The sequence below is a fragment of the Methylorubrum salsuginis genome, from assembly GCF_900114375.1.
GTDB classification, from domain to species: Bacteria; Pseudomonadota; Alphaproteobacteria; order Rhizobiales; family Beijerinckiaceae; genus Methylobacterium; species Methylobacterium salsuginis.
The window spans coordinates 527,280-583,280 of sequence record NZ_FOSV01000001.1; the positions used below are offsets into that span (position 1 = coordinate 527,280).

The 56,001-nt window shown below is 70.6% G+C and carries 50 protein-coding genes (2 of these 50 running past the window's edge); 21 read left to right on the forward strand and 29 right to left on the reverse strand.

Translation table 11 applies throughout. From position 1 onward, the window contains the following. The 3 genes from thrC to BM140_RS25705 all read left to right on the forward strand — a co-directional run. Positions 1-184, forward strand: the 3' portion of a protein-coding gene (thrC, locus tag BM140_RS02400) for a threonine synthase (RefSeq protein ID WP_091941546.1). Its footprint begins 1,226 nt before the window's first position; the window shows 184 of its 1,410 coding nt (coding positions 1,227-1,410); the start codon falls outside the window, past its left edge; it ends in the stop codon at positions 182-184. A gap of 6 nt (positions 185-190) precedes the next feature. Beyond that, positions 191-1,486 carry a M16 family metallopeptidase gene (locus BM140_RS02405; RefSeq protein ID WP_091941548.1) on the forward strand — a complete coding sequence of 432 codons (1,296 nt, stop codon included), beginning with the start codon at positions 191-193 and terminating at the stop codon, positions 1,484-1,486. A gap of 252 nt (positions 1,487-1,738) precedes the next feature. Continuing rightward, on the forward strand, positions 1,739-1,885 hold the full coding sequence (locus tag BM140_RS25705) for a hypothetical protein (RefSeq protein WP_165616376.1): 147 nt from the start codon (positions 1,739-1,741) through the stop codon (positions 1,883-1,885). 1 nt (position 1,886) lies between these two features. Here BM140_RS25705 and BM140_RS02410 read toward each other — a convergent pair whose 3' ends face one another. Genes BM140_RS02410 through BM140_RS02420 form a run of 3 tightly spaced genes read right to left on the reverse strand, consistent with a single transcriptional unit; the run spans position 1,887 to position 4,548 of the window. Beyond that, positions 1,887-3,215, reverse strand: a complete 1,329-nt coding sequence (locus BM140_RS02410) for a Gfo/Idh/MocA family protein (RefSeq protein WP_091941550.1) — start codon at positions 3,213-3,215, stop codon at positions 1,887-1,889. Positions 3,216-3,250: 35 nt separating this feature from the next. Further along, positions 3,251-4,069, reverse strand: a complete 819-nt coding sequence (locus BM140_RS02415; RefSeq protein ID WP_091941552.1) for a phosphatase PAP2 family protein — start codon at positions 4,067-4,069, stop codon at positions 3,251-3,253. Next, positions 4,066-4,548: a 2'-5' RNA ligase family protein gene (locus BM140_RS02420; RefSeq protein ID WP_091941755.1), complete on the reverse strand. Its 483-nt coding sequence runs from the start codon at positions 4,546-4,548 to the stop codon at positions 4,066-4,068. Before BM140_RS02420 ends, BM140_RS02415 begins: the two co-directional genes overlap by 4 nt. A gap of 149 nt (positions 4,549-4,697) precedes the next feature. Between BM140_RS02420 and BM140_RS02425 the strand changes: the two genes are divergently transcribed. After that, positions 4,698-5,642, forward strand: a complete 945-nt coding sequence (locus BM140_RS02425; protein WP_091941554.1) for an alginate O-acetyltransferase AlgX-related protein — start codon at positions 4,698-4,700, stop codon at positions 5,640-5,642. A gap of 196 nt (positions 5,643-5,838) precedes the next feature. On the opposite strand, the gene BM140_RS02430 is transcribed toward BM140_RS02425, so the two are convergent. Beyond that, a complete protein-coding gene (locus tag BM140_RS02430; protein ID WP_091941556.1) occupies positions 5,839-9,159 on the reverse strand; it encodes an SEL1-like repeat protein in 3,321 nt (1,106 codons plus the stop codon). A gap of 320 nt (positions 9,160-9,479) precedes the next feature. Here BM140_RS02430 and BM140_RS02435 point away from each other — a divergent pair, with 320 nt between their 5' ends. From BM140_RS02435 to BM140_RS02445, 3 genes are all read left to right on the forward strand, one after another. Then, on the forward strand, positions 9,480-11,270 hold the full coding sequence (locus BM140_RS02435) for an acyl-CoA dehydrogenase C-terminal domain-containing protein (protein WP_091941558.1): 1,791 nt from the start codon (positions 9,480-9,482) through the stop codon (positions 11,268-11,270). A gap of 268 nt (positions 11,271-11,538) precedes the next feature. Further along, entirely contained in the window at positions 11,539-12,747 is a 1,209-nt protein-coding gene (locus BM140_RS02440) for an acetyl-CoA C-acetyltransferase (RefSeq protein WP_091941560.1), read from the forward strand. Between the two features lie 116 nt (positions 12,748-12,863). Further along, positions 12,864-13,349 carry a DUF2059 domain-containing protein gene (locus BM140_RS02445; protein ID WP_091941562.1) on the forward strand — a complete coding sequence of 162 codons (486 nt, stop codon included), beginning with the start codon at positions 12,864-12,866 and terminating at the stop codon, positions 13,347-13,349. Positions 13,350-13,401: 52 nt separating this feature from the next. Here BM140_RS02445 and BM140_RS02450 read toward each other — a convergent pair whose 3' ends face one another. Further along, positions 13,402-14,196: an EAL domain-containing protein gene (locus BM140_RS02450; protein ID WP_091941565.1), complete on the reverse strand. Its 795-nt coding sequence runs from the start codon at positions 14,194-14,196 to the stop codon at positions 13,402-13,404. Positions 14,197-14,297: 101 nt separating this feature from the next. Between BM140_RS02450 and BM140_RS02455 the strand changes: the two genes are divergently transcribed. Then, entirely contained in the window at positions 14,298-16,502 is a 2,205-nt protein-coding gene (locus BM140_RS02455; protein WP_091941566.1) for an FAD-dependent oxidoreductase, read from the forward strand. Positions 16,503-16,747: 245 nt separating this feature from the next. Further along, a complete protein-coding gene (locus BM140_RS02460) occupies positions 16,748-16,912 on the forward strand; it encodes a YqaE/Pmp3 family membrane protein (RefSeq protein ID WP_091941568.1) in 165 nt (54 codons plus the stop codon). On the opposite strand, the gene BM140_RS02465 is transcribed toward BM140_RS02460, so the two are convergent. From BM140_RS02465 to BM140_RS02475, 3 genes are read right to left on the reverse strand one after another with little or no spacing between them, the layout of a single operon-like run. Then, complete coding sequence (locus BM140_RS02465; RefSeq protein WP_091941570.1) at positions 16,913-17,383, reverse strand: secondary thiamine-phosphate synthase enzyme YjbQ; 471 nt, start codon at positions 17,381-17,383, stop codon at positions 16,913-16,915. Next, a complete protein-coding gene (locus tag BM140_RS02470; protein WP_091941572.1) occupies positions 17,380-19,245 on the reverse strand; it encodes a cisplatin damage response ATP-dependent DNA ligase in 1,866 nt (621 codons plus the stop codon). The genes BM140_RS02465 and BM140_RS02470 overlap by 4 nt, the downstream gene beginning before the upstream one ends. Further along, complete coding sequence (locus BM140_RS02475; RefSeq protein WP_091941574.1) at positions 19,242-20,300, reverse strand: ligase-associated DNA damage response exonuclease; 1,059 nt, start codon at positions 20,298-20,300, stop codon at positions 19,242-19,244. The genes BM140_RS02470 and BM140_RS02475 overlap by 4 nt, the downstream gene beginning before the upstream one ends. Before the next feature lie 75 nt (positions 20,301-20,375). On the opposite strand from BM140_RS02475, the gene BM140_RS02480 reads away from it, so the two are divergent. Both BM140_RS02480 and BM140_RS02485 read left to right on the forward strand, forming a co-directional pair. After that, a complete protein-coding gene (locus tag BM140_RS02480) occupies positions 20,376-21,338 on the forward strand; it encodes a class I SAM-dependent DNA methyltransferase (protein ID WP_091941576.1) in 963 nt (320 codons plus the stop codon). A 65-nt stretch (positions 21,339-21,403) separates the two neighbouring features. Further along, complete coding sequence (locus BM140_RS02485; protein ID WP_091941578.1) at positions 21,404-22,165, forward strand: YoaK family protein; 762 nt, start codon at positions 21,404-21,406, stop codon at positions 22,163-22,165. A gap of 15 nt (positions 22,166-22,180) precedes the next feature. Here BM140_RS02485 and arfB read toward each other — a convergent pair whose 3' ends face one another. Both arfB and BM140_RS02495 read right to left on the reverse strand, forming a co-directional pair. Then, positions 22,181-22,606 carry an alternative ribosome rescue aminoacyl-tRNA hydrolase ArfB gene (gene arfB, locus BM140_RS02490; RefSeq protein WP_091941580.1) on the reverse strand — a complete coding sequence of 142 codons (426 nt, stop codon included), beginning with the start codon at positions 22,604-22,606 and terminating at the stop codon, positions 22,181-22,183. Positions 22,607-22,950: 344 nt separating this feature from the next. Further along, positions 22,951-23,229 carry a BolA family protein gene (locus BM140_RS02495; RefSeq protein ID WP_091941582.1) on the reverse strand — a complete coding sequence of 93 codons (279 nt, stop codon included), beginning with the start codon at positions 23,227-23,229 and terminating at the stop codon, positions 22,951-22,953. Positions 23,230-23,380: 151 nt separating this feature from the next. Here BM140_RS02495 and BM140_RS02500 point away from each other — a divergent pair, with 151 nt between their 5' ends. The 3 genes from BM140_RS02500 to cobT all read left to right on the forward strand — a co-directional run bounded on the left by BM140_RS02500 (position 23,381) and on the right by cobT (position 27,383). After that, the gene (locus BM140_RS02500) at positions 23,381-24,070 is read left to right on the forward strand and encodes a J domain-containing protein (protein WP_091941584.1); all 690 of its coding nucleotides are present in this window, start codon (positions 23,381-23,383) and stop codon (positions 24,068-24,070) included. A 341-nt stretch (positions 24,071-24,411) separates the two neighbouring features. Continuing rightward, positions 24,412-25,395 (forward strand): cobaltochelatase subunit CobS, encoded by a 984-nt coding sequence (gene cobS, locus BM140_RS02505; RefSeq protein ID WP_091941586.1) that lies wholly within the window; start codon positions 24,412-24,414, stop codon positions 25,393-25,395. Between the two features lie 83 nt (positions 25,396-25,478). Then, complete coding sequence (cobT, locus tag BM140_RS02510) at positions 25,479-27,383, forward strand: cobaltochelatase subunit CobT (protein ID WP_091941588.1); 1,905 nt, start codon at positions 25,479-25,481, stop codon at positions 27,381-27,383. 117 nt (positions 27,384-27,500) lie between these two features. On the opposite strand, the gene BM140_RS02515 is transcribed toward cobT, so the two are convergent. Beyond that, a complete protein-coding gene (locus tag BM140_RS02515) occupies positions 27,501-28,424 on the reverse strand; it encodes a transporter substrate-binding domain-containing protein (RefSeq protein ID WP_091941590.1) in 924 nt (307 codons plus the stop codon). 168 nt (positions 28,425-28,592) lie between these two features. Between BM140_RS02515 and BM140_RS02520 the strand changes: the two genes are divergently transcribed. Further along, positions 28,593-30,356 carry a glycosyltransferase gene (locus tag BM140_RS02520; RefSeq protein ID WP_244535255.1) on the forward strand — a complete coding sequence of 588 codons (1,764 nt, stop codon included), beginning with the start codon at positions 28,593-28,595 and terminating at the stop codon, positions 30,354-30,356. On the opposite strand, the gene BM140_RS02525 is transcribed toward BM140_RS02520, so the two are convergent. The 3 genes from BM140_RS02525 to BM140_RS02535 form a co-directional block, all read right to left on the reverse strand. Continuing rightward, positions 30,307-30,900 carry an SCO family protein gene (locus tag BM140_RS02525; protein ID WP_091941594.1) on the reverse strand — a complete coding sequence of 198 codons (594 nt, stop codon included), beginning with the start codon at positions 30,898-30,900 and terminating at the stop codon, positions 30,307-30,309. The two genes, BM140_RS02520 and BM140_RS02525, sit on opposite strands and share 50 nt — an antisense overlap. Positions 30,901-31,012: 112 nt before the next feature. Then, the gene (gene cysG, locus BM140_RS02530) at positions 31,013-32,467 is read right to left on the reverse strand and encodes a siroheme synthase CysG (protein WP_091941595.1); all 1,455 of its coding nucleotides are present in this window, start codon (positions 32,465-32,467) and stop codon (positions 31,013-31,015) included. A 108-nt stretch (positions 32,468-32,575) separates the two neighbouring features. After that, on the reverse strand, positions 32,576-35,254 hold the full coding sequence (locus BM140_RS02535; RefSeq protein ID WP_091941597.1) for a nitrate reductase: 2,679 nt from the start codon (positions 35,252-35,254) through the stop codon (positions 32,576-32,578). A gap of 237 nt (positions 35,255-35,491) precedes the next feature. Between BM140_RS02535 and BM140_RS02540 the strand changes: the two genes are divergently transcribed. Next, a complete protein-coding gene (locus tag BM140_RS02540) occupies positions 35,492-35,932 on the forward strand; it encodes a DUF779 domain-containing protein (RefSeq protein ID WP_091941599.1) in 441 nt (146 codons plus the stop codon). Between the two features lie 82 nt (positions 35,933-36,014). Here the strand turns inward: BM140_RS02540 and egtD are convergent, their stop codons facing one another. Together egtD and egtB are read right to left on the reverse strand one after the other, a co-directional pair. After that, on the reverse strand, positions 36,015-36,992 hold the full coding sequence (gene egtD, locus BM140_RS02545; RefSeq protein ID WP_091941601.1) for an L-histidine N(alpha)-methyltransferase: 978 nt from the start codon (positions 36,990-36,992) through the stop codon (positions 36,015-36,017). A 43-nt stretch (positions 36,993-37,035) separates the two neighbouring features. Further along, positions 37,036-38,298 carry an ergothioneine biosynthesis protein EgtB gene (gene egtB, locus BM140_RS02550; protein ID WP_091941603.1) on the reverse strand — a complete coding sequence of 421 codons (1,263 nt, stop codon included), beginning with the start codon at positions 38,296-38,298 and terminating at the stop codon, positions 37,036-37,038. Positions 38,299-38,501: 203 nt separating this feature from the next. On the opposite strand from egtB, the gene murI reads away from it, so the two are divergent. Then, positions 38,502-39,371: a glutamate racemase gene (murI, locus tag BM140_RS02555; protein ID WP_091941756.1), complete on the forward strand. Its 870-nt coding sequence runs from the start codon at positions 38,502-38,504 to the stop codon at positions 39,369-39,371. A gap of 3 nt (positions 39,372-39,374) precedes the next feature. On the opposite strand, the gene BM140_RS02560 is transcribed toward murI, so the two are convergent. The 3 genes from BM140_RS02560 to BM140_RS02570 all read right to left on the reverse strand — a co-directional run bounded on the left by BM140_RS02560 (position 39,375) and on the right by BM140_RS02570 (position 41,292). Beyond that, entirely contained in the window at positions 39,375-39,719 is a 345-nt protein-coding gene (locus BM140_RS02560; protein ID WP_091941605.1) for a diacylglycerol kinase, read from the reverse strand. Continuing rightward, positions 39,716-40,765, reverse strand: coding sequence for an AbrB family transcriptional regulator (locus BM140_RS02565; RefSeq protein ID WP_091941758.1), 1,050 nt, complete (start codon positions 40,763-40,765; stop codon positions 39,716-39,718). Before BM140_RS02565 ends, BM140_RS02560 begins: the two co-directional genes overlap by 4 nt. 83 nt (positions 40,766-40,848) lie before the next feature. After that, positions 40,849-41,292 (reverse strand): PACE efflux transporter, encoded by a 444-nt coding sequence (locus tag BM140_RS02570; protein WP_091941607.1) that lies wholly within the window; start codon positions 41,290-41,292, stop codon positions 40,849-40,851. Between the two features lie 90 nt (positions 41,293-41,382). On the opposite strand from BM140_RS02570, the gene BM140_RS02575 reads away from it, so the two are divergent. Further along, the gene (locus BM140_RS02575; RefSeq protein ID WP_091941609.1) at positions 41,383-42,267 is read left to right on the forward strand and encodes a LysR family transcriptional regulator; all 885 of its coding nucleotides are present in this window, start codon (positions 41,383-41,385) and stop codon (positions 42,265-42,267) included. A 9-nt stretch (positions 42,268-42,276) separates the two neighbouring features. On the opposite strand, the gene BM140_RS02580 is transcribed toward BM140_RS02575, so the two are convergent. Next, positions 42,277-43,227 (reverse strand): LysR substrate-binding domain-containing protein, encoded by a 951-nt coding sequence (locus BM140_RS02580; protein ID WP_091941611.1) that lies wholly within the window; start codon positions 43,225-43,227, stop codon positions 42,277-42,279. A 146-nt stretch (positions 43,228-43,373) separates the two neighbouring features. Here BM140_RS02580 and BM140_RS02585 point away from each other — a divergent pair, with 146 nt between their 5' ends. Continuing rightward, complete coding sequence (locus tag BM140_RS02585) at positions 43,374-44,960, forward strand: catalase (protein ID WP_091941613.1); 1,587 nt, start codon at positions 43,374-43,376, stop codon at positions 44,958-44,960. A gap of 142 nt (positions 44,961-45,102) precedes the next feature. Here the strand turns inward: BM140_RS02585 and BM140_RS02590 are convergent, their stop codons facing one another. The 4 genes from BM140_RS02590 to ybeY all read right to left on the reverse strand — a co-directional run bounded on the left by BM140_RS02590 (position 45,103) and on the right by ybeY (position 49,349). Next, a complete protein-coding gene (locus BM140_RS02590; RefSeq protein WP_091941615.1) occupies positions 45,103-45,795 on the reverse strand; it encodes a BA14K family protein in 693 nt (230 codons plus the stop codon). Between the two features lie 172 nt (positions 45,796-45,967). Next, positions 45,968-47,653 carry an apolipoprotein N-acyltransferase gene (lnt, locus tag BM140_RS02595; protein WP_091941617.1) on the reverse strand — a complete coding sequence of 562 codons (1,686 nt, stop codon included), beginning with the start codon at positions 47,651-47,653 and terminating at the stop codon, positions 45,968-45,970. 25 nt (positions 47,654-47,678) lie between these two features. Next, complete coding sequence (locus tag BM140_RS02600) at positions 47,679-48,821, reverse strand: hemolysin family protein (protein WP_091941619.1); 1,143 nt, start codon at positions 48,819-48,821, stop codon at positions 47,679-47,681. 45 nt (positions 48,822-48,866) lie between these two features. After that, entirely contained in the window at positions 48,867-49,349 is a 483-nt protein-coding gene (gene ybeY / locus BM140_RS02605; protein ID WP_091941760.1) for an rRNA maturation RNase YbeY, read from the reverse strand. Positions 49,350-49,725: 376 nt separating this feature from the next. Between ybeY and BM140_RS02610 the strand changes: the two genes are divergently transcribed. Next, the gene (locus tag BM140_RS02610) at positions 49,726-51,858 is read left to right on the forward strand and encodes a sodium-translocating pyrophosphatase (RefSeq protein WP_091941621.1); all 2,133 of its coding nucleotides are present in this window, start codon (positions 49,726-49,728) and stop codon (positions 51,856-51,858) included. Positions 51,859-52,327: 469 nt separating this feature from the next. Here BM140_RS02610 and arsB read toward each other — a convergent pair whose 3' ends face one another. From arsB to BM140_RS02625, 3 genes are read right to left on the reverse strand one after another with little or no spacing between them, the layout of a single operon-like run. After that, complete coding sequence (gene arsB, locus BM140_RS02615) at positions 52,328-53,395, reverse strand: ACR3 family arsenite efflux transporter (protein WP_091941623.1); 1,068 nt, start codon at positions 53,393-53,395, stop codon at positions 52,328-52,330. Next, the gene (gene arsC, locus BM140_RS02620) at positions 53,392-53,838 is read right to left on the reverse strand and encodes an arsenate reductase (glutaredoxin) (protein ID WP_091941627.1); all 447 of its coding nucleotides are present in this window, start codon (positions 53,836-53,838) and stop codon (positions 53,392-53,394) included. The genes arsB and arsC overlap by 4 nt, the downstream gene beginning before the upstream one ends. Next, complete coding sequence (locus BM140_RS02625) at positions 53,831-54,190, reverse strand: ArsR/SmtB family transcription factor (RefSeq protein WP_091941629.1); 360 nt, start codon at positions 54,188-54,190, stop codon at positions 53,831-53,833. Before BM140_RS02625 ends, arsC begins: the two co-directional genes overlap by 8 nt. Before the next feature lie 50 nt (positions 54,191-54,240). Between BM140_RS02625 and arsH the strand changes: the two genes are divergently transcribed. Beyond that, on the forward strand, positions 54,241-54,987 hold the full coding sequence (gene arsH / locus BM140_RS02630; protein WP_091941631.1) for an arsenical resistance protein ArsH: 747 nt from the start codon (positions 54,241-54,243) through the stop codon (positions 54,985-54,987). Between the two features lie 14 nt (positions 54,988-55,001). Here arsH and BM140_RS02635 read toward each other — a convergent pair whose 3' ends face one another. Together BM140_RS02635 and nhaA are read right to left on the reverse strand one after the other, a co-directional pair. Beyond that, complete coding sequence (locus BM140_RS02635; RefSeq protein ID WP_091941633.1) at positions 55,002-55,772, reverse strand: potassium channel family protein; 771 nt, start codon at positions 55,770-55,772, stop codon at positions 55,002-55,004. Positions 55,773-55,782: 10 nt separating this feature from the next. Continuing rightward, a protein-coding gene (gene nhaA / locus BM140_RS02640) for a Na+/H+ antiporter NhaA (protein WP_091941635.1) crosses the window boundary here: on the reverse strand, positions 55,783-56,001 show its 3' end. The gene runs 1,023 nt beyond the window's last position; only the last 219 of its 1,242 coding nucleotides appear in the window; the start codon falls outside the window, past its right edge; the stop codon is at positions 55,783-55,785.

Consider the following 56,001-nt stretch of genomic DNA (forward strand, 5'->3'; position numbering starts at 1 on the left):
CGCCACCGCGCATCCGGCCAAATTCCCCGATGCCGTCTCGCAGGCGACCGGGGCCGGGCGCCCGGCCCTGCCGCCGCATCTGGCCGACCTGATGACCCGGCCCGAGACGGTGGCGCGCCTCGCCAACGACCAATCGGCCATCGAGCGCTACATCACCGAGCACGCCCGCATCACGCGGGGTTGAGGTTCCATGAACCAGCATTTCTCGACCTTCGGCGCCTCCCCCGGCCTCACCGTCACCCGGCTCGACAACGGGTTCACGGTGGCGAGCGAGACGATTCCCGGCGTCGCCACCGCGACGCTCGGGGTCTGGGTCGGGGCCGGCTCGCGCCACGAGCGGGCGGACGAGCACGGACTCAGCCACCTCATCGAGCACATGGCGTTCAAGGGAACAGTGACGCGCTCGGCCCGCGCCATCGCCGAGGAGATCGAGAATGTCGGCGGCGAGATCAACGCCGCCACCAGCACCGAATCCACCAGCTACACCGCCCGCGTGCTCGGCGAGGATACCCGCGTGGCGCTGGACGTGCTCGGCGACATCCTCACCAACTCGGTGTTCGATGCCGGCGAACTCGCCCGCGAGAAGGGCGTGATCCTACAAGAGTATGCCGCCGTCGAGGACACCCCCGACGACGTGGTCTACGACGCCTTCATCGAGACGGCCTTTCCCGGCCAGCCCATCGGCCGCCCGATCCTGGGGCGCCCCGAGACCATCAATAGCTTCGACCGCGCGGCCATCGAGGCCTACATCGCCCGCGAATACGTGCCCGGCCGCATGGTGCTGGCCGCGGCCGGCGCCGTGGAGCATGCCGAAATCGTGGAAGCCGCCCAGCGGCATTTCGGCGGCCTGAAGCCCGTCGAGGCCCCGCCCGTGGTCGAGGGCGTCTACGGCGGCGGCGAGCGGCGCATGCAGAAGCGTCTGGAGCAGGCCAACCTCGTGCTCGGCCTGCCCGGCCTGTCGTTCCGCGACGACGGCTACTATGCGCTCCACCTGTTCTCGCAGATCCTCGGCGGCGGCCTGACCTCGCGGCTCTGGCACGAGGTGCGCGAGACCCGGGGGCTGGCCTACGAGATCCAGGCCTTCCACTGGCCCTTCGCCGATTGCGGCCTGTTCGGCATCGGCGCCGGAACCTCGGGCGCCGACCTGCCCGAACTCCTGGACGTCACCCTCGCGACCACCCGCGAGGCCGCCGAACAGCTCGACGAGGCCGAACTCGCCCGCGCCAAGGCGCAGCTCAAGGTCTCGCTGCTCTCCGCGCTGGAGACGCCCGGCGGGCGCATCGAGCGCAACGCTCGCCAGCTGCTGGCCTGGGGCCGGGTGATCCCGCCGCAGGAGCTGATCGCCAAGGTCGATGCCGTCACCGTCGAGGACACACGTGCCGCCGCCCGCACCCTGCTCGCGGGTGCCCCGACGCTGGCCGCCATCGGCCCGCTCAAGGGCCTGCCGCCGCTCGCGCGTGTCGCCGGGGTCCTGCGCGGCGCCTGAACGGGGTCTTCATGCCGCGCGCGGCAACGTGTGCGGGACGACGCCGCGATGGCGGACGCCCTCGCCCTGGAGCACGATGCGGAAAAGTGGAATCCGGGTTTCCGAAAACATCGTGCGAACACAAGGAGATAGGGCGTGCTGCTGTTTCTGTGAAAAAGCAGCACGCCCTAGGTTATGGCGCAACCCCCGCCGGACCGGCCATGGTCGGCGGAAGAAGACCAGCAGCGAAGCGAGCCTCATGAGTCGCGTTGCATGAATCCCGTCGCCGTCGCGACCATGGTCGGCATCACCCTCGGTTTCTTCGGCCTCGTCGCCTATGCGCTGACGGTCGGCGAGGCTTGGCTGCTGGCCATCCTCGCGATCGTCGCCATCGCGCTGTTCGTGCGCTGGGGGGAGTAGCCTACTTCTTCTCCTCAAGAGCCGGCCCGCGGGTGGCGTCCAAGCCCTCCTTCGTCCCGGCCAGTGGGCCGACCTTCACGGTCGCGCCGGTGCGGGCCGCCTCGTAGATCGCCTCCATCAGGATCATGTCCTGCAATCCCTCCGCGCCGGGCGTGCGGGGCGCGCGATCCTTCAGGATGCACTCGGCCATGTGGTCGAGTTCGAGGGCGAACTGGTTCTTGGGCGTGAGCACCGGCTCGTCGCGCTGCACATGGGCACCCTCGCGATGCGCGATGACGAGGCGCTGGCCGCGATAGGCGAAGGCGTTGTGCAGTTGGAGGCTGCCGTTGGCGGTATGCACCCGCAACTCGCGGCTCTCGTGGACGCCGTAACTGGTGCCGCATTGGGCGATCACGCCCGAGGGAAAGCGCAGGGTGAAGGCGACGCTCTCCTCCACCTCCTTGAAGCGCGGATCGTTCTCCGGGCTCGCGATCTGCGCCTGGACCGAGACCGGCTCCTCGCCGATGAGCGCCCGCACCCCGTTGAGGCAGTAGAGCCCGATATCCGGCAAGGCGCCGCCGCCCGCGAGCGCCCGGCGCAGGCGCCATTGCTCGGGCAGGCCGGTGGTCTGGCCGTTGAACGCCTTGATCATCTTCACCCGGCCGAACTCGCCCGAGCGGACGAGCCGCACCACCTCGCGGTTGAACGGCTCGTACTGGCAGCGATAGGCGATCATCAGCTTGACGTTCGCCTGCCGGCAGGCGTCGATCATGGCCCGCGCCTCGCCCGAGGTGTTGGCCATCGGCTTCTCGCACAGCACGTGCTTGCCCGCGCCCGCCGCCGCCAGCACGTGGTCGCGGTGCAGCCCGTTCGGCGTCACGATGTAGACCGCCTTGACCGCCGGATTGGCCTTCAACCGGTCCCACTGGTCGTAGGCATAGACCGCGTCCTCGGGGATGCCGTACTGGCGCGCGGTCAGCTTCGCTTTTTCCGGCGAGCCCGACATCAGCGCCACGGGGCGCGCTTTCTTCGCCTCACCGAAGGCCGGCAGGATTTCCTCCAGGCTGAGGCGCCCCAGGCCGACGATGGCGAAGCCGACGCGCTCCCCCGGCGGCATCGGCGCGGGCGGCGGCGGGGGCGGGGCGTCGCCGGCATCGCGCCAGTTCGGAAACACGATGCGCTCGCCCTGCACCGCCCCGGTATCGGCCGGCACCGAGGGGCCGGGCGGCCCTGAGCCTTGTGCGGCGGCCCGCGTCGCGAGGCTCAGGGCCGCGCCGGTCAGGCCGGCGCTCCCCGCCGCCAGCAGGATGCGCCGGGACAGTCGCGGGGTCTTGCGCAGGTCGTCGCTCATGGGCCTCGCCTTCGAAGGGACGAGGCCGGAACGCCTCACGCGGGCGGGACGGTTCCCTTCTTCGCCCCGTCCCCCGTCGTCGCGGGGGTGGGATCGGGGTCCTCGACCTCGCCGCGCCGCTGGAGCTGGAGCGCCACGAACCAGCACAGAGCCGCCCAGGCCGCGCCGACGCACCAGCCCGCGACCACGTCGCTCGGCCAATGCACCCCGAGATAGACCCGGCTGATGCCCACGCAGATCGTCATGACGATGCCGAGCGCCAGCAGCAGCCCCTTGACGTAGACCCGCCGCTCGACGCGGGCCAGCAGCGTGGCCAGCGTCAGGTAGGCGATGGCCGACATCATCGCGTGGCCGGACGGGAAGCTCGCCGTGAACACCTCCATGCCGTGCGGCACCAGATCGGGCCGGGGCCGGTGGTAGAACAGCTTGAGGACGGTCGAGACCGCCTCGCCGCCCCCGATGGCGGCCAGCACGAACACCGCGATCCGCTTGCGGCCGGAGAGGGCCAGATAGATCACCGCGGCGGCCGTGAGGAACACGATCGTCACCACGCTGCCCCAGCCGGTGATGTCGCGCATCGCCTCTTCGAGCCAGGCCGGACCGATCGGGTCGGACAGGTCGGCGGGGTTGCGGAGCGAGAGAAGGATCTTGCGGTCGAGCGCGGCGGTCGAACCCTCGCCGACCTCGTAGGCCAGGGCGAAGAAGGCGTAGCCCAGCGTGCTCACCGCGAGCAGCGAGACCAGCGGCCCGACCTCGTTGAGGTGGAGCCGCAGCCAGAAGGCGGTGGAGCCGCGCCACAGGGCGCTGCCACCGCTGCGGGCGAAATCGGGCAGGCGCGAGGGAGATCGATTCATGCCGCGCCTCCGAAGGGGATCGCGGCGAGCCGCTCCCAGGGTCCACCGAGATAACGCCAGAGCAGGATGCCCGGCGCGCGGAACCGCGAAGGCGAAAAGCCCTGCGCGAGGCTGGCGTGAAGGGCGCGGGCCGTCTCCGGCTTGACCTTGTTCTGCACCGTCACGTGCGGGCGCCAGCCTTGCCGGTCCTGGGCCGTCAGCCGGTCCCGGAACGCCGCCGCGATGCGGGCGCGGAAGGCCGTCAGCGGCTCGGATTCGAGGGCGTAGGCGACGCCGCGGCCGGTGAAGCGCACGCCTGTGACCGCGATCTCGGGCGCCTGTTCCGCGCGGGCCAGGGCGGTCACCGTCTCGACCACCGCGTCGGGGTCTTCGCCGGGCAGGTGGTGGAACAGCGTCGCGTGGGCCGGGATGTGGTTCAGCGTTTCCGGAAAGTGGCGCCGCCGCAGGCCGTCGAACGCGGCGAAGGTCGCGTCCTCCATCTGCAGAGTCAGGATCAGCGGATCGGACAATGGGCATCCTCGCGGCGGGTTCGCCGGGGAGATGTGGCGCGGGAGCGTTGCGGTTCCAGACGGGGCGCTGTGGCGCGCCTGCGCTGTTCAGGGCCGGGCGCGGCCATTAGACAGCCGCCATGGCCCGCAGGAACCGAGAGCTCGTCCACCGGGGACGCGAGGGATGGCTGTTCCTGATCGGGGGCACCAACGGCGTGCTCGACCAGTACCGCCGCACGCTGACGAGCTGGTGGCACCTCCGGCGCTGGGCGCGGCTGATCGAGGCCCGCACCGCCCGCGCGGGCCGGCTCGGCATCCGCACGCTCCACGCCATCGTGCCGGAAAAGCTCTCGGTCTACGACGACCGCACCCTCGATCTCGCCTACGATCCGCGCCTGTCGCCGGCCCGCCGCCTCGCCCGCCGACTCGACCGGATGGGCGGCTTCGTCGATCTCGTCGCCCCTCTGCGGGCGGCCCGCGACGGCGCCGCGCCGCTCTACCGGCGCACCGATTCCCACTGGACCTACGACGGCTGCCTGATCGGCTACCGCGCCCTGATGCGGGCCTGCGGCGCGGTGCCCCCGCCCGACATCGCCGAGCGCCCCCGCTTCGAGACCGAAGGGCTCTGGGACCTCGGCGACAAGCTGCCCGACCGGCCGCGGGAGACGGTGACGAACTGGGCGGTGCTGCGCGAGGCCTCCCGCGCCTATGCGAGCCCGCTCGTCGAGGCCTACGAGGCGGCGGGCCGGGCCGGCGAGCTGCATGTCGGCGCCCACGTGATCTATCGGAACCCCTCGCCCCAGGCCGACCCGCGCACGGTGGTGCTGTTCGGCGATTCCTACGCGCATTACGCGCCGATCCTGCTGACCAGCCTGCTCGCCGAGTCGTTCCGCGAGCTGCACGTCGTCTGGTCGTCGAGCCTGGACTGGGCCTATATCGAGCGGGTGCGGCCCGACATCCTGATGGTCGAGATGGCCGAACGCTTCCTCGCCCGCCTGCCCGACGACCGCTTCGACGTCACCGCCTACGAGCGGCCGGACATGGACAAGCCGGCGCGCCGGGCGGAGGCTGCGCCGGTGGTTTGATACGGTCCCCGCCTGCTTCAAGCGGGGACCGTATCGGCAAGCCCGCGCGGCCCTTGAGCGAAGCCCAAATCCGCCATCCCGAAGGAATCAGCCGGATTTGGTATGAGCCCTGTCCGGTTTACCCGCTCGGGTGCCGCTGCATTCCCTCTCTCCCCGCACCACGGGGCGAGGGGATGCGCGGTGAGCGCCGCGATCCCTACACCCCCGCCCGCTTCTGGAGGGCGTTCTGGCTCGGCAGGCTCGGCGAGGGCGCGCCGATCAGGGAGGTCGGCGGGGCGGCGGCCTGCATCTTCGGGGCGGGAACCTCGTTGGCGGCCGGATCGACCGGCCTGGGCTTGAAGCCGGCGACCAGCTCCCGGGCGCGGGCGAGGTCGGCGGGGGCGAGCTTGCCGGCGACCTCGTTGCGCTTGCGGCCGGCCTCCTCGTCGCCCTGGGCGGCGGCGGCCGAGAACCAGAGATAGGACTGGACGAGGTCCTGGCTCACGCCGAGGCCGCGGGCGTAGAGCACCGCGAGGTTGTATTGGCTGTCGCGCACGCCGTGCTCGGCGGCGCGGCGGAAGGCGGCCGCCGCGGTGGCGAAGTCGGGCCGCCCGTTGGCCGCAGGGTTCTCCGCGTGCAGCACGGCGAGGTTGTGCATGGCGCGGGTGTTGCCCATGTCGGCCGCCCGGCCGTACCACGATTTCGCCTGGGCGATGTCGCGCACCACGCCCGCGCCCTTCTCGTAGGCGTTGCCGAGCTTGAACTGCGCCGGGGCGTAGCCGGCGCTGGCGAGCCGCTCGTAGAGCTTGGCGGCGACCCCGAGGTCGCGCGGCACGCCCCGTCCCTCGGCCTCGCGGCCGGCGAGTTCCCAGATCGCGGCGCCGTCGCCGTCGAGGACCGACTGCTTCAGCGGGGCGAGCGCGGCCGGCACGCCCGCGAGGTCCGGGGCGAGCCCGGCCATGGAGGCGACCTGGGGTGGGCCGACCGGCCGGGCCGGAGGCTCGGCGTGCGGGGCGGGCTCGGCCAGGGATTGCGTCGTCGTCGGATCGGCGGGCGTGGCGCCCTGCGACGGAAGCTTGGCCGCCGCAGCGCCCCCCTCCGCAGCCTTGCCGTCCCCGGCCTCGACAGTCTTCGCCTCGGCAGCCTTTGCGGCCTCCGGTGCCGCAGCGACGGCGTTGCGTTCGCTGGCGGCCTTGTCCTCGGGCGCCGGGCCGCTGCCGTTGGCCTGGAACGCTTGATAGGCGCCGAGCGCCAGAACCACGGCGGCGAGGCCGAGCAGCAGCGTGCGGCGGCGCTTCTCCAGGGCGCCCCGCGCTCGTGTCGGGGCCCCTTCCGCGGACGCGTCGGCTTGCCCGAGGGCCGCGGCGGCGCGGGCGCCCCCGCCCATCCGCTCGCGCAGGCGGGTCGCGAGCGGCGGCTCGCTCTCGGCCTCCGCCTGCGCGGCCTGGGCGGCGCGGCGGGCGGCGGCGATGAAGCTCGTCTTGATGTCGGCGCCCGCCGGAGCGGTCGGGTCCGCCGTGGCCGGGCGCCCCGGAGACGGCCGGCCGGCACCGGGTTCCAACAGCTCGTCGGCACCGAGGATCACCTCGTCCAGGGCGTCCTCGATCCGGGCGGCCGGACGCGGCCGGGCGGGGGCCTTCGGGGCGGCGGGGCGTTCCTGGGCGGACCGCTCACGCGGCGCCTTGTCGGCGACGGTTTCGGCGAGGGGCAGTTCCATCGCGGCGACGGATGCCGCATGGCCGGCGCGGGCCGGCGCGGCGGCGGCCATCGCGCTCGCCGAGGTCATGGTCGCGGCGGGTGCCCGATCGAGCTGCTCGCTCAGGCGCGACAACAGCGCCTGCACGCCCTCCAGGGTGGCGTGAAGGCGCTGGTCGGAGGCGCTCTGCTGGGCCCGCATCTCGGCGAGGTCGGCCCGCAGCAGGCCGAGGGTCGCATTCTGCATCTCGTCCGGCGGGCTGCCGGCCAGCGCATCCTTCACCGCCGCGCGGGTCGCGCGCTCCAGGGCGGCCTCGAGGTCCGGGCCGGCCTTGGCGGGTGCCTCCGCCTTCAGGGCCGAGACCTGGGCGACGAGGTCGCCCATGGTCCGCTCCAGCCGGCCGAGCGCCGGGTCGGCGGTCTTCGGGGCGTCGAGGCGATGCGCCAGCGCGACGACGTGCTGCTCCAGCGCGTCGAGGCCGCGGCCGTCGGTGTTCACCCGGTCGACCTTCTCGGCCAGGGTCTCCAGCATGCCCTGGATCGAGGAAAAGTCCTTCGGCGCGGCGGGCTGCTGGCGCAGGCTCTCGCCCAGCGTCTCCAGGCGCCCGATCAGCTCGCCGACGGGGTTGGCCGCCGGGTTCTCGGCGGCGCGGTCCATCCGGTCGGCCAGGGCCTCGAACCGGCCGAGCAGCGCGCGGGATTCCTCCGGACCCTTCAACTCGCTGCGGATCTCTTCGAGCAGCGGCTTGAGGGCCGCGACCTCGGCGTCGCTGCCCCGCTGGAGCTGCGCGATCTGCGCGCTGATCGCTTGGACGCCCTGCGCGAGGCTCTGGATCCGCTCGGGGCCGGCGAGGGCGCCGATGAGGCGGCGGATCTCGTCGAGTTCCTGAAACACGGTGTCGAGGGCGTTCTGGTCGGCGAAGCTCGGCGCGGCGCCGGAGATCGCACCGTCGACCTTGCCGGCCAGCCGCTCGACCTCGCCGGCGACGCGAGCGTGGACGTTGTCGGCGACGTCCTCGGCCAACCGCTCGACCTGCACCCGCATCAGCTCGATCGGTGCGGCGATGGCGGCGAAATCGCCGGGCTCGCGCGCCCGCTGCATGTCGGTGACGAGCGCCCGCATGGCCTGCTCCAACGCGCCGACGTCGCGGCCGGTGGCCAGCCCCCCGAGCGAATCGCGCAGGCGGGTCGTCTCCTGCTGCAACTCGACGATGGCCGGGGACGGCAGTCCGGCGGGCTCGGCCGCGCGGGGCGCTTCGGGAAGAGCGGCGGGGCGGTTCTCGCCGCCCTCCTCCAGCTCGCGCTGGCGGCGGCGCACCTCGGCCACCGCCTCGCGCATCTCGCTGGCGAGCGGTTTTCCGCGGCGCCCGAGCGGGCGCGGGGCGGAGAGCTGGCCGGCGATCTCGCCCATGCGGCGCTCGATCTCGGCCAGACGCCCGGTCACGGCCTCGCCCGCCGCCTCGGCGGGGGCGGCCGAGGGCTGCAGCTTCGCGGCGAGCCGCGATTCGATCTCGCCGATCATCCGCGCGGCGGCGGTCTTCGAGGCTTCGCGCTCCTCGTTGAGCGAACGGTCGAGGGCGTCGAGCCGCCGCATCATCGCCGCGAGCGAGGCATCGACCGGGGCCGTCGCGGGCAGATCCTGGGGCTTGGCTTCGGCCTGTGCCGGAGGCGCGGCCTGTCTTGCCGCTTCCGACGGCGTGGCGCCCTCCCGCGGCTGAGCCGGGCCGGTCACGGACTCGATCCAGGATTCCAGCGGCACGCCCGCCCGCTTGGCGACCTCGCGGGCGGCCGCGAGAACCTCGGGGTCGAAGCTGTCGATGCTGATCGGGGCGGTCTTGCTCATCGCACGGAGATCCGGTTCGGCGGCGTCCGGGGCCCGGCCGGGCGTTGCCCCCTCCGGTCAGGGTGAGGGCGAGGATCGGAACGGTTAAGGCGACCTTTAACAATCTTGGTAAATGGCTGGTTAAGAAGCGGTGTCTTGAGCTTTCGCCGATCCGGGAAATCGCGCCGGACCCGTCACCCGCCCGGCTTCATCGACCGGTGTTTGAAGCCGGGTCTCCCGGCCAGGGCCCTTGCGCGGCTCGGGCGAGATAGTTTACATGTGAACTATCGGCGGAGCCCGGCCTGCGGCCCGCCGGAAACCTGCTGCGGGAGGCGGACGCGATGCCGAGCTATCGGGCCCCGGTCGAGGACACCCTGTTCCTCCTCGAAGACGTTCTGGCGATCCATCGCTACGACAACCTGCCGGGCTTTTCCGACGCGTCGTCGGACGTGCTGCGGGCGGTGCTCTCCGAGGGTGGCAAGCTCGCGGGCGAGGTGCTGGCGCCGCTCAACCTGTCGGGCGACCGCGAGGGCTGCACCCGCAACGCGGATGGCAGCGTCGTGACCCCCAAGGGCTTCAAGCAGGCCTACGACGCCTACGCCGCGGGCGGCTGGATGGGGCTGTCGGTGCCCGAGGAGTTCGGCGGCCAGGGTCTGCCGCACGTGCTGAGCACGGCGATGCAGGACTTCGTCTCCGGTGCCAACCTCGCGCTCGGCATGTATCCCGGCCTGACCCAGGGCGCGATTGCCGCCCTCCTGGTCCACGGATCGCAGGCGCAGAAGGAGACCTATCTGCCGAAGATGGTCGAGGGCGCCTGGACCGGCACGATGAACCTCACCGAGCCGCATTGCGGCACCGATCTGGGGCTTCTCAAGACCAAGGCTGTGCCGAACCCCGACGGCTCCTACAGCCTGACCGGCACCAAGATCTTCATCTCGGCGGGCGAGCACGACCTGTCGGAGAACATCGTCCACCTCGTCATCGCCCGGATCGAGGGCGCGCCGGCCGGCACCAAGGGCATCTCCCTCTTCGTCGTGCCGAAGTTCCTCGTGAACGAGGACGGGAGCTTGGGCGAGCGCAACGGCGTCACCTGCGGCTCGATCGAGCACAAGATGGGCATCCACGCCAACTCGACCTGCGTGATGAACTACGACGGCGCCAAGGGCTGGCTCGTCGGCCAGGAGAACCGCGGGCTCAACGCCATGTTCGTGATGATGAACGAGGCGCGCCTCGCGGTCGGCGTCCAGGGCCTCGGCCAGTCCGAGGCCGCCTACCAGAACGCGGTGGCCTACGCCCGCGAGCGGCTCCAGGGCCGCGCCTTGACCGGTGCCAAGAACCCCGAAAGGGCCGCCGACCCGATCATCGTCCATCCGGACGTGCGCCGTACCCTGATGCAGATCCGCGCCTTCAACGAGGCGGCCCGCGCGCTGGCGCTGTGGACGGCGCTCCAATCCGACATCGCCCACCGCTCGCAGGACGCAACTGAGCGCCAACTCGCCGACGACCTGCTCGGGCTGATGACCCCGGTGGTGAAGGGCGTGCTGACCGACCGGGGTTTCGCCAACGCGGTCGAGGCGCAGCAGATGTTCGGCGGCCACGGCTACATCGAGGAATGGGGCATGTCGCAGTTCGTGCGCGATGCCCGCATCGCCATGATCTACGAGGGCGCCAACGGCATCCAGGCGATGGACCTGATCGGCCGCAAGCTGCCCAAGGACGGCGGACGGGCGATGATGGCCTTCCTCACCGAGGTTCAGACCTTCATCAAGGACCACGGCGAGGACGAGGCGATGAAGCCCTTCGTCGGCCCGCTCCAGCCCGCCCTCAACGACCTCCAGGCCGCGGTGATGTGGCTGATGCAGAACGCCTTCACCAAGCCCGACCATGCGGGCGCGGGCGCCACCGACCTGATGCACCTGCTCGGCACCGTCGTGCTCGGCTACATGTGGGGCAAGATCGCCAAGGCGGCGCTCGCCGCCAAGGCGGAAGGGCGCGATGCGGAGCGGATGGAGGCCAAGCTGGTTCTCGGCCGCTTCTTCATGGAGCGGACCCTGCCGGAGACGTCCTTGAGGCTCGCGCGGATCAAGGCCGGGTCGGAGACGACCATGGCGCTGTCGGCGGAGGCGTTTTAAACGCTACCGCAACCGAGCCCTCTCCCCACCCGATCTCGGGCTTGCCCAAGATCGGCAAACTTGCCCAAGTCGGGCAAGCCCGACTTGGGTGGGAGAGGGTGGCCCCCGAAGGGGGGGCGGGAGAGGGGAGCAACGCTTCCGGAGAGTTCGCGTCGAACGCGGCCAAGCGGAAACGTCGCTCCCCTCTCCCGCCCGCTCCGCGGGCACCCTCCCCCGCGGAAGGGGGAGGATTATAAGCCGCGGCGATGAGGGACACGAGGAAGCGCACATGCCCGAGGCCTACATCTACGATCACGTCCGCACCCCGCGCGGACGCGGCAAGCCGGACGGGTCGCTGCACGAAGTGACGGCGCTGCGGCTGGCCGAGACGGCGCTGCGCGCCCTCAAGGACCGCAACGGCCTCGACACGTCTCGCGTGGACGACGTGGTGCTCGGCTGCGTCGACCCCGTCGGCGAGGCCGGGGGCGACATCGCCCGCGCGGCGGCCCTGGTGGCCGATTACGGCACCCACGTGCCGGGCGTGCAGATCAACCGCTTCTGCGCCTCGGGGCTCGACGCGATCAACTTCGCCGCCGCCCAGGTGATGGCCGGCCAGCACGACATGACCGTCGGCGGTGGCGTCGAATCGATGAGCCGCATCGGCATCGGCGCCTCGGGTGGGGCGTGGCCGGTCGATCCGGCGATCGCCGTGAAGTCGTTCTTCATGCCGCAGGGCATTTCCGCCGACCTCATCGCCACCAAATACGGCTTCTCCCGCGACGCCTGCGACGCCTACGCCGTCGAGTCGCAGAAGCGCTCGGCCAAGTCCTGGGCCGAGGGGCTGTTCAAGGACTCGGTCGTGCCGGTGCGCGACATCAACGGCATCACGCTGCTGGACCGCGACGAGCACATGCGGCCCGGAACCGACATGCAGTCGCTGGCGAGCCTCAAGCCCTCCTTCGTCCAGATGGGGCAGATGGGCGGCTTCGACGCGGTGGCGGTCGATGCCCACCCCGATGTCGAGGCGGTCGATCACGTCCATCACGCGGGCAACTCGTCGGGCATCGTCGATGGCGCGGCGGCCGTGCTGATCGGCTCGCGCGAGGCCGGCGACGCCGCTGGGCTGAAGCCCCGCGCCCGCATCCGGGCGTTTGCCAATATCGGTTCCGATCCGGCGCTGATGCTGACCGGCCCCGTGGACGTGACGAAGAAGGTGCTGGCGCGGGCCGGCATGGACCTCTCCGACATCGACCTGTTCGAGATCAACGAGGCCTTCGCCTCGGTGGTCCTGCGCTTCCTCCAGGCCTTCGACCTCGATCCGGCTCGGGTGAACGTCAACGGCGGCGCCATCGCCATGGGCCATCCGCTGGGCGCCACCGGGGCGATGATCCTCGGCACCGTGCTCGACGAACTGGAGCGCACCGGCAAGGAGCGGGCTCTGGTGACGCTCTGCATCGGCGCCGGCATGGGCACCGCCACGATCATCGAGCGCGTGTGAGGAAGGACGGGCGGCGCCGCGCCGCCCTGCCCTCAGCTGTCAAACGCTGCTAAGGGCCTCCCACGCCGCACCCTCTCGAAGGGCGCGGGCCGAGAAGACGACGGGAGAACGCCACGATGAAGACCAAGATCGCCGCCCTGAGCCTCGCCGTTGCGCTGGCGCTGCCGCTCGGCGCCCGCGCCGACGAGGCCTCGGACAAGCTCGCGGTCGCCAAGACGCTGACCGAGAAGACGGTGCTGAAGAATCTCGACACCGGCTTCGGCGGCGCGCTGGAGAAGACCGTCTCGACCATGCCCGAGGAGCGCGCCGAGACCGTGCGCAAGGAGGCGAAGGCCGAGTTCGCCAAGCAGCGCGGCGAACTGCTCGACGGCCTGTCGAAGCAATACGCGGAAAAGTTCAGCCTGGACGAGCTGAAGCGCCTGGAGGCGATCTACGAGGATCCGACCTACCAGAAGTTCCAGACCGTCAACGCCGACCCGAAGTCGGAGGTGAACCTGCTGTCGCAGGCGGTGGTGACGCGGCTCCTGAACATGCTGACGCTGGCCGCCGCCAGCGACCAGAAGGGCGGCGCGCCGGGCGGCATGCCGATCCCGTCGAAGTAAGAACAGGGTTCGCCGGATGAGGAACGCGGTCGGGAGCAGAGGGAGGCGGGCGTCAGGCGACGCTGCGCAGCGTGCCCCCGGCCGCGAAGCCCGCGACCTCCGGCAGGGCCTCGAGGGCGGGCTTGGCGAAGTGGTAGCCCTGCATCAGGTCGATGCCGAGGCCGTGCAAAGCTTCGGCTTCGCCCGCCGTCTCGATCCCCTCGGCGATCACGCCGACGCCGAGGCCGCGGGCGATCTGCACGATCCCGCCGACGATGGTGCGGCGGCCCGCGTCGGTATCGCATCCGCGCACGAGATCCATGTCGATCTTGATCAGGTCGGGCCGGAAATTCGCCAGCAGGCCGAGGCCGGCATAGCCCGCCCCGAAATCGTCGAGCGCGGTGAGGAAGCCCTGGCGCCGGTACTCGGTGACGATCTTCTGCACATGGGCGATGTCGCGGAAGCGCTCGTTCTCGGTGAACTCGAAATGCAGCCGCTCATGACCGAAGCCGACGCGGCGGGCCGCCTCCAGCGAGGCGCGGATGCAGGCCGCCGGCTCGTAGACGGCGTTGGGCATGAAGTTGATCGACAGCTTGGTGTCGCTGCCCGCGGGGAACAGGCGCCCGGCGAGCTCGATGGCCTTGACCCGCGCGGCCTGATCGAACCGGTACAGGGTCTCTTCGGTGACCTGCGACAGGATCGAGCCCGCGCCCTCGCCGTGAGGGCCGCGCACCAGCGCCTCGTAGCCCCAGACCTGGCCCCGCGCGACATCGACGATGGGCTGGAACGCCATGGTGAAGGCGAAGCCGAGCTCGGTCCCGTCGCGGCAGGCTCGGCAGGCAAGGCGCGGCGCCGCAAGCGTATTCATCGATCGATCTCACGGGGTTGTCGTCACGGCGCCCTCACGGCCCATGACGGGTATCCCGTCTTAAGATTCCGATACGGCCCAGCTCACTTCGAGGCTCAGCGATGACCGAAGCTCCGACGAACTTCCGCTTCGAGACCGATGCCGACGGCATCGCGCTCGCGACCTGGGACATGCCGGGCCGCTCGATGAACGTCATCACCATGCAGGTGATGGACGAGCTGGAGGGGATCGTCGACGCGGTCGTCGCGGACGCCAACATCAAGGGCTGCGTCATCACCTCGGGCAAGCCCAACTTCTCGGGTGGGGCCGACCTGACCATGCTCCAGGGGCTGGGGGCCGAATACGAGCGCCTCAAGGCGTCCGCGGGCGAGGAGGCGGCCATGCGCCACTTCTTCGAGGAGTCGCGCCGCCTCAGCCTCGTGTTCCGCAAGCTCGAGACCTGCGGCAAGCCGTTCGCGGCCGCCGTCCAGGGCCTGTGCCTCGGCGGTGCCTTCGAACTGGCGCTCGCCTGCCATCACCGGGTGCTCGCCGACGACGACAAGACCCGCGTCGGGCTCCCCGAGATCAAGGTCGGGCTCTTCCCCGGCGGCGGCGGCACCCAGCGTGTCGCCCGCCTGATGCAGACCGGCGACGCTCTGCAGATGCTGTTCAAGGGCGAGCAGCTGCGTGCGCTGATGGCCAAGAACATGGGGCTCGCCCACGAGGTCGCCCCGGCCGCCGAGATCGTCGAGCGGGCGAAAGCCTGGATCAGGGACGGCGGCTCGGCGGTGGCCCCCTGGGACGTGCCGAAGTTCAAGGCGCCGTCCGGAAAGGTCTACTCGCCCGCCGGCATGATGATCTGGCCGCCGGCCAACGCGATCTACCGCCGCGAGACCCACGACAACTACCCGGCCGCCAAGGCGATCCTGGCCTCCGTCTACGAGGGCCTGCAGCTGCCGATGGATCTGGGCCTGCGGGTCGAGAGCCGCTACTTCGCCCACATCCTGCGCACCAAGGAAGCGCAGGCGATGATCCGCACCCTGTTCATCTCCATGGGCGAGATCAACAAGGGCGCCCGCCGCCCCAAGGACGTGGAGCCTTCGAAGATCGGCAAGGTCGGCGTCGTCGGCGCGGGCTTCATGGGCGCGGGGATCGCCTACGTCACCGCCCAGGCCGGCATGGAGGTGGTGCTCATCGACCGCGACCAGGCGGCGGCGGATGCCGGCAAGGCGCATTGCCACAAGCTCATCACCGGCCAGATCAACCGCGGCAAGGCCAAGACCGCCGACCGCGACGCGCTGCTCGCCCGCATCACCGCCACGCCCGACTACGCGGCGCTCGGCGATTGCGACCTCGTGGTCGAGGCGGTGTTCGAGGATCCGGCGGTGAAGGCCGAGGTGATCACCAAGGTCGAGGCGGCGTTGCCGGAGCACGCCATCTTCGCCTCCAACACCTCGACGCTGCCGATCTCGGGGCTGGCCAAGGTCTCCAAGCGCCCCGAGCAATTCGTCGGCATCCACTTCTTCTCGCCCGTCGAGAAGATGCTGCTCGTCGAGGTGATCCGCGGCACGCAGACCGGCGACCGCGCGGTGGCGACCGCGCTCGACTACGTGCGGGCGATCAAAAAGACCGGCATCGTCGTCAACGATGCCCGCGGCTTCTTCGCCAACCGCTGCGTGCTGGCCTACGTGCAGGAGGGCCACAAGATGCTGATGGAGGGCGTGCCGCCCGCCATGATCGAGAATGCCGGCCGCATGGCCGGCATGCCGGTGGGCCCGCTCTCGCTCAACGACGAGGTCGCCCTCGATCTCGGCCTCAAGATTCTCAAGGCCACCGAGGCGCAGCTGGGCTCCGCCGCCATCGACCCGGACCAGAAGCGGCTCCTGACCGAGATGGTCGAGAACCGCGGCCGGCTCGGGCGCAAGAACAAGCGCGGCTTCTACGACTACCCCGAGGGCGGCCAGAAGAAGCTCTGGCCGGGCCTGTCCGAAATCCAGCCGAACCGGCTCGACCCGGATTCGGTCGATGTCGCGGAGCTGAAGCACCGCTTCCTCGTGGTGCAGGCGCTGGAGGCCGCCCGCACGGTGCAGGAGGGCGTCGTCACCGACCCCCGCGAGGCCGATGTCGGCTCGATCCTCGGCTTCGGCTTCGCCCCGTTCACCGGCGGCGCGTTGTCCTACATCGACTTCATGGGGGCCGCCGCCTTCGTGGAACTGGCCCGCGCGCTCGAAGCCAAGCACGGCCCCCGCTTCACCCCGCCGGACAATCTTTTGGCCATGGCCGGCAACGGTGGGCGGTTCTACGACGCGTTGAAGCGGGCGGCGTAAAACGCGCCGCTAAAACCCTCCCCCCTCTGCGGGGGAGGGTGGCCCCCGAGGGGGGGCGGGAGAGGGGGGCGACGGTGCCGCTTGGCCGTCCTCGACGCGAATTCTCCTGAAGCGTCGCCCCCTCTCCCGCCTGCTCCGCAGGCACCCTCCCCCGCAGAGGGGGGAGGGTTGAGCGGAGGTGGTGGAACCCAACCCCGTCGCTTTCGTTCTTGGCCCGAGCCGCACACAGCGCTTGGAGCTACCCCTTGTCGACCCTTCTCAAGATCCTGATCGCGTTCTTCCTGCCGCCGATCTCGGTGCTGATGACGAACGGATTCGGATTGCAGTTCATCATCAACGTTGTGCTCTGCCTGCTGTTCTACATCCCCGGCTCGCTGCACGCCCTCTACCTGCTGCTGCGCGACCGCTGATCAGGCGCCTATCGCACTGAGGACGATCTCGCGCCGGTGACTCCGGTCGCGGTGCTCGATCAGATAGATCCCCTGCCACGTGCCGAGCGCGAGGCGCCCGTCGCGCAGGGGGATCGTGAGGCCGGAATCGGTCAGCATCGTGCGGATATGGGCCGGCATGTCGTCCGGCCCCTCCATCCCGTGGACGTAATGGCCGTGGCGCGGCGCGAGCCCGTCGAGGGCCGTCATCAGGTCGGTGCGCACGTCCGGGTCGGCGTTCTCCTGAATCGTCAGCGACGCCGAGGTGTGGCGGCAGAACACGCTGAGCACGCCCTGGCGGATGCCGCTGCGTTCCACGAAGGCGGCCACCGTCTCGGTAATCTCCGAAAAACCTTGGCCCGGCGTGGTGACGGTCACCGTCGCACTTGCCTGCCGGGTGACTTCGCCCGCGGAAAAACCTTCGAGCGGCCCGATCCGGCCCGATTGCCTCATTCCGATCCCTCCATCGTGGCGCCCGGGGCGATTTCCTTCTCGCCGCGGGCCAGGATGCGTTCCAGCACGTCGATCCGGTCGGCCTCCGCGGGCGGCTTGTCCCAGCGGATGCGGCTGACGCGGGGGAAGCGTAGGGCGACGCCCGACTTGTGCCGGGTCGAGCGCTGTACGCCCTCGAAGGCGATCTCCAAGACCAGCCCGGCCTCGCGCCCGTGGGTCACCTCGCGGACCGGGCCGAAGCGCTTGACCGTGTTGTTGCGCACATAACGGTCAAGCTTTTGCAGCTCGGCATCGGTGAAGCCGTGATAGGCCTTGCCGACCGGCACCAGCTCGTCGCCGGCCTCGCCCGCGCGCCAGCAGCCGAAGGTGTAGTCCGAGTAGAACGACGAGCGTTTCCCGTGGCCGCGCTGGGCGTACATCATCACGGCGTCGACGATGTGCGGCTCGCGCTTCCACTTCCACCACGGGCCCTTGGGGCGGCCCGGTAGGTAGGGGCTGTCGCGGCGCTTGAGCATCACGCCCTCGATGGCGTCGGCATCCGCCCCGGCCCCGACCGAGGCCGGGTCGGCGCGGGCCGCCGCGAGGTCCGGCCAGGTGGCGAAGGGCACGACCGGCGAGAGATCGATGCGGGCGTGGTCGAGATGCGTCACGAGCGCCTCGAGCCGCGCGCGGCGCTCCGCGAAGGGCAGCGTGCGCAGGTCTTCGCCGTCCGCCGCCAGCAGGTCATAGGCGCGGACATGGGCGGGGAAGTCCTCCAGCAGCTTGCCCGTCACCGCCTTCCGGTTGAGGCGCTGTTGCAGCACGTTGAAGCTCTGCACCCGGCGCTCGCGCAGGATCAGCAACTCGCCGTCGATGGCGCCGTCGAAGGTGATGGCCTCGGCGAGATCGGGGAAGGCGTGCGTGATGTCCTCTCCGGTGCGCGAATAGACCTTTCGGACTTGGCTTCCGTGGCTGTCGCGCCCGCCCGCGAGCTGGACGCGGATGCCGTCCCACTTCCACTCGGCGGAAAACGCCTCCGCATCGAGCTTGTCGAGGTCGGCTTCCTCCTCGATCGGGTGCGACAGCATCGGCGGGCGGAACGGGGCCGGGTTCAGGCTCTCGGGCCGCTCCCCTCGGCCCTCGACCCAGGCGAACAGCTCGGCGTAGGGCGGCTTCAACCCGTGCCAGACCTGCTCGACCGCATCCGCCTCGTGCCCGCCGAGCGCGCCGATCGCGGTCTTGGCCAGCCGCGCCGAGACGCCGACGCGCAGGTTGCCGGTGACGAGCTTGAGGAGGGCCCAACGCCCGGTCTCGTCGAGGGCGTCGAGCCAGCCGGCGAGGTGCTGGGGTAAGGCGCGCTTAGGGGTCGTGGCCAGCGTCTCGACCACCTCGGCGAGGGTGGGGACGTGCGGGGGCGGGTTGTTGTGACCCGGACCGGGTAACGGCCCTCCCCCCTCTGCGGGGGAGGGTGGCCCCCGAAGGGGGTCGGGAGAGGGGAACCCGGCTTCCGGAGATGTCTGGTCGAGGGCGGCCAAGCGGGGCCGTCGCTCCCCTCTCCCGCCCGCTCCGCGGGCACCCTCCCCCGCGGAGGGGGGAGGGTCTTGGTGCAGCGGCCCCGGCCAGATCAAGGCCGTCGTCTCCGCCAGATCGCCCACGTAATTGTGCGACAGCCCGAACAGCACCGGATCGACCCGCTCCTCCACCAATCCCCGGATCAGCGCGGGCTTGGCCTCGCGAAAGGTCAGCCCGCCGGTCATCGCGGCGAGCGCCCAGCCGCGCTCCGGGTCGGGCGTACCCGCAAAGAAGTCCTGCAGCAGCCGGAGCTTGGCGTTGCGGCGCGGCTCGTAGGCGAGGCGGTCGAGGAGGGCGGCGAAGTCGTTCACGACGAGGCCTCCTCCATGGCGGGGCTGGATGCCGGATCGGGCTCGGCCTCGCCGTCGTCGCCGTAGCCCAACAGATGCAGCGGCTTGGCCCGGATCCCTTGCGTGCCGCACCAATGCACCAGCGCGTCCTCCTGGCCGTGGGTGACCCACACCTCCTCCGCGCCGGTGTCCCGGATGGTGCGGCAGAGATCGGGCCAGTCGGAATGGTCGGAGATGACCAGCGGCAGCTCGACGCCCTTCTGGCGGGCGCGGGCTCGCACCCGCATCCAGCCCGAGGCGAAGGCGGTGACCGGATCGGGGAATTTGCGCGACCACAGGTCCTGGATCGACGAGGGCGGGCACAGCACGATCGCGCCGTGCAGGTTCTTGCGATCCGCGGCCACCACCTTCGGGGTCTCGCCGAGCGGGATGCCCTCGTCCTTGTAGAGCGCGGTCAGCCGCTCCATGGCGCCGTGCAGATGGATCGGCCGGTCCCAGCCCTCCTCCCGCAGCAGCGCCATCACCCGTTGCGCCTTGCCGAGCGCGTAGGCGCCGACGATGTGGGCCCGCTCGGGAAACAGCTTCACCGAGTCCAACAGCTTGCGGACTTCGTCCCGCGTGTCGGGATGGCGGAACACCGGCAGGCCGAAGGTCGCCTCGGTGATGAACACGTCGCAGGGCACGACCTCGAAGGGCAGGCAGGTCGGGTCGCTTGCCCGCTTGTAGTCGCCCGAGACGACGATCCTTCCGCCCTCCCCCTCGATGGCGATCTGCGCCGAGCCGAGCACGTGGCCGGCGGGCGCGAAGAACACGGTGACGTCGCCGATGCGCATCCGCTTGCCCAGCGGCGCCTCCTCGCGGCGGGCACAAAAATCCTCGCCGTAGCGGGTCGCCATGATGCGCAGGGTCTGGCCGGTCGCCAGCACCGCGCCGTGGCCGGCCCGCGCGTGGTCGGCGTGGCCGTGGGTGATCAGCGCCCGCTCCACCGGCCGGGTCGGATCGACATGGAAACGCCCGAGCGGGCAATAGAGCCCTTCCCGCGTCAGGGTGAGGAGATCGGAGGCGCGCTTCGGCATCGTCCGGGATATAGGGCGCCGTTCCGCCGAACCGTCAGTTCAAGCCCCGTCGCCAAGCCCCGCTGCCATACCCCGATGTCGCATCAGCGCTCCTCCGGAAACCTCCTCGCCGACCGGCGCTACGCCTATGCCGAGGCCTGCCTCGCGGAAGGGCATGCGGACGGCGCCGCCGAGATGGCCGAGCAGGCGCTGGAGATGGCGCCCGACTATGCGCCCGCCTGGGTGCTGCTGGGGCGCGCCCGCGCCGCCTCGTTCGCGAAAAGCGGCACCGAGACGGAGCAGGCGGCGGCGCTGGCGGCGTTCGGACGCGCGCTGGCGCTCGATCCCGACGACGCGCTCGGCAGCCGCCTGCATCTGGCGGCCCTGGGCGCCGCCGAGGCCGCCACCGCCATCGGCTTGGGCTATGTCCGGGCGCTGTTCGAGGGCTACGCGCCGCGCTTCGAGCGCCATCTCGTGGACGAACTCGGCTATCGCGGGCCGCAGATGATGGTGGAGGCCCTCGACGCCCTCGCGGAGGCACCGCGCCGCTTCCCCCGCGCGCTCGATCTCGGCTGTGGCACCGGCCTGATGGGCCGGGCGCTGGAGGGCCGTGTCGACACCCTCGCCGGCTGCGACCTGTCCCCGGCGATGCTGGCGCAGGCCCGCCGCACCGGGCTCTATGCCCGCCTCGTCGAGGCCGACCTCGTCGCCTTCCTCGCCGCCGAGCCGCCGGGCTCGGCCGACCTCATCACGGCGGCGGACGTGTTCATCTATCTCGGCGACCTCGCGCCCGCGCTCAGGGGCATCGCCCGCGCCCTCGCGCCGGGGGGACTCGCGGTCCTCACCGTGCAGTCGCCGCAGGCGGATGAGGGCATCGTGCTCGGGGCCGACGGGCGCTACGCCCACGGGGACGCCCACCTGCACGCGTCGGCGAGGCAAGCGGGCCTCGCCGTTGCTGCAATGCGTCAGGCCGGAATCCGGCGGCAAAACAGAGTTGACGTTCCAGGGCGGATTCTCATCCTACAAAAAAGCTTGAATGTGCCGGATCACTCATCTTGATCGCGCGAATGCAACGATACGGCTTTGGTTCCGTTGTGCTGCGCAGCATCAATCCAAGGTGAACGATGGCCGACACGACGAACAAGGCATTTCCGGCGAGCCCGGTGACGCGCGTCCCCTTCGCGCTGGCGCTGGCCGGACTGGCGGGAACGGCCGATTCCATCGGCTTCCTGGAATTCTCGCAGCTGTTCATGTCGTTCATGAGCGGCAACACCACCCGCTTCGGCGTCGCCGTCTCCAGCTACGACTGGGAGGGTACCACGCGCTTTGCCAGCGTCATCGCGATCTTCTGTTTCGGTGCCTTCCTCGGCACGCTGATCGCCGCGTGGTCGGGCCGCTGGCGGCTGTCGGTGCTGCTGATCATCCAGGCGGTGCTGTTCGGCGTCGGCCTCTACGTCCCGTTCGGCACCGACGCCTTCCCGCTCCACGCCTATCCGATCGTGCTCGCCCTCGGCATCCAGAACGCGACCCTGCAGGACGAGGCGGGCCGCAGCCTCGCGCTCACCTACGTCACCGGCACGGTGGTGCGCTTCGGCGCGGGCGTGGCCAACATCCTGCTCCACAAGCCGGCGCCCTCGTTCTGGATCCAGGCGCCGCTCTGGGGTGCGCTCAGCACCGGGGCGGTCGTCGGCGGCTTCCTGCATCACTGGTTCGGCGAGCAGGCGTTCCTGTTCCCGGCGGGTTTCGCCGCGCTGCTGGCCCTCGTCTCGCTGGTGCTGTCGATCGCTCTGAAGGATACGCCCTACGTCTCGGGCTGGGCGGCGCCGCAGCCCGACGCCCATCCGGAGGCCAAGCCGACCGCGACGGTGCCGGCCGGCAACGCCTGACGCGCCGGCTCGTCCTCAGCCCTCGTCCCCCGGGCCACCGCGCAGCCGCTTGATGCTGCCGCGGTGGCTCTTCGATTCGAGCCGGCGCTTCTTCGAGGCGAGCGTCGGCCGGGTCGGGCGCCGGGGCGTCGGCGGCACCGCCGCCTCGGCCACCAGGGCGGCCAGCCGCTCGCGGGCATCCGCCCGGTTGCGCTCCTGGGTGCGGAAGCGCTGGGCGTTGATGACGAGCACGCCCTCCCCCGTCAGCCGCTTTCCGGCGAGCCGCATCAGCCGCACCGCCACCGCGTCCGGCAGGCTGCGCGAGCGGCGCACGTCGAAGCGCAGCTGCACGGCGGTCGAGAGCTTGTTGACGTTCTGCCCGCCGGGACCGGAGGCGCGCACGAAGCTCTCCTCGATCTCCGAGTCGTCGATTTCGATCAGCGGCGTGCAGACGAGCGCCACGGCGCCCTCCCCTCGTTAAACTAAGGTCAAAACTTCATCGGCTCGCTATGTTGGGGACGCTTCCGACCTTGAGCAGCCGTTCTGCTTATCGAGTGGCTTGCCCGGCCTTGGTCGCGGGCCAACCTGTTTTGCTATCAGGATCACGCCCGAAACGGCGCCTATGATAACTCCGAGGGGTACGGTGAGCACACTTAAGAGGGCGCTCTCCACGTCGCCGTGATCCCCGAGATAATAGGAAGCGACCCAGCCCAACCCATATCCGAGTGACACAAGGACAGCTGCGACCACGAGGCTAAGCACGATGCGCTTCGGCCTTTGCCGAAATCCGGTTGCCACCTTTCCGGCTAGCCCGCCTCGGCCGGCGTGCGGGCCCGCACGGCCAGCGCGTGCAGGCCCCGTTTAAAGGCCTCGTCCAGCAAGGTATTCACCATCCGGTGGCGCTCGACCCGGCTCTTGCCGTCGAAGGCCGCCGAGACGACGTCCAGCCGGAAATGCGTCTCTCCCTCCGGCCGCGCTCCCGCATGGCCTGCATGGAGATGGGATTCGTCGATCACCTCCAGCGCCTGCGGCGCGAGTTCGGCGCTCAGGCGCCCGGCGATCCAGTCCCTCAGGGTCTCGGCCATTTTCGAACGTCCCTTCGGTTTCTTTTCGGTCTCGCGCGCCGGCATTCGCGCCGTCCCGCGCCGTCCGGGCGTCAAGCCCGCATCGATGCATGCGTCATCAGGCCCGACGGCCTTGTCCGTCGGCGCGTCCGCCCCTCATAATCGGCCCGTCATGGATCTCAACTCGCCCCTGTTCGACAGCATCCGCATCAAGCCGACCTGCGACGACCCCAAGGACGGCTCGAAGGCGAGTCCGAAGGGGGGCCGGGCGGGCGCGAAGGCGAGCGCGAGCGCCACCACCGAAGCTACCTGCGAGGCGCCGGGCTGCACCGGGGCGGGCCTCTACCGCGCGCCCAAGGGGCGCAAGCAGGAGGGGCAATATTACCGCTTTTGCATCGATCACGTGCGCGCCTACAACGCCGCCTACAATTACTTCGACGGCATGAACGACGCCGCGGTCGAGGCCTATCAGAAGGACGCGATGGTCGGCCATCGTCCCACTTGGTCGATGGGCGTGAACGCCGCCACCGGGACCGACAAGACGAGCAAGAAGCCGGAGGGCGAGCGCGATTGGGCCTATGCCGACCCGCTCGGCGTCCTGCGCGCCAACGGGTTGGGCGGCTCGGGCCGGCGGCAGGCGGCGCCCGAGCCGCAACGCCCGCGCCACACGGCTGCCGTGACCAAGGCGCTCGACGTGATGGGCCTCGACGAGAACGCCGATACCGCGGCGATCAAGGCCCAGTACAAGACCCTGGTGAAGCGCTTCCACCCGGATGCCAACGGCGGCGACCGCTCGTTCGAGGAGCGCCTGCGCGACATCATCCGCGCCCACGACGTGCTGCGCGCCGCCGGGATGTGCTGATGCGCGGCACGAAGGATGCACGCGGCGCCGGTCTCCATCGTCGCGGCGAGGGCGGACATTCCGCGTCGGCTTCCTATATCGCGCCTCAAGCGCCTTGACGCCCTACCCCCCTTGGCGATGCCGAGGGCCGGCGATTAAGGATGACGGCCCTTAGAGCGCATTCCGACGAAGTGGGCACCGGTTCGTCGAAAGAATGCGCGCCAAACAAATACCGAGAGCCGTGCCCGACCCGAAGTGGTCGGGCACGGCTCTCGGCCCGTAGAGTCGACGATCCCGAGACGATGCAAAGCGCGACCGCGCCGGGCCCGATGCCCCCGCCGGCCGCACCGATGAGGTTCCGTATGCTGTCCGACGAAACGCCCGCTTCCCTGCCCGACCGTCAGGTCTCCGTCCGCGAGGTGTTCGGCATCGACCTCGACCTCAAGGTCCCGGCCTTCTCGGAGCCCGAGGAGCATGTGCCGGATCTCGACCCGGATTACATCTTCGACCGCGAGACCACGTTGTCGATCCTGGCGGGCTTCGCCAAGAACCGCCGCGTCATGGTCACGGGCTATCACGGCACCGGCAAATCGACCCATATCGAGCAGGTCGCGGCGCGGCTGAACTGGCCCTGCATCCGGATCAACCTCGACAGCCACGTCTCGCGCATCGACCTCGTCGGCAAGGACGCCATCGTCCTGAAGGACGGCAAGCAGGTCACCGCCTTCCAGGACGGCATCCTGCCCTGGGCGCTGCAGAACAACGTCGCGCTGGTGTTCGACGAGTACGATGCCGGCCGCCCGGACGTGATGTTCGTGATCCAGCGCGTGCTGGAGGTCTCCGGCCGGCTGACCCTGCTCGACCAGAAGCGCGTCATCCGCCCGCATCCGGGCTTCCGCCTGTTCGCCACCGCCAACACGGTGGGCCTGGGCGACACGTCGGGCCTCTATCACGGCACCCAGCAGATCAACCAGGGCCAGATGGACCGCTGGTCGATCGTCACCACGCTCAACTACCTGCCGCACGACCGCGAGGTCGACATCGTGTTGTCGAAAGCGACGCACTACCAGGGCGAGGGCGGGCGCGACACGGTGAGCCGGATGGTCCGCGTGGCCGACCTCACCCGCAACGCCTTCATGAACGGCGACCTCTCCACCGTGATGAGCCCGCGCACGGTCATCACCTGGGCCGAGAACGCCGACATCTTCCGCGACATCGGCTTCGCGTTCCGGGTGACGTTCCTGAACAAGTGCGACGAGCTGGAGCGCCCGCTGGTGGCCGAGTTCTACCAGCGCGCCTTCGGCAAGGAATTGCCCGAGAGCGCGCTCAACGTCGCGCTGAGCTGACACGGGCCGAGCCGCGGCGCCCGTGGCCGCGGCTCATGTTCGAGGGCGAGTCCCGATCCCGCTTCCGGTGAATCCGTAACGCCATGGCCCTGACCAACCGCAACAAGTCCGGCGAGCGCAAGGAGCCCGGGGCCGAGCCGCTGAAGCGCTCGGTCGCCGGGTGCCTGCGCGCCCTCGCCAAGCGGCCCGAGATCGAGGTCACCTATGCCAGCGACCGGCCGGCGCTGATCGGCGACAAGGCGCGCCTGCCCGAGCCGACCCGGCGGCTGACCGCCGAGGATGCCGCGATCCTGCGCGGCCATTCGGACTCGATGGCGCTGCGCCTCGGCTGCCACGACACCGGCGTCCACCGCCGCCTCGCCCCGGAGAACGCGGCGGCCCGCGCCGTCTACGACGCCGTCGAGCAGGCCCGCGTCGAGGCGATCGGCTCGCGGCGCCTCGCGGGCGTGGCCTCCAACATCACGGCGATGCTGGAGGACCGCTACCACCGCGGCGGCAAGTACGAAAACATCACCGACCGGGCCGACGCGCCGATGGAGGACGCGGTCGCCCTGATGGTGCGCGAGCGCCTGACCGGTCAGGCCCCGCCCCCGGCCGCGGCCCGGATCGTCGAATTGTGGCGCGAGCATATCGAGGCGCGGGCGGGGAAAAACCTCGACGGCCTGCTCGGCGCGATCGAGAACCAGCGCGGCTTCGCCCGCTCGGTGCGCGATCTGCTCTCCTCCCTCGACATGGCCGACGAGACGCCGCTCGATCAGGACGACGAGACCGACGAGGACGAGAACCAGGCCCAGGACGACGAGCAGACCCCGAGCGAGGGCGAGGCCGAGGAGAAGAGCCAGGGCGACCGCGCCGAGGTCGAGGTGACCGACGAGGCCGCCGACGAACTCGAGGAAGGCGCCACCGAATCCGCCGACGCGCCCTCGGGCGAGATGCCCGAAGAGGCCGAGGACGCGGAATCGGAGGAAGCCTCCGAATCCTGGCGCCCGCCGACCAACCGCGGCAACGAGCGCACCGGGCCGGATTACCGTGTCTACAATCCGCGCTTCGACGAGGTCATCGAGGCCGAGGAGCTGTGCGACGCCGAGGAGCTGACGCGCCTGCGCAGCTACCTCGACAAGCAGCTCGCCCATCTCCAGGGCGTGGTCGGACGCCTCGCCAACCGCCTCCAGCGCCGCCTGCTGGCGCAGCAGAGCCGCGCCTGGGAGTTCGATCTCGAAGAGGGCCAGCTCGACCCGGCGCGCCTCGTCCGCGTCGTCACCGATCCGTTCCAGCCGCTCTCGTTCAAGCGCGAGAAGGACACGAATTTCCGCGACACCGTCGTCACGTTGCTCCTCGACAATTCCGGCTCGATGCGCGGGCGCCCGATCACGGTGGCGGCGACCTGCGCCGACATCCTGGCCCGCACACTGGAGCGCTGCGGCGTCAAGGTCGAGATTCTGGGCTTCACCACCCGCGCCTGGAAGGGCGGCCAGAGCCGCGAGGCGTGGCTGGCCGGCGGCAAGCCGGGCAATCCCGGCCGCCTCAACGACCTGCGCCACATCGTCTACAAGTCGGCCGACGCCCCCTGGCGCCGCGCGCGAAAGAACCTCGGGCTGATGATGCGCGAGGGACTTCTGAAGGAGAACATCGACGGCGAGGCCCTCGACTGGGCGCACAAGCGCCTGCTCGCCCGCCCCGAGCAGCGCCGCATCCTGATGGTGATCTCCGACGGCGCGCCGGTCGACGACTCGACCCTCTCGGTCAATCCCGGCAACTATCTGGAGCGCCACCTGCGCTACATGATCGAGGAGATCGAGACGCGCTCGCCGGTGGAGTTGCTCGCCATCGGCATCGGCCACGACGTGACGCGCTACTACCGCCGCGCCGTGACGATCATCGACGCCGAGGAGCTCGGCGGGGCGATGACCGAGAAGCTGGCCGAGCTGTTCGAAGAGGATGCCGGCGGCGGCCGCATGGCGCCGCGGCGGGCGGCCGGGGGGCGGTAGGTCTCGGTCTCAGCGGGTTTCCGAAAATTCCTCTCGGGTGCAGCCTCATTCCCCCTCTCCCCGCGTGCGGGGCGAGGGGATGCGCCGACGGCGGGCGGGATCAAATGGAAGCGGCGTTCAGAACGGGCTCACCGGAAAGAACCGCAGATACAATTCCGCGTACTTCCCGTCGTCCCACACCCGCTGGAGCGCATCGTCGAGCGCCCGCGACAGCGCCGCGTCCTCGGTGCGGGTGACGAAGCCGATGCCCTCGCCGAAGTAGCGGTTCTCTAGATAGTCGCCGCCGACGAAGGCGCAGCACGCCTCCGAGTCCTGGCCGTTGAACCAGAGGGCGAGGTTGAGCCCGTCGGCAAAAAGATACTCCACCTCGCCGCGCTTGAGCGCACCCTCCGCCGTGGTGAGATCGGGAAACGTCTTGCGGACGGCCTTCGGGAAGAAGGCCTTCAGGTAAGCCTCGTGCGCGCTGCCCTCGACCGCGCCGACGCTCCGGTCGGCGAGTGCGGCGGCCGAGGGGACGGGTAGGCTGCCGCCGTTGCGGACGGCGAAGCGGGCCGGCCAGCGGAAATACGGGCGGGTCGCCAGGAAGCGGGCGCGGAGCGCCGGCGTCAGCGGCATCGCGGCGGCGACCACGTCGCCTTGCTTGTCGTTGAGCGCGTCGAGCAGGGTGTCGAAGCGGCGGGCCTGGACCGTGCAGGAGATCGCGAGGCGCTCGCACACCGCGCGGGCCAGTTCCACCGAAAAGCCGGTCGGCGCTCCGTCCGGGCCGGCGAAGTGGAGCGGCGGGAACTCGTCGTCGGTCATGAACCGCACCGCCCGGCCGGTCTGCGGCGCGTCCACCCGCTCGCCGCGGGCGCGGGGGTTCCAGAAGTTCGGGATGGTGACGGAGGGCGCCGCCGCGGGTGCCGGCTGTTGCGCCTGCGCAACGCTCGCGAGCAAAAGGTTAACGCATGTTAACACAATCGCGCTCAACCCCAGGCCGCGTCTTGACGCGTGGGTTGAGGCGGTGGAGCGATACACGTGCGTAGAGAGGTCTCGGCCCATGCCTCTCCCTAGCACGGCGCGGGCCCACAGGGAGCCGCCGCCCTGTTCCACTTCGCTCGATCGATCCCGCTGCCGACGGAAATCGGCTTTCTCGTCGGCTTCATTCCGCTCGCGACCCTGCATCGCGCCGCCGCGCTCGCTCAAACGCTCGGGACCGATGCCGCGACGGTGCTCCTCAACGAGGGTCGGATCGCCGAGGACGATTTCTACCGCGCGCTGGCCCGCCGTCTCGGCAGCGATTTCCTCGACGGTCCGATCCGGCTCGGCGAAGGCTTGCGCTACCCGCAGGTTCTCACCGTCGGCGCTGCGCCCCTCGCCGCCGGTCACGCGCAAAAGATCGTCGCCGCGCCGCGCGGCACGGCGATCGCCCGGCTGATCGAGGCGGCGCCGCGCCTGGAGCATCGGCCCGCGATCACCACGCCGACGCGGCTGCGCGAGGCGGTTTTCGCCCAATACGGGACAAGCATCGTCGAAGAGGCCGCCGACGGGCTCACCCGTCGCCGTCCCGAATGGTCGTGCCGGCCCGGTCCCCGGACTCTCGACCTGACGCTCGCCGGCCTCGTGTTCGCCTGCGTGCTGCTGCTGACCCGATTGCCGACGCTGACCGGTCTCATCCTGCTGATGCTGATCCAGGCCGGCATGCTCGCCATGCTCACCGTCCGCCTCGCCGCGGCAGGAATTGCGGGCACGGCGGTCGAACCGGCCTCCGATCTGCTGCCGGACGAGGCCTTGCCGACCTACACGGTGCTGGTGGCGCTCCATCGCGAGGCCGCCGTGCTTCACCGCCTCGTCTATTCGCTCGCGCGACTCGACTACCCGGCGGCCAAGCTCGACATCAAGTTCCTGCTGGAGGTGGACGATGCCGAAACGCGCACCGTCCTCCGCGCGGTGCCGCTGCCGGCCCGGTTCGAGGTCGTGGTCGTGCCGGACGGGCAGCCCCGCACCAAGCCGCGGGCGCTCAACGCCGGCCTGCCGCTGGCCCGGGGGGAGCATCTCGTGGTCTACGACGCCGAGGACGTGATCGCGCCGGATCAACTGCGCCGCGCCGCCACCCTGTTCGCCCGCGCGCCCGCCTCCACCGCCTGCCTGCAGGGCCATCTCGTCATCGACAACCCCGGCGACGGGCTGCTGCAGCGCCTCTTCGCCATCGAATACGCGGCCCTGTTCGAGGTGCTGGGGCCGGCGCTCGCCGCATGGCGCGTGCCGACGCCGCTGGGCGGCACCTCCACCCATTTCCGCACCCGCGTGCTGCGGGAACTCCACGGCTGGGACGCCTGGAACGTCACCGAGGATGCCGACCTCGGCATGCGGCTGGCGCTTGCCGGCTACCATGTCGGCGATCTGCCGAGCGCGACCTACGAGGAGGCGCCGAAACACCTCAAAGCGTGGCTGCGCCAGCGCACCCGCTGGATGAAGGGGTTCCTGCAGACGAGCTTCACCCACGCCCGCGACCCGCTGGCGACGTGGCGCCGGCTCGGGGCCGTCGAGAGCCTGTGCGCCCTGGCGCTCCTGCCCGGGACCGTCGCCTCGGCCCTGTTCTACCCGTTCATGATGGGGCCGGGGCTCGCCGAACTCATCCTCGGCGCGCCAGGGCCCGAGGCCGGCCTGCTGACGCACGCGACCTATGCCGGTGCCTGGACGATCTTTCTGGGCGGCCTCGCCGCGATCCTGATTCCCGGCTTCATCGGCTGCCATCGCCGGGGCTGGCGCGACCTGATGGGGTTCGTGCCGCTGCTGCCGTTCTACTTCCTGCTGGTGAGCGCCGCCGCGTGGCTCGCGGTGATCGAACTCGCCCGCCATCCCCACCGCTGGAACAAGACCGAGCACGGCCTGTCGCGCACCTCGCGCTCGGGCGCCCTGGGCCGGGGCGTGATGTCCGGCGTCACAGCCGCTTGCTCAGCTCCGCGGCCGTCTCCTTCGGCGGCCGGTTGAGGGCCACCGCGCCGACGAAGCCGTTGTTGGCATCCATCAGGTAGACCAGCGCGGTGTGCTCCATGGTGTAGTCGTCGCCCTGCCCCGGCACCTTCTTGGCGTAGGCCCGGAAGGTCTTGACCGCCGCCGCCACCTGTTCCGGGCTGCCGGTGAGGCCGACGATGCGCGGATCGAAACTCGCCAGATAGGTCTTCAGCGTCTCCGGCCGGTCGCGCTCGGGATCGACGGTGACGAAGGCGACCTTCAGCCGATCCGCCTTCGGGCCCATGGCGGCCAGCACGTCGCTGATCTGCTGCAGCGTCGTCGGGCAGACGTCCGGGCAATGGGTGAAGCCGAAGAAGGCGAGATAGGGCCTGCCGGCGAAGTCACGCTCGGTCACGGTCTTCCCGTCCTGGTCGACCAGGGTGAAGGGCCCGCCGATCCCGCTCGCGGCGACCCCCTGGCGGGCCTGCGGCACCAGGGTGATCACGGCGGCGGCCGAAAGCGCGACAAGTCCCGCCACGAAGGCGGCGAGGGGCAGGAGGACGCGGCGGGACGGGCGCATGGGGTGTTCGCTTCGGGCGGGCAACGCGGGAGGCCGCATCATCACGGCCGGACCCGACCCTGCAACCCCCTTGCGCGTCGCGGCGGCATTTCGCTGCCGCAGGACGCCGCCCTCAGGACGCCGCCTGCAATTCCGGCCCCGGAAGCGCCGAGCCGGCCTCGCGGCGGCCCAGCGCCTCGCCGACCATCAGGATCGCCGGGCCTTCGAAGCCGGAGGCCTCGACCTTCCCGGCGAGGTCGGCGGCGGTGCCGGCGACCGTCTGCTGGTTGGGCCGGGTGGCGTTGAACACCACCAGCGCCGGCGTCGTCGGCGCGAGGCCCTCGCTGACCGCCCGCTCCAGGAGCGCGCCGAGGGTCCGCTTGGGCATGTAGACCACGGTGGTGACGCTGCGATCCGCCAGCGCCCCCCAATTGAGGTCGTCGGGCAGCGCCCCGCGGCGGTCGTGGCCGGTGACGAATTGCAGGCGCCGGGCCGCGTCGCGGTGGGTCAGCGAGACGCCGAGCGCGGCCGCCGCCCCCTGCGCCGCCGAGACGCCGGGCACCACGGTGCAGGGGATGCCGGCGAGCCGGCAGGCCTCGATCTCCTCGCCGGCCCGGCCGAACACCAGCGGATCGCCGGATTTCAGCCGCACCACCTGCTTGCCGGTCTTGGCGAGCGAGACCATCAGGGCGTTGATGTCGTCCTGGCGGCAGGAGGGACCGTGCCCGGTCTTGCCGACCAGCATCGTGCGGGCCTCGCGGCGGGCGTAGTCGAGGATCTCGGAGGCGACGAGGTCGTCGTAGAGGATCACGTCGGCGTTGCGCAGGGCCCGCAATGCCTTGAGGGTCAGCAGCTCGGCATCGCCCGGCCCGGCACCGACCAGCGTGACGGCTCCGCCCAGCGGCAGCGCCTCGGCCTGCCCCATCAGCTCGTCGAGGTCGGCTTGCGTCGGGGCGCGATCCGGCTCGGCGAAGGCGCGGTCGGTAAAGCGCTCCCAGAAACCGCGCCTCTCCGAAAAACCGTGGAAGCGGGCCGAGACGGTCTCGCGCCAGTCACGCGCCGCGCCGACCCAGTGCTTGAAGCCGCGCGGCAGCATCGCCTCGATGCGCGCCCGCACGGTCTGACCGAAGACCGGGGCGGCGCCCTCGGTCGAGATGCCGACGACCAGCGGCGAGCGGTTGACGATGGCGCCGAACTTCACGTCGCACAGATGCGGCCGGTCCACCGCGTTGACGATGGCGCCGGCCTTGCGCGCCTCGGCGACGAAGGCGATGCAATCGTCCTCGTCCTCCATCGCGCCGATGGCGAAGGCGGCGCCGTGCAGGTCCTCGGGGGTCCAGCGGCGCTCGTGCAGGGTCACCGAGCCGGCGGCGATCTCGGCCGGCACGCCGCGCAGTTCCTCGCTCGGCTCCTCGGCATAGACATCGACGCGGGCGCCCGCAGCGGCGAGCAGCTTGACCTTCCACGGCGCGCCGCCGTTGGAGCCGGCGAGCACCGCCCGCTTGTCCTGGAGCGGCACGAAGACCGGCAGCACCGCCAGCGGCTCGAGGCCGGCGCGGGTTTCGCGGGGTTGGCGGGGTGTGCTCATGGGCTTCGACGCGGACTTCGTTGCTCGATGGGGCCGTCGCCTGCTCGACGAAGACCGGCGCGCTCCCCTCCCCCTTGCGGGGGAAGAGCGGGTCGCGAAAACTTGCGCTCAGGCGGCGTTGCGCGCAAGCGCTCCGGGCAGCAGCTTGCGAATCTCGGGGATGCACGAGCCGCAATTCGTCCCCGCCTTACAGGCCGCGCCCACCGCTTCGACCGAGCCGGCGCCCCCGGCGATGCAGCCCGTGATGATATCGAGGCCGACGCCGTGGCAGGCGCAGACCACCGGGCCGGCGGACGCCGTCGCGGCGCGTCCGGAGAGCAGCGTGCGCCGGTCCACCGCCTCGATGTCGGGTTGGGCGAAAACCTGCTTGGCGAGTTCCCAATCCGGCCGCCTTTCGCCCGGCGCGACCGAGAGGGCGGCGACGAGCTTGCCGTCGCCGTAGACGGCGCAGCGGTAGAGCCCGCGGGCGTGATCGACGTATTCGGCGAGTTCCTGGCCCGGAAACAGCCCGCGGATCGCCAGCGCCATCTCGCGCGAGCCTTCCTGCGTGGCGAACAGCAGGCCCGAGCCGCCGGAGACGGTGGCCCGCGCCCACCACCAGCCGGGGGGCGGGGTGAGCGGCGTGCGGGTGAGGAGATAGCCGCGGGAGCGGTAGGCGACCGGCTCGATGGAAGCCGGCGTCGCCTTCAGTTCGGGCTGGCCGGAGACCGGATCGGTCACGCCGCGGGCCAGCGCCGCGGCACGGCCGTCGGAGGCGGTCATGTCGCTCCAATGCATCGGCACGAAGACCGAGCCCGGCCGCACGCCGTCCGTCACCGTGACTTCGAGCGTTGCGGTGCCGGCTTCCGTCATCACCTTCGCGAAGCCGCCGTCCTTGAGGCCGAAGCGGGCCGCGTCGTCGGGATGGACCTCGACGAAGGGCACGGCGCGGTGGCCCGACAGCCGTTGGCTTTTGCCGGTGCGGGTCATGGTGTGCCAGTGGTCGCGCACCCGGCCGGTGTTGAGCACCAGCGGGCGCTCCGGGGTGGCGGCCTGCGCCAGAGCCGGGGGCTGCACCGCCACGAAGCGGGCGCGCCGGTCGAAGGTGAAGAAGCGCCCGTCGGCGAAGAGCCGGGCGCGGCCCTTGGCTTCGCGCTTCGGCAGCGGCCATTGCGCCGGCCGATGCGCGTCGTAGGCGCGGTCGGTGAGGTCGGCCAAGCCCCCGATGTCGAAATCGCGGGTGCCGTCGTTTTCGAAGGCCGAGAGCGCGGCGTGCTCGCGGAAGATCTCGGCGGCGGAAGCGTAGGCGAAGCTGTCGCCGTAGCCGAGGCGGCGGGCGACGTCGCCCATGATCGCCCAATCGGCCCGCGCCTCGCCCGGGGCTTTCAGGAAGGCGCGCTGGCGCGAGATGCGGCGTTCCGAATTCGTCACGGTGCCGTCCTTCTCGCCCCAGGCGAGCGCGGGCAGCAGCACGGTCTTCTTCGCTTGGGCCCGCGCGCTGTCGCTGGTCGCGACGGCCTCCGACACGACGTAGAGGTCGAGCCCGGCAATCGCGTCGCGGATGCGGTCGGCCCGCGGCATCGAGACCAGCGGGTTGGTGCCCATCACCCAGAGCGCCTTGATCTTGCCCCGCTCGATCGCCTCGAACAGCGCCACCGCCTTCATCCCCTCGCCGGTGATGATGTTGGGCGCCTTCCAGAACCGGCGGACGCGGTCGACCTCTTCGGGGGCGAAATGCATGTGGGCGGCCAGCATGTTGGCCAAGCCCCCGACCTCGCGCCCGCCCATGGCGTTGGGCTGACCCGTCAGCGAGAGCGGGCCCATGCCGGGCCGGCCGATCCGCCCGGTGGCGAGGTGGCAATTGATGATGGCGTTGCCCTTGTCGGTGCCCTGGGCCGACTGGTTCACGCCCTGGCTGAAGCCGGTGACGACCTTTTGGGTCTTTGCGAAGAAGTCGAAGAAGGCCTGGACCTCGGCCTCCGTGAGGCCGGTCGCCTGGGCGGTGGTCGCGACGTTCGGGGCGATCTGCCGGGCGCGCTCGATGGCGCCGTCGAAGCCGGCGGTGTGCTCCTCGATGAAGCGCAGATCGAGTTTGCCGGCCCCGGCGAGATGGACGAGCAGCCCGGAGAACAGGGCGGTGTCGGTGCCGGGCGCGATCCCGAGATGCAGGTCGGCTTCCTCACCGGTCTGGGTGCGGCGGGGATCGACCGTGACGATCTTCGTGCCGCGTTTGTTGCGCGCGTCGATCATCCGGCGGAACAGGATCGGGTGGCACCATGCGGCGTTGGAGCCGACCAGCACGATCAGGTCGGCCTCGTCGAGATCCTCGTAGCAGCCCGGTACGGTGTCGGAGCCGAAGGCGCGGCGGTGGGCCGCCACCGCCGACGACATGCACAGCCGGGAGTTCGTATCGACGTGAGGCGTGCCGAGAAAGCCCTTCGCGAGCTTGTTGGCGACGTAATAATCCTCGGTCAGCAACTGGCCCGAGAGGTAGAAGGCGATCGAATCCGGCCCGTGCCGTTCGGCGATTCTTTTCAGGCCACCCGCGACGGCACCCAGCGCGCCCTCCCAGGAGGCGGCCTGCCCGTCGACCATGGGCTTCAGCAGCCGGTCCCGGAGGTCGACGGTCTCGCCGAGCGCCGAACCCTTGGAGCAGAGCCTTCCGAAATTCGCCGGATGCTCGGGATCGCCGGCGATTCCCACCCCGCCCTGCCCGTCCGGCGTGGCCAGCACGCCGCAGCCGACCCCGCAATAGGGGCAGGTCGTCTTCACCGCAGGCGCGGCGAGAGCGGGAGACGGTTGGGTCATCACGGATCCTCGGCGGATTCTTCTCGAGGTCCGGTGAGCAAGGATCGGGCCGGCTGCCATGCGCGCGGCTCCGCCATCGGGGTGGGACGGCGCATCGTTGGCGGTCGGGCCGCCTGCACCCAAGGGCGAATGTCGGGGGCTCGGCCGCTCTGCTAGTCTCGTCTCCAACACCGGCTTCGTGGAAATCCGCCGAGCCGGCCTCAGATAACGACAACGACATCACAGGGAGACGCGACCATGAGCGAGCAGGCGCCCCACCCGGCCGAGGCGGTCGATCCGGTCACCGCCGAGCAGGCCGACAACGCGGGCACGCCGCTTCGCGTGACGGCGACGCCGGCCGCCCTGGAACTGATCGCGGAGCTGAAATCCGAGTACGGCCCGGTGATGTTCCACCAATCGGGCGGCTGCTGCGACGGCTCCTCGCCGATGTGCTACCCCGTGGGCGACTTCATCACCAGCGACGGCGACGTGCATCTCGGCCAGGTCGGGGGCGCGGATTTCTTCATCTCGCGCTCGCAGTTCGGGGTCTGGAAGCACACCCACATCATCCTCGACGTGGTGCCCGGCCGCGGCGGCATGTTCTCCCTGGAAAACGGCCGCGAGAAGCGGTTCCACATCCGCTCGCGGCTGTTCTCCCAGGCCGAGAACGAGGCACTGGCCGGCGCTTGCCGGCTCTGAGGATCGGTGCGGGTTTCGATCCGCGCCGGAACCTCAGCGCGCCCTCACGCTGCCCGCGCACCGTCCCCGGCCGGAGCGAGGCTCAGCCGGCGCGCCGCAGGGCATGGACCGAGAACAGGCCCTCGGAATCGGTCCAGGCGTCGAGCGCCGACCAGCCGGCCCGCGCGGCGAGCGCCCGGAAGCTGGCAATCGTGTACTTGCAGCTGTTCTCGGTGTGGATCGACTCGCCCTCGGCAAACGCGAAGGCGCGGCCCGCCACGTGGATCGTCTGCGCCGCGCGGCTGACGAGATGCATCTCGATGCGCGATTGCGCCTCGTTGAAGACGGCGCGGTGCGCGAAACTGCCGGGATCGATGTCGCCGTGAAGCTCCCGGTTGATCCGGTGCAGCAGGTTGAGGTTGAACGCCGCGGTGACGCCGGCCGCGTCGTCGTAGGCGGCCTCCAGCACGTCGCGCTCCTTCACCAGATCGACGCCGACGATCAGCGTCGCCCCCTCCCCCAGGATGCGGCCGAACCCGTCGAGGAGCCGGACGGCCTCCGCCGGCTCGAAATTGCCGATGGTCGAGCCGGGGAAGAAGCCGGCGAGCGGCCGGCCGGACAGGCTCGGCGGCAGGGCGAAGGGCCGGGTGAAGTCGGCCGCCACCGGCTCGATCGGGAGATCGGGGAAATCGGCCTTCAAGACCTCGGCCTGCTCGTGCAGGAACTCGCCGGAGACATCGACCGGCACGTAGGCCGACAGGCCGGGCAGGTGCCTCAGCAGGCGGCGCAGCTTCACCGTGGAGCCGCTGCCGAACTCGACCAGCGCCGCCCCTTCCGGCAGATGCTCCGCGATCTCGGGGCCCCGCTCGTCGAGGATGCGCAGCTCGGTCCGGGTCGGGTAGTATTCCGGCAGGACCGTGATTTTTTCGAAGAGGGCCGACCCGGCTGCGTCGTAGAAGTACTTGGCTGACAGGGTTTTTGGGTTTGCCCCCAGCCCGTCCCACACGTCGGTGAGGAACAGGCCGTTCTCGGGCAGCGGAAGGGTTCGAGCGTCGGCGCTCAGGCGGGGATCGATCGTCACGAGGGCACTCCGTCTGAGCGGCGGACAGGTCGGAAGGGATGCGTCAGGCGAGCGCGTCCGCGAGCCTGAGGCCCGTGAACTGCCAACGCTGATGGGGGTAGAAGAAGTTGCGGTAGCCGATCCGCGCATGGCCCTCGGGGGTCGCCACCGAGGAGCCGCGCAGCACATACTGGCCCGACATGAACTTGCCGTTGTATTCGCCCAGCGCCCCGGAGACCGGGCGGTAGCCCGGATAGGGGCCGTAGGCGCTGCGGGTCCATTGCCAGACGAGGCCGAAGGCGTCGTCGATCAGGTTTTTCCGCGCAGCGACTTCCCATTCGGCTTCCGTGGGGAGGTCGCGGCCGGCCCAGCGGGCATAGGCGTCGGCCTCGAAATAGCTGACATGGCGCACCGCTTCGTCCGGATCGACGGGTTGGCGCCCGGCGAGCGTCATGATCGACCAGCCCTCGCCTTCACGGCGCCAGTAGCCCGGCGCCTCCCAGCCGTCGCGCTGGACGCAGAGCCAGCCGTCGTTGAGCCAGAGTTCGGGCCGGCTGTAACCGCCGTCGTCGATGAAGCCGAGCCAGTCGCGGTTGGTCGCGAGATTGCGGTCGATCGAACCACCGAGGATCAGGGTCTCGTGGCGCGGGCTCTCGTTGTCGAAGGCGAAGCCGGTGCCGTCATGGCCGATCCGGGCGATGCCCTTTTCGAGGGCAGATTTTTCGGCTTTTGCCCGCGGTTTGGGCGTTGCCCAGGCGGCGTCCACGACGGGGTCGAGGGGGTTCTGCGCAAAGGCGTGCAGGATGTCGGTGTGCATCAATTCCTGATGCTGCTGCTCGTGATAGAGCCCAATCTCCAGCACCGGCAGGATTTTTTGGAGGGCCTCATCGGAGGCCTCGCGCAGCATCACCGTGACGGCGCGGTCGACATGGGCGCGGTAGCCCGCCGTCTCTTCCGCGGTCGGCCGGGTGATCATGCCCCGCAGGAAGCGCGGCTGCCGCGGGCCGGCCTGCACGTAATAGGAATTGAACAGGTAGTGCAGGCGCTCGTCGTAGGGGCGATAGCCCGGCAGGTGCTCGGCCAGCAGGAATTGCTCGAAGAACCACGTCGTGTGAGCGCGATGCCACTTGGTCGGGCTCGCATCCTCCATCGACTGGATCTGCTGGTCTTCCGGCGAGAGCGGGGCGGCGCGCCGCTCGGTCTCGTCGCGCACGGTCCGGAAGGCGGCGATCCAGGCGTCGCGGTCGGCAGGCCGTGCATCGAGGGGCGGCGGCGGGAAGGCCGCGCCCTGCGGCCCGGAGTGAGGAAGTGCTGCGCTGGCGGCCATTCGGAAAAACTCCTTCCCCGTTGGACGACGCAGATAGATGCCGTTGGCTGCAGGGCAACGCGCCAGCGTGGCTGTCCGTTCGTCGCACCCTGCTTCAGCCAGGGGGAAGCGCGGCCTTTTTGCAGCCGCAGTGAGGTGTCCTTAACCCTCGCGCCCGGAGACTATGCTTTTCCACGCGCCGCGAGCGGGCCCGGGTGACGGTCATGCGGATCGATCTGATGGCAGGGGCGACACTTCCGATCTCACGCGCGGCGCGACAGCCGCAGCCGGTCGTTCTCGTGTTCGATTCCGGCCTCGGCGGGCTCACCGTGCTGGAGCAGGTGCGCCGTGCCCGGCCCGACGCCGCTTTCGTCTACGCCGCCGACGACGCGGCCTTCCCCTACGGACGCCTCTCCGAGCCGCAACTCGTGGCCCGCGTGCTCGCCGTCATGGAGCGGCTGATCGCGCGCCATAGCCCCGATCTCGTGGTGATCGCCTGCAACACCGCCTCGACATTGGTACTGCCGGCGCTCCGCCAGCGCTTCGTCACGCCCTTCGTCGGCGTGGTGCCGCCGATCAAGCCCGCCGCCGCGCTCACCCGCTCGGGGCTGGTCTCGCTGCTCGCCACGCCCGGCACCGTGGCCCGCGCCTATACCCGCGACCTCGTCAAGAACTACGCCGCGACCTGCGCGGTGAGCCTCGTCGGTTCGGTCAACCTCGCCCGCTACGCCGAGGCCGAGATGGCCGGCGCGCCGGTCTCGGATGCCGCCATCCTCGCTGAGATCGCTCCCTGCTTCGACGAGCGCGAGGACGGGCGGCGCACCGACGTGGTGTGCCTGTCCTGCACCCATTACCCGCTGCTGCTGTCCCGGTTCGAGCGCCTCGCCCCCTGGCCGGTGACGTGGATCGACCCGGCGCCCGCCATCGCCCGCCGGGTGGTGCAACTGCTCGGCGAGGCCGGGCCGGCGGAGGCGCCGGAGGCGTTCGCGGTCTTCACCGGCGGGAATGGCCTCACCCCGGCGCTCGCCCGCGCGCTGATCGGGCGGGGCTTGGCCGAAACGACGGTCGAGGCGATGCCGCTGGCCGCGGATTGACGTTCAGAAACGATCGATCACGGCCGCAGCCCAGACCAGGGCGGCGATCGCCTGCGTCAGGAAGGCGCCCGCGGACGCCAGATCCTTGACGACGCCGATGCGCGCGTGCCGGCCCGGATGGAGATGGTCGCACAGCTTCTCGATGGCCGTATTGAGGAACTCGGCCCCGAGCATCAGCAGCAGGCTCGCCAGCAGCGCGACCCGGACCCAGAGCGAGCCGCCGAGGATCAGCGCCACGGGGACGCCAAGGGCCAGCAGCACCAGTTCCAGCCGGATCGCCCGCTCGGTACGGGCGCCGTGGACGATCCCGCGCCAGGAATTCAGGAAGGCGAGCCAGAGCGCCGTCATGGTCGAGCCTCCGGAGCCGAACGGGCGATCCAGCGGGCGAGGATCGGCCCGGTGAGCAGCACGACGAACAGGCGCAGGGTCTGCACCGCCAGGACGAAGGGCACGTCCACCTTCGAGCCGACCGCGATGATCGCCACCGAATCGAGCCCGCCGGGGCTCGTGGCCAGGAAGGCGGTGAGGTAGTCGATGGCGAGCAGACCGGTCAGGCCCCAGGCCCAGAGCGCGCAGATCGCCACCATCGCCACCGTCGCGGCGAGCACGCTCGGCAGCGCATGCAGCACCGTGCGCACGGTGGCTTTCGTGAAGCGCAGGCCGACATACCAGCCGATGCCGGCATAGGCCGCCGCCAGCAGCGGCTCGGGCAGGGCAAGCGAGGCGAGGCCGGCGGCATGGAGGCCGGCGCCGAGCAGCATCGGCCCGATCAGCGCCGCCGAGGGCAGGCGCAGCAGGGTCGCGACCCCGGCCCCCACCACCGCGATGGTGAGCGTGGCCGCGACCGAGAGCGGCGCGGGCGAGGGCTGGCCGGGTGCAGCATCGAGCGCGCCCCCATCGGCCAGGAGGCGCGCCGCGAGGGAGGCCGAGATCACGACGATCGCGACCCGCACATATTGCATGAAGGCGACGAGGCGGGCGTCCGAGCCGTGATCCTCGGCCATCGCCACCATGGCGGCGGCCCCGCCCGGCGAGGAGCCCCAGGCCGCCGTGGTGCCGGGCAGCACTTGGAAGCGGGTGAGCACGATGCCGACGCCGGCCGCGACCGCCACCGTGACGAGGACGACGGCCAGGATGACGAGGCCGTCCTCGTGCAGCGTCCGGGCGATCTCGCCGGTCGCCGAATGCGCCACGAGGCAGCCGACCAGTGCCTGCGCCGCGAGGAACCCGAGCCGCGGCACCCGGATCGGCGCGCCGCGCACGCCGAAGAGGATCGCGACCAGCATCGGCCCGAGCAGGAAGGCGGCGGGAAAGCCGGCATGGCTCAAGCCCCAGCCGAGCAGGCCGGAGGCCGCGACGAGCGCCGCCCAGCCCAAAAGTTGCGGTCTGTCGATCAAGGGGGAGTGCGCCGAGGAGAAGAGGCGGCCCCGGCGCTACACCGCTTCGGCGCGTCTGTCACGGCGCGCCGCGGACGGGGTCAGCGCGACGGTTGCGCCGCGGCCCCCTCCCAGCCCCGCAGGGGAAACACCCGGTCGTAGGCCAGATTGAAGAGGAAGGCGTAGGCCACGTAGAAGGCCGCGATGGCGAGATCCATCACGAGCGCCTGGGCGAGGCCGATGCCGAGATACCACGCGATCGGCGGCAGCAGGATCACCAGCAGCCCCGCCTCGAACAGCAGGGCGTGCCCCACCCGCAGGGCCAGGCTTTTCTGCGTGTGCCCGACGAGGCGCTGCATCGCGTGGTCGAAGCCGAGATTGTAGACATAGTTCCACGCCGTCGCGGCGAGCGCGCTGCCGACGCCGATCACCCCCATATCGGCGGTGTGCAGGCCGAACAGCACAGTTCCGAGCGGAACGATGAGGGCGAGGCCCAACAGCTCGAACAGGATGGCGTGGCGGATACGGTCGCGCGTGCTGCGCATGGTCTGGCCCTCGAACGAGAGAATGTGTTCGCGGCGTTCTATCTGCGATACCCTGGGCGGCAAGTTAGGACGTATCGATAAGACAGATAGATGGCCGTCTCGCTCGACCAGCTCCAAGCCTTCGTCGCGGCCGCCGAGGCCGGCTCGTTTTCCGGCGCCGCCCGGACGCTCCGCAAGGCGCAGTCGGCCGTCAGCACCCAGGTGGCCAATCTCGAGACCGATCTCGGGGTGGCGTTGTTCAGCCGGGCCGGGCGCAACCCGGTGCTGACCCCGGCGGGGGAGCGGCTGCTTCTGGAAGCCCGCGTCGTGCTCGACCGGCGCGAGCATCTGATCGGCGTGGCCCGCAGCCTCGAACAGCGGGTGGAGAACCGCCTCGTCGTGGCGATCGACGAGATCTATCCCGAGCACGCCCTGGGTGCCCTCTTCGCCGACTTCGCGAAGCGCTTCCCCTTCGTCGAGCTGGAACTGCTGTTCCCGCTGATGGAGGATGTCAGCCGCATGGTGCAGTCGGGCGCGGCCGATCTCGGCGTGATGTGGCGCCAGGAGGTGCTGCCGACCGAACTCGGCTTCCAGACCATCGGCTGGGTGCCGCTCAAGCTCGTCTGCGGGCGCGACCATCCCCTCGCCAAGGCGCGGGTGGAGTGGGAGGAGCTGAAGCGCCATCGCCAGATTCTCGTCGCCGCCCGCAGCGACGGCCCGGAAAAGCGCCGCCTGCGGGTCGCCGCCGAGGTGTGGTGGGTCGAGAGCCACTGGGTGATCCTGGAGATGGTCAAGCACGGCATCGGCTGGGCCTTCGTCACCGACCACGTCATCGCCGCCTCGCAGACCGCGCCGTACCTCGTCACGCCCGACCTGCAATTCGACCAGGGCGACTGGCCGATCGCGCTGGAACTGGTCTGGCACAAGCAACGCCCCTGCGGCCCCGCCGCGGCGTGGCTGCGCGAGCGGTTCGCGGCGGAGCGGATCGGGGGCTGACGGGAGGCCTCAAGCGAGCGCGCCGCCCGCCAATTCCTCCCCCTCCCGAAACGCCCGCGTGCTCGCGGGCGCATGAGTTCGAAAGAACGCGGCGAGCGAGGCCAACCCCGCCGCCCGCGGATCGCTGGAGCGCCACGCGAGCGCCACCGTGCGGCCGGGCCCCTCCCCCTCGAAGGCGCGGGTGACGGTGAGCCCGCTCGGGTCGGGGCCGGCGGGGACGGCGAGCGCCGGGATCAGGGTGTAGCCCGCCCCCGCCGCCACCATCGAGCGCAGGGTCTCCAGGCTGGTGGCGTGGCGCCCGACGGCCCGCGGCGCGCCGCAGGCCGCGATGGTCTGGTCGCGCAGGCAATTGCCCTCGTCCAAGAGCAGGAGGTCGGGCCCGCCGACCGTGTCGGCCCGCGGCGGCGCGCCTTGCGCCAGCGGGTGATCGACCGGGCAGGCCAGTCGAAACGGCTCGACGAAGAGCGGCGACAGCGTCAGTCCCGAGGCCGCCACCGGCAGCGAGAGCAAAGCCGCGTCGATGCGCCCGTCGCGCAACCCGTCGAGGATCTCGGCGGTCCGCGCCTCGGAAAGCGCCAGCGTCAGCAACGGGAATTCTTGGCGCAGGAGCCGCAGGATCAGGGGGAAATAGTAGGGCCCGAGCGTCTGGATCGCGGCGAGCACGAGCCGCCCGGTCAGCGGCGAGCCGCGGCCCTCGACGGCCAGCGCCAGCAGGCGCTGCGCCTCGGCCAGCACCACGCGGGCCTGCCGGACGATCCCCTGCCCGGCGAGCGTCAGGAGCACGCCGCGGTTGGACCGTTCGAACAAGGCCAGCCCCAGATGGTTCTCCAGTTTGCGCACCTGCACCGAGAGCGTCGGCTGGCTGACGTTGCAGCGCTCGGCGGCGCGGCCGAAATGGCCCTCGTCGGCCAAAGCCACGACGTATTCGAGGTCACGGAGCGAGAGACCGGAGAGGTTCATAGCCTGCATCTATCACGCTCTTTGTGACGATGCATTTGCCAATGGGTCATCCAGCGGTCATACCGGCAACCCAGAACGGTTCCAGGCTATTGTCTCGCCCCACGGGGCCGGGCCGCCCGCCGTTCCACCCGAGGAGAGAGTACCGCATGAGCGAGAACCGCCCGATTCTGACGACCCGCCAGGGCCATCCGGTCCGCGACAACCAGAGCACGCGCACGGTCGGCGAGCGGGGACCCGCCACCCTCGAGAACTACCAGTTCATCGAGAAGATCACCCATTTCGACCGCGAGCGCATCCCGGAGCGCGTCGTCCACGCCCGCGGCGCCGGGGCGCACGGCTATTTCGAGGCCTACGGCAAGATCGGCAACGAGCCGGCCTCCAAGTACACCCGCGCCCGCGTGCTGAACGAGACCGGCGTGAAGACCCCGGTCTTCGTGCGCTTCTCGACCGTGGCCGGCGCCAAGGAGAGCCCTGAGACCGAGCGCGACCCGCGCGGGTTTGCCGTGAAGTTCAAGACCGTCGAGGGCAACTGGGACCTCGTGGGCAACAACCTCAAGGTCTTCTTCATCCGCGACGCGATCAAGTTCCCCGACATGATCCACGCGTTCAAGCCGGACCCGGTGACGAACCGCCAGGAGGCGTGGCGCTTCTTCGACTTCGTGGCCCAGCACCCCGAGTCGATCCACATGGTGACGCACCTCAAGTCGCCCTGGGGCATCCCGGCCAACTATCGCGAGATGGAAGGCTCGGGCGTCAACACCTACAAGCTCGTCAACGACAAGGGCGAGGCGGTGCTCTGCAAGTTCCACTTCGAGCCCAAGCTCGGCGTGCGCAACCTGACCTCGGCCCAGGCCTCCGAGATCCAGGCCAAGGATGTCGGCCACGCCACCCGTGACCTCTACGACAACATCCAGGCGGGCAACTTCCCCGAGTGGGAATTCTGCGTCCAGATCATGCCCGACGGCCCGAACGACCACCTGTCGTTCGATCCGCTCGACGACACCAAGCTGTGGCCGGTCGAGGACTTCCCCCTGCTGCCGGTCGGCCGGATGGTGCTCGACCGCGTGCCGGACAACTTTTTCGCGGAAGTCGAGCAGTCGGCCTTCGGCACCGGCGTGCTCGTCGATGGCATCGACTTCTCGGACGACAAGATGCTGCAGGGCCGGACGCTGTCCTACTCGGACACGCAGCGCTACCGCGTCGGCGCCAACTACCTCCAGTTGCCGATCAACGCGCCGCAGCCCGGCGTGAAGGTCTACTCGAACCAGCGCGACGGCCAGATGGCCTATGCGGTGGACGGCACCGGCAAGAACAAGCACATCAACTACGAGCCCTCGACGCTCGGTGAGGGCCTCGCCGAGGCACCGAAGAAGACCGAGTACCACCAGCCGGTCGAGGGGCGGCTCGGCCGCTACCAGACCTCGCGCACCGAGGACGACTACACCCAGGCCGGCGTGCGCTACCGCTCGTTCCAGGACTGGGAGCGCGACGACCTGATCGCCAACCTCGTCGCCGACATGAAGCAGTGCCCGGAGCCGATCCAGCTGCGGATGGTCTGGCACTTCTGGCATGCCGACGAGGATTACGGCCGCCGCGTCGCGGAAGGCGCCGGGATCGATCTGGAGAAGGCCAAGGCCCTTCCGCCGCTGCCGGGCCGCGCCGCCCCGGGCAAGCGCCTGAAGGCCGAGACCTATGCCGACGGCACGCAGGCCCACAAGGTCGCCGCCGAGTAACCGATCCCGACACCTCTCGGGCGGTCCGCGGCCCGAGGGAGCATGAAAAGGAAAACCCCGCTCGACCGTAAGGTCGGCGGGGTTTTCCTTTTCGGTTCGGGCGATGGGAAGGCCGGCGGGCGCCGGCCTCCCGTCCGGTCGGTTACGGGCAGGAGCGGCGGATGCCGCCCTTGCCGATATAGGTGCCGGTGGCCGGGTCGTAGGTCTTGAAGCGGCGGGCGCAGTACTCGTCGTCGCGGGTGGGCGCGGCTTCGACCACCGTCTCGGTGCCGTAATAGCCGGCCGGGGCGTAGTAGCCGTTGTCGTAATAGCCGCCGTAGCCGTAGCCCGGATAGCCATACCCGGCGCCGTAGCCGAGGGCGGCGCCCGTCGCGAGGCCGAGCCCGAGGCCGAGACCCACGCCGCCGTAGCCGTAGCCGCGACCGCGGTTCCAGCCGCGGCCATAGCCGTAGCCGTAGCCGGGGCGGTTGTAGCCGTAGCCGGCGCCATATCCGGGGCGCCCGACGCCGTATCCGGCTCCGTAGCCGCGACCCGCGCCGATGCCGTTGCCGGGGATGCCCAGCGCGCCGGCCTGACCGAGGCCGATGCCGGGACGGCCATAGCCGCCGACGCCGGCATTGCGCGCGAAGCCCGCATTGCCCTGGAAGCCGCCGCCGCCGACCCGGCCGATGCCGCCGCCACCGCCGAAGCCGCCGACCCGGCCGCCGCCGGCACCGATTCCGAGGGCGCCGCCACCGCCGAGGCCGACGCCTGCACGACCCTGCGCATCCGCGCTGGCCGGCATGAAGGCCAGCGCGCCGACCAGGGCGGCCGAGGCCGTGAGAATACGCTTCATGGTGAGGTTTCCCGTCTCTAGAGGCCGCGTGATGCGGTCCCGTGACCGGCCGCGCCTCCCATTGACGGTTGAAACGCCCGAGAGCGCGTTGGGCTCCAACGGCTAAGTGTCTCAGTCGATTGATAAGTGCTGGGATTAAATCCGGGGCTGCCGGAATGATCGGATCGTCGCGTCAGGCGCGACGGCGGGCCATCAGCGCGAGGCCGAGGCAGGCGAGCAGGCCGAGCCCGAAGGATGCATCCCCGAATCGCGCGTAGAGGGTGCGGCCCGGCAGCCGCTGGGGCAGCGCGGAATCGAGCACGCCCTCGCTGCCGAGCGGCAGGCTCGCCAGGATACGACCGTGGCCGTCCACCACCGCCGAGATGCCGGAATTGGCGTCGCGCACCAGCGGCAGCCCCTCCTCCACCGCCCTGAGCCGCGCCTGGGCGAAGTGCTGGCGCGGGCCCGGCGTGTCGCCGAACCACGCATCGTTGGTGAGGTTCAGGATCAGGCCCGGCACCGCCGGGGCCGCCTCGGGCGCGGCGGGCGGCAGGATCGCGCCGGGAAAGATCGCCTCGTAACAGATCGTCGCCGCCACCGGCGGCAGGCCCGGGACAGAGAGGATGCGCTGGCCCTCGCGGCTCCCCGGCGTGAAGCCGCCCGGCACCGCCACGAACTGGCGCAGGCCCACCGCCCGCAAGGCGGCGTCGAACGGCCCCGGCAGATACTCGCCGAAGGGCACGAGATGGACCTTGTCGTAGACCTCGCCGATCCGCCCGCCGGGGCCGATGGTCAGGATCGAGTTGTGGAACACCGCGTTCTCGCGGGTCAGCGGCTCGCGCCCCCGCGCCGCGCCGGTGACGAGCTGCTTGCCCTCCGGCAGGGCCGCGCCGATCCGCCCGAGCGCCTGGGGATCGCGCTGGATCAGGAACGGGAAGGCCGATTCCGGCCAGATCAGGTGGGTGACGTCACTGATGCCGGTGCGCTCCGGCGAGAGCGCCCGGTCGCTCATCTCCAGATATTTGCCGACGATCTCGTCACGCATGTCGGCGCGGAAGCGGGCGTCCTGCGGCACGTTGGGCTGGATCAGCCGCAGGCGCACGCCCGCCACCGTCGGATCGGGCGAGGCCGGCAGCCGCAAGGCGCCGTAGGCGGCGAGTCCGGCCAGGGCGACGAGCGCCACGAGCGAGGGCGCGGTGCGTCCGCGCGCGGTCGTGCCGGTGGCCAGCGTCGCGGGCGCCGCGGCGATCAGGATCGCCAGCAGCGTCAGCCCATAGAGGCCGATGACCGAGGCCGCCTGCATCGTCCACAGATTGGAGCCCAGCGCCATGCCCAGCGTGTTCCAGGGAAACCCCGTGAACAGATGCCCGCGCAGCCACTCGGCCCCAGCGAGGCCGAAGGCGAGCGCGGCGATCCGCGCCGGCCCGCGCGACCACACCAGCCGCGCGGCGGCGAATCCCACGGCGAAGAACAATGCGAGCACGGCGGGCAGGCCGAGCACGCCCAGCGGCATCGCCCAGGCGAACTGGTCCGCCTCCACGAGGAAGGCGGCGCCGAGCCACCACAGGCCCGCGGTGAAGTAGCCGAAGCCCCAGGCCCAGCCGATCCAGGCGCTGCTCTGCAGCGTGCGCCGGAGCGAGCCGCCGACGCTCGCCCCGTCGATCAGCCAGACCGCGACGCTGAGCGAGACGATGAGCGCCGGAAACAGCCCGTAGGGCGGCATCGCCAGCGCCCCGAGGGCCCCTGCCGCGACGGCGAGCCCGAACCGGCCCCAGCGGTGGCTGAGGATGACGCGATGCGCCAGCCCGTCGAGCAAACCGACGCGCGCCGCATCCGGGCGCGAAGCCTCACCGGCCACGCGGGCGGAACGCGCTGTCATGACCGGCTCACGGCTCGTCTTTCGATCAATGGCCGGATTCGGCGGCCTGGGGCCCGTCCGTCACGGCTGAGCGCGGCGGCGGCAGGGCGAGCGGGACCACGGTGCTGATCTTGGCCGGCGCCCGCTGGAGCTTGATCCGCTTCACCCGGCGGGGATCGGCGTCGAGCACCTCGAACTCGATGTCGCCGGGGCCGGCGATCACTTCGCCGCGGGACGGCACCCGGCCGGCGAGCGTCACGATCAGGCCGCCGATCGTGTCGATCTCCTCGGCCATCTCGCCGACCGCCGCGACGAGGTCGACGCCGGTGATCTCGGCCACCTCGGCGAGGCCCGCGCGGGCATCGGCCACGAAGGCCTCCGACTCGCCCTCCAGGCGGTGGATCAGATGGCCCTCGGCCACGTCGTGCTCGTCCTCGATGTCGCCGACCACCATCTCGATCAGGTCCTCGATCGAGATCAGGCCGTCGGTGCCGCCATACTCGTCGATGACCAGCGCCATGTGGGTGCGCGTCGCCTGCATCCGCACCAGCAGGTCGATCGCCGGCATGGAGGGCGGCACGAACAGGACGGGGCGCTGGATGCGGGTGGAGGCGAGCGTGGCCGAGAGATCGACCTTGCCGAGATCGAGCCCGCGGAGCGCCCGCGACGCGGGCTGGCGCCGGGGCCGGGGGGCGGGCTTGGCCTCCGCGGTCGCGTCCGGCGCACCGGCACTCGCCGGCGCGGGCGGGGCGCGGCGGGGGGCGGCCTCGGCCTTGGCGGCGAGGTATTCGACGAAGTCGCGGATGTGGACCATGCCGCGGGGGTCGTCGAGCGTCTCGCCGTAGACCGGCAGGCGCGAATGGCCGGCGGTGCGGAACAGCTTGAGCAGGTCGCTGAGGCTGGTCTCGACGGCGACCGCGACGATGTCGGCGCGGGGCACCATCACGTCGTCGACCCGCACCTTGTGCAGGCCCAGCACGTTCTTGAGCATGGCCCGTTCGAGGGGCGAGAACGCGTCCTCGCCGGTATCGGGCTCGGCCAGCGCCTCCTCGATGCCGGCGCGCAGGGAATCGCGCTGGCGCAGGTGGAAGACGCTGAGCAGACGATCGTACCACGCCTCGCGAGGCGGCGGTTCGGCGTCGGCGGTCGGCGCGGCAAGGGCCGCGCCGCGACTTCGGTCGTTGGTCATCGGTCTCTGTGTCGGAGGGATCGGGACGGCCGGATCGGCCGCGATTCAACCCTCGTAGGGGTCTGGGATGTCGAGGGTGCGAAGGGCGGCGACTTCGAGCGCCTCCATGGCCTCGGCTTCCGCCTCGCCGGTCTCGTGGTCCTGTCCGAGGAGGTGAAGGGTGCCATGGACCAGGAGATGGGCGAGATGATGCGCCAGCGGCTTCGACTGCTCGCCAGTCTCGCGCACGAGCGTCTCATACGCAAGGACGACATCGCCCAGCGGGCGCGGCGCGCCGGGATGGGAGGGTTGCGCGGGCGCCGGGAAGGAGAGGACGTTGGTCGCGTTGTCCTTGCCGCGCCACGTGCGGTTCAATTCCCGCACCGCCGCGTCGTCGGTCAGCAGCACGCTGACCTCGACCGGCCCGGCCGGCGAATCGGGGGCGATGGCGAGCCCCGCCTCGACGGCACGGATCGCGAAGGCTTCGAGGTCGGGGATCGCCTCTTCCCAACGGGAATCCTCGACGGCGACGTCGATCTCGGCGTCGATCTCGGTTTGGCTCACAGGTCGGTCGGCCTTCGGGGTTGCGCGGGCGGACCCGTTTAGCACCGCCGCCGCCCGCGCGCGACCGCTCGCCGGTGCTTGGCGTCGCTGTCGATGCGATAGGTCTGAATTCTTCTCATTTCATAAGACAAAACACCTTTGTGCATCGCAAATATTGCATCGCACAAAGTAAAATTCTGTAATTATCGTTCAACTTCGCCGCCGAAACGGGTTTCGCTCGCGCCGGGCGTTTGCGCTCCACGCTGAAGTTTGGCAATCAAGTTCCGCTCTTTCAGGGAGGGCGCCGAAGACCCGAGCAGCACGTCCCGTGGCCATCCCGGCCAAGCTCGGAAAACCACAATCAAAATCCAAGGACGCACGAATGACCGCACTCTTGCTGATCATCGTGGGCGGGCTCTGCGCCGTCGCCTACGGTGTCGTGACCATCCGCGACGTGATGCGACGGGACGCGGGAACACAGCGCATGCAGGAGATCGCAGGCGCCATCGCCGAGGGCGCGCAGGCCTATCTCAAGCGCCAGTACCTCACGATCGGCCTCGTCGGCATCCTCCTGTTCGGGCTCCTGGCCTACTTCCTCGGAATCAAGGTCGCCATCGGCTTCCTGATCGGCGCGGTGCTCTCGGGCGCGGCGGGCTTCATCGGCATGAACGTGTCGGTGCGCGCCAACGTCCGTACGGCGCAGGCCGCGACGCAGTCGCTGGGCGGCGGGCTCGACGTGGCGTTCAAGTCGGGCGCGGTCACGGGCATGCTGGTCGCCGGCCTCGCGCTGCTCGGTGTGGCCTTCTACTACCTCTATCTCACCCGCGGCGCAGGGCTGGCGCCGGGCAGCCGCGAGGTGATCGACGCGCTGGTCGCCCTCGGCTTCGGCGCCTCGCTGATCTCGATCTTCGCGCGCCTCGGCGGCGGCATCTTCACCAAGGGCGCCGATGTCGGCGGCGACCTCGTCGGCAAGGTCGAGGCCGGCATTCCGGAGGACGATCCGCGCAACCCGGCCACCATCGCGGACAATGTCGGCGACAATGTCGGCGACTGCGCCGGCATGGCCGCCGACCTGTTCGAGACCTACGCGGTCACGGTGGTCGCCACCATGGTGCTTGCCGCGATCTTCTTCGCCGGCAACGCCGCCGTGCTCGAAACCATGATGATCTACCCGCTCGCCATCGGGGCGGCCTGCATCGTCACCTCCATCGCCGGCAGCTACGCGGTCAAGCTCGGCGCCAACCAGTCGATCATGGGCGCGCTCTACAAGGGCCTGATCGCCGCGGGCGTCCTCTCGGTCGCCGCCATCGCGGCGGTGAACTTCGCCCTGTTCGGCGGCTTCTCGACCACCTTCACGACGAACACCGGCACGACCTTCTCCTCGGGCGCCCTGTTCGGCTGCGCGGTGCTCGGCCTCGTCATCACGGCGCTGATCGTCGTCATTACCGAGTACTATACCGGCACGAACTTCCGCCCCGTGAAGTCGATCGCCGAATCCTCGGTCACCGGCCACGGCACCAACGTGATCCAGGGTCTGGCGATCTCGCTCGAATCGACCGCGCTGCCCGCGATCATCATCGTGGCGGGCATCATCGCCACCTACGCGCTCGCCGGCCTGTTCGGCATCGCCATCGCGGTGACCGCCATGCTGGCGCTCGCGGGCTTCATCGTGGCGCTCGACGCCTTCGGCCCGGTCACCGACAACGCCGGCGGCATCGCCGAGATGTCCGGCCTGCCCTCCGACGTGCGCAAGGCCACCGACGCGCTGGATGCGGTCGGCAACACCACCAAGGCGGTCACCAAGGGCTACGCCATCGGCTCGGCGGGGCTGGGCGCGCTGGTGCTGTTTGCCGCCTACACCTCGGACCTGAACTACTTCATCGCCAATGCCAGCCCGACGCAGTACCGCTTCTTCCAGGGCGTCACCGTCGATTTCTCGCTCTCCAACCCCTACGTCGTGGTCGGCCTGCTCTTGGGCGGCCTGATCCCGTTCCTGTTCGCCGGCATGGCGATGACGGCGGTGGGCCGCGCCGCCGGCGCCGTGGTGGAGGAAGTCCGCCGCCAGTTCCGCGAGAAGCCCGGCATCATGCGGGGCACCGACCGGCCCGATTACGGCCGGGCCGTCGACATGCTGACGCGGGCGGCGATCAAGGAGATGATCATCCCCTCGCTGCTGCCGGTTCTGATGCCGGTGGTGCTGTTCTTCGTGATCCAGGCGATCGCGGGCAAGGGGCAGGCCTTCGCCACGGTGGGCGCCTCGCTGCTCGGCGTGATCCTCACCGGCCTCTACGTCGCGATCTCGATGACGTCCGGCGGCGGCGCCTGGGACAACGCCAAGAAGTACATCGAGGACGGCCACCACGGCGGCAAGGGCTCGGACGCCCACAAGGCTGCGGTGACCGGCGACACCGTCGGCGACCCCTACAAGGACACGGCCGGACCCGCCGTGAACCCGGCGATCAAGATCACCAACATCATCGCCCTGCTGCTGCTGGCGATCCTGGCCCACGCCTGACGCGTGACAGAGCCTGTGCTCTGCGTCCGGATCCCAACGTTCCGCATTGCAGCAACCTCGAGCATCGTCCTGGATATCGGATCCAGGACGATGCTCTCCGTTGTTGTGCCCCATCGTCTCTTTCCGAAAGCCGGTTTCCAGCTTTCGGGACGATGCACTTGAGTGACGGAGGGCCGCCTCGCGACGGCGGCCCTTCGACGTGACGGCCGAGACAAATCGAGTCCTCTGCGGCTCGGCAGGGCGGCAGCCTCCGGCCACGTGCCCCACGAGGCAGATGCCAAGCCGACATTCGCAAATCGGCCGCTGCCGACAGGCCGATGGATAGGCCCCCCGTCCACCCCGGTGAGCGGCCCACCCGTGTCGACGGCCATGGCCCCGGCGAGCACCGCCGGCAGCTGGAAGGACCCACCGCGGGCGAGGTTCTCCACCGCGGGCCCAGGCGGAAAGGAGGAGGCGGCGGCTGCGCTTCTCAGACCTCACGGGCGGCGGGCTTCCGCACCGCCCCCTTGGCCGCCGCTCCGCGCTCGTACCACCCCTGGGAACGGTTCACGATCCACACGACCGACAGCATGACCGGCACCTCGATGAGGACGCCGACCACGGTGGCCAGCGCCGCGCCCGAGTTGAAGCCGAACAGGCTGATGGCGGCGGCCACCGCGAGCTCGAAGAAGTTCGAGGCGCCGATCAGCGCCGAGGGGCCGGCGACGCAGTGCGGCTCGCCGGCCGCGCGGTTCAGGAGGTAGGCCAGCCCCGAGTTCAGGTAGACCTGGATCAGGATGGGCACCGCGAGCAGGCCGATCACCGCCGGCTGGGCCAGGATCTGCTCGCCCTGGAAGCCGAACAGCAGCACCAGGGTGGCCAACAGCGCCACCAGCGAGACGGGCCCTAGCGTGCCAAGCAGACGGTCAAGCGCCGGCTGGCCGCCCCCTGCGAGCAGGCTCCGGCGGACCAACTGCGCAATCACCACAGGAATGACGATGTAGAGGACCACCGACAGCACCAGCGTCCCCCAGGGCACCGTGATCGCCGAGAGCCCGAGCAGCAGGCCGACGATGGGGGCGAAGGCCACCACCATGATTGTGTCGTTGAGCGCCACCTGGCTCAGGGTGAAGTGCGGCTCGCCCCGGGTCAGGTTCGACCAGACGAACACCATGGCGGTGCAGGGCGCCGCCGCCAGGATGATGAGCCCGGCGATGTAGCTGTCGACCTGGTCGGCGGGCAGGGAGGGCCGGAACAGGTACCCGATGAACAGCCAGCCGAGCGCGGCCATCGAGAGCGGCTTCACCGCCCAGTTGACGAACAGCGTCACGCCGATGCCGCGCCAGTGCCGGCCGACGTGTCCAAGGGAGGCGAAGTCGATCTTGAGCAGCATGGGGATGACCATGAGCCAGATCAGGACCGCCACCGGCAGGTTCACCTTGGCGATCTCTGCGGCGCCGACGGCGTGGAAGAACCCCGGCATGACGTGGCCGAGCGCGATGCCGGCCACGATGCAGAGGGCGACCCAGAGGGTCAGGTAGCGTTCGAAGGTGCTCATGGGGCCTCGGCGGTGGCGACGCGGCGGCCGTGCCCGTCGACGACGCGCTCGCCGTCCTCCTTCACGAACTCGCCCCGCTGGGCGGGCAGCAGGTCCAGCACCGCCTCGGAGGGCCGGCACAGGCGCACGCCCTTCGGGCTCACCACCAGCGGTCGGTTGAGCAGCACCGGATGGGCCTCGACGGCGTCGAGGAGTTGGTCGTCGGTCAGCGTCGGGTCGGCGAGGCCGAGCTCGGCGTGGGGCGTGCCCTTCTCGCGCAGCGCGTCGCGCACCGTGAGGCCGGCGCGGGCGAGCAGTTGCTTGAGGAGCGCCCGGCTCGGGGGCGTCTTGAGATACTCGACCACGTGCGGCTCGACCCCCGCGTTGCGGATCATCGCCAGGGTGTTGCGGGACGTGCCGCAGGCGGGATTGTGGTAGACGACGACGTCGAACGCCTCAGGCATGGGCGGTGTCTCCGGTGGGGCAATCGCAGGCGGACAGGGCGGCGGCGACGGGGGCGCAGACCTCCGGTCGGCCCTGGCAGCAGTCGCGCATCAGGAAGGCGATCAGGTCGGACAGGCCGTCATAGGCGGCGCTGTAGATGACCGACTTGCCCTCCCGCCGGGAGGTGATCAGCCCGGCATGGGAGAGCTCCTTCAGGTGGAAGGACAGGTTGTTGCCGGCGACGCCGACCTCGCTCGCCAGCACGCCGGCGGCGAGACCGTCCGGCCCGGCGGTGACGAGGGCGCGCACGACCCGGAACCGATGCTCCTGGCCGAGGGCCGCGAAGGCGGCGAGGGCTTGCCGTTCTTCCATGGAATGACCTACATATCAACGAACGTTGAATCGTAGAGAGGTCTAGCGCCTTGGACAAGCCCCAGCAGCCGTTCGCCGACGGGATGCCGAATGTTTCCGAGGCGCACTTCGCGGTGCCGACTTCCGAGCAGGTGGAGGCGTCGGTGCCGTTGGCGCACGCGCCCCGCTTCCTGATCCTCTACGGGTCGCTCCGGGAGCGGTCCTTCAGCCGCTTCCTGGCCTATGAGGCGGCGCGCCTGCTGGAAGCGATGGGGGGCGAGGTACGGATCTACGACGCGCACGGCCTGCCGCTCCCCGACGACGCCGCGGCCGATCACCCGAAGGTGCAGGAACTGCGAAACCTCTCGATCTGGTCCGAAGGGCAGGTCTGGGTCAGCCCGGAGCGACACGGCAACCTGACCGGGGTGATGAAGGCCCAGATCGACTGGCTGCCGCTCAGCGAGGGCTCGGTGCGCCCGACGCAGGGGCGGACGCTCGCGGTCATGCAGGTCTCGGGCGGATCGCAGAGCTTCAACGCGGTCAACAGCCTGCGGGTGCTCGGGCGCTGGATGCGGATGGTGACGATCCCGAACCAGTCGTCGGTGCCGATGGCCTACAAGGAGTTCGACGATGCCGGCCGCATGAAGCCGGGGCCGCTCTACGACCGCGTGGTCGATGTCTGCGAGGAACTGATGAAGTTCACGCTCCTCACCCGCGGGCGGGCCGACTATCTCGTCGACCGCTACTCCGAGCGGAAGGAGCGGGAGCCGGAGCGGCTGCAGGCGGTGGCCGCCGATATCGGGTTCGCGAGGCGCTGAAGCCGGGCTCCGGCTCAGTTCGCTCCCTCGTCGGGGATGTTCAGGAGATGTCCGCAGGCCTTGCAATGCACGGCGTCCGGCTCGTGGCGCTGCAACCCGCAGGCGGTGCAGGGGAAGCGCACCTTGTAGGGCCGGAACACCACCTGGGCGAGGCGGAAGAACAGCGTCACGCCGCAGATCATCACGAAGACCGACAGCAGCCGGCCCGTCGTCCCGGGCAGGGTGATGTCGCCGTAGCCGGTCGTCGTGAGCGACGTCACCGTGAAGTACAGGGCATCGACGGGCGTCCGGATCGCCGGGTTGCCGCCGTGCTGCGTGGCGTAGACGATCCCGGTCATGACGAAGACGAACACTACGAGGTTCGTGGCGGCCAGGATCGCCTCCTCGTTGCGGCGAAACAGGTCGCTGTCGGCCCGCAGCCGCTCCAGCAGATGGTAGGTGCGCAGCAGGCGCAGCGTCCGCAGGATGCGCAGGAATCCGACGCCCTCGACGACGACGGGCGCGAGGAACGAGGCGACGGCCACGAGGTCCGTCCACGTGCTCAGATGCCGGAACTCGCGCCAGGGGGCGCGGCTGACGAGGAGGCGGGCGGCGAAGTCGGCCAGGACGCAGGCGCCCACCGCCACGTCGGCGGCGACGATCCAGGGCGACAGCGGCAGGAACGACGTGACGATCACGAAGGCGATGGTCGCCACGTCGAACACGAGCAGGGCGTAGCGGAAGCGGTGTGCGCCGGGCGTGTCGCCCTCGTAAAGCTCCCGCAGCGTCGCGGAGGGCGTCGTCATCGAAGGTCGGTCACGGGGATCGGGAGCGGGATCCCGCTTCGTCCGGGCCGGCTGGGCGCCGGGACGGGGCGAGCCGCAGCACCAGCGCCCCGGCCGCCATGCAGGCCAGCGAACCCATCAGCACCCCGACCTTGGTCTCGGCCTCGAGCTCCGGGGCGTTCGCGAAGGCGAGCAGGCCGATGAACAGGCTCATGGTAAAGCCCACGCCGCAGAGGAGGGAGACGCCGTA

What these genes read in the sequence shown, in the direction of transcription:
- BM140_RS02405 (WP_091941548.1), top strand. Translation starts at nt 191, where the DNA reads ATGAACCAGCATTTCTCGACCTTCGGCGCCTCCCCCGGCCTCACCGTC.
- BM140_RS25705 (WP_165616376.1), top strand. Translation starts at nt 1,739, where the DNA reads ATGAATCCCGTCGCCGTCGCGACCATGGTCGGCATCACCCTCGGTTTC.
- BM140_RS02410 (WP_091941550.1), bottom strand. Translation starts at nt 3,215, where the DNA reads ATGAGCGACGACCTGCGCAAGACCCCGCGACTGTCCCGGCGCATCCTG.
- BM140_RS02415 (WP_091941552.1), bottom strand. Translation starts at nt 4,069, where the DNA reads ATGAATCGATCTCCCTCGCGCCTGCCCGATTTCGCCCGCAGCGGTGGC.
- BM140_RS02420 (WP_091941755.1), bottom strand. Translation starts at nt 4,548, where the DNA reads ATGGAGGACGCGACCTTCGCCGCGTTCGACGGCCTGCGGCGGCGCCAC.
- BM140_RS02425 (WP_091941554.1), top strand. Translation starts at nt 4,698, where the DNA reads ATGGCCCGCAGGAACCGAGAGCTCGTCCACCGGGGACGCGAGGGATGG.
- BM140_RS02430 (WP_091941556.1), bottom strand. Translation starts at nt 9,159, where the DNA reads ATGAGCAAGACCGCCCCGATCAGCATCGACAGCTTCGACCCCGAGGTT.
- BM140_RS02435 (WP_091941558.1), top strand. Translation starts at nt 9,480, where the DNA reads ATGCCGAGCTATCGGGCCCCGGTCGAGGACACCCTGTTCCTCCTCGAA.
- BM140_RS02440 (WP_091941560.1), top strand. Translation starts at nt 11,539, where the DNA reads ATGCCCGAGGCCTACATCTACGATCACGTCCGCACCCCGCGCGGACGC.
- BM140_RS02445 (WP_091941562.1), top strand. Translation starts at nt 12,864, where the DNA reads ATGAAGACCAAGATCGCCGCCCTGAGCCTCGCCGTTGCGCTGGCGCTG.
- BM140_RS02450 (WP_091941565.1), bottom strand. Translation starts at nt 14,196, where the DNA reads ATGAATACGCTTGCGGCGCCGCGCCTTGCCTGCCGAGCCTGCCGCGAC.
- BM140_RS02455 (WP_091941566.1), top strand. Translation starts at nt 14,298, where the DNA reads ATGACCGAAGCTCCGACGAACTTCCGCTTCGAGACCGATGCCGACGGC.
- BM140_RS02465 (WP_091941570.1), bottom strand. Translation starts at nt 17,383, where the DNA reads ATGAGGCAATCGGGCCGGATCGGGCCGCTCGAAGGTTTTTCCGCGGGC.
- BM140_RS02475 (WP_091941574.1), bottom strand. Translation starts at nt 20,300, where the DNA reads ATGCCGAAGCGCGCCTCCGATCTCCTCACCCTGACGCGGGAAGGGCTC.
- BM140_RS02480 (WP_091941576.1), top strand. Translation starts at nt 20,376, where the DNA reads ATGTCGCATCAGCGCTCCTCCGGAAACCTCCTCGCCGACCGGCGCTAC.
- BM140_RS02485 (WP_091941578.1), top strand. Translation starts at nt 21,404, where the DNA reads ATGGCCGACACGACGAACAAGGCATTTCCGGCGAGCCCGGTGACGCGC.
- BM140_RS02495 (WP_091941582.1), bottom strand. Translation starts at nt 23,229, where the DNA reads ATGGCCGAGACCCTGAGGGACTGGATCGCCGGGCGCCTGAGCGCCGAA.
- BM140_RS02500 (WP_091941584.1), top strand. Translation starts at nt 23,381, where the DNA reads ATGGATCTCAACTCGCCCCTGTTCGACAGCATCCGCATCAAGCCGACC.
- cobS (WP_091941586.1), top strand. Translation starts at nt 24,412, where the DNA reads ATGCTGTCCGACGAAACGCCCGCTTCCCTGCCCGACCGTCAGGTCTCC.
- cobT (WP_091941588.1), top strand. Translation starts at nt 25,479, where the DNA reads ATGGCCCTGACCAACCGCAACAAGTCCGGCGAGCGCAAGGAGCCCGGG.
- BM140_RS02515 (WP_091941590.1), bottom strand. Translation starts at nt 28,424, where the DNA reads ATGGGCCGAGACCTCTCTACGCACGTGTATCGCTCCACCGCCTCAACC.
- BM140_RS02525 (WP_091941594.1), bottom strand. Translation starts at nt 30,900, where the DNA reads ATGCGCCCGTCCCGCCGCGTCCTCCTGCCCCTCGCCGCCTTCGTGGCG.
- cysG (WP_091941595.1), bottom strand. Translation starts at nt 32,467, where the DNA reads ATGAGCACACCCCGCCAACCCCGCGAAACCCGCGCCGGCCTCGAGCCG.
- BM140_RS02535 (WP_091941597.1), bottom strand. Translation starts at nt 35,254, where the DNA reads ATGACCCAACCGTCTCCCGCTCTCGCCGCGCCTGCGGTGAAGACGACC.
- BM140_RS02540 (WP_091941599.1), top strand. Translation starts at nt 35,492, where the DNA reads ATGAGCGAGCAGGCGCCCCACCCGGCCGAGGCGGTCGATCCGGTCACC.
- egtB (WP_091941603.1), bottom strand. Translation starts at nt 38,298, where the DNA reads ATGGCCGCCAGCGCAGCACTTCCTCACTCCGGGCCGCAGGGCGCGGCC.
- murI (WP_091941756.1), top strand. Translation starts at nt 38,502, where the DNA reads ATGCGGATCGATCTGATGGCAGGGGCGACACTTCCGATCTCACGCGCG.
- BM140_RS02560 (WP_091941605.1), bottom strand. Translation starts at nt 39,719, where the DNA reads ATGACGGCGCTCTGGCTCGCCTTCCTGAATTCCTGGCGCGGGATCGTC.
- BM140_RS02570 (WP_091941607.1), bottom strand. Translation starts at nt 41,292, where the DNA reads ATGCGCAGCACGCGCGACCGTATCCGCCACGCCATCCTGTTCGAGCTG.
- BM140_RS02575 (WP_091941609.1), top strand. Translation starts at nt 41,383, where the DNA reads ATGGCCGTCTCGCTCGACCAGCTCCAAGCCTTCGTCGCGGCCGCCGAG.
- BM140_RS02580 (WP_091941611.1), bottom strand. Translation starts at nt 43,227, where the DNA reads ATGAACCTCTCCGGTCTCTCGCTCCGTGACCTCGAATACGTCGTGGCT.
- BM140_RS02585 (WP_091941613.1), top strand. Translation starts at nt 43,374, where the DNA reads ATGAGCGAGAACCGCCCGATTCTGACGACCCGCCAGGGCCATCCGGTC.
- BM140_RS02590 (WP_091941615.1), bottom strand. Translation starts at nt 45,795, where the DNA reads ATGAAGCGTATTCTCACGGCCTCGGCCGCCCTGGTCGGCGCGCTGGCC.
- lnt (WP_091941617.1), bottom strand. Translation starts at nt 47,653, where the DNA reads ATGACAGCGCGTTCCGCCCGCGTGGCCGGTGAGGCTTCGCGCCCGGAT.
- BM140_RS02600 (WP_091941619.1), bottom strand. Translation starts at nt 48,821, where the DNA reads ATGACCAACGACCGAAGTCGCGGCGCGGCCCTTGCCGCGCCGACCGCC.
- BM140_RS02610 (WP_091941621.1), top strand. Translation starts at nt 49,726, where the DNA reads ATGACCGCACTCTTGCTGATCATCGTGGGCGGGCTCTGCGCCGTCGCC.
- arsB (WP_091941623.1), bottom strand. Translation starts at nt 53,395, where the DNA reads ATGAGCACCTTCGAACGCTACCTGACCCTCTGGGTCGCCCTCTGCATC.
- arsC (WP_091941627.1), bottom strand. Translation starts at nt 53,838, where the DNA reads ATGCCTGAGGCGTTCGACGTCGTCGTCTACCACAATCCCGCCTGCGGC.
- BM140_RS02625 (WP_091941629.1), bottom strand. Translation starts at nt 54,190, where the DNA reads ATGGAAGAACGGCAAGCCCTCGCCGCCTTCGCGGCCCTCGGCCAGGAG.
- BM140_RS02635 (WP_091941633.1), bottom strand. Translation starts at nt 55,772, where the DNA reads ATGACGACGCCCTCCGCGACGCTGCGGGAGCTTTACGAGGGCGACACG.